Below are 43,108 nucleotides of genomic sequence, written 5' to 3' on the forward strand. Positions count from 1 at the left end.
ACGAAGGACAGTTCTTCTTGTTTTCAACCACATACTGTCCTTCGGCTACCTTACGAAGGACAGTTCTTCTTGTTTTCAACCACATACTGTCCTTCGGCGGTCTTTAACAAAACAAGCTTATTTCAAATCATCCAATCGAACCCGATACAATTTGTCGTCCCTCTCATCGGGATTTCCGCGTCCGTCAGTATTGTTGCTGACAAAGTATAAATAATCGCCGTCAACAAACACATCACGTATTCGCCCCAAATCGCTAATAACCACCCGACTCTGCTTCCGTTCCACATCAAACTCGCGAACAGCGTTCCCTCTTAACTCCGTCACATAGAGCTTGCCGTCAGCTGCCGCCATCCCAGAAGGAGCCCAAGTTACCTCAGCACCTGACTGGAACAAAGGCGTTTCCATTCCCGCCTTCTTCTCCTGCCCCTGAATAACCGGCCAGCCAAAATTCCCGCCAGCCATAATCCGATTGATTTCATCATGTGCCGATTGCCCATGTTCGCTCGCATATAACGTCTTTCCGATCCACGCTAACCCCTGCGGATTCCGGTGACCATAACTATAAATATACGAATTCGGATCCGGATTATCCATCGGAATCGCCCCATCTAAATTCATTCTTAAAATTTTCCCATTTAACGAGCCGAGATTTTGAGCAACAGAAGGGGTTGTTGCATCCCCAGTAGTGATATAAAGCTTTCCATCAGGACCAATCTTCATCCTGCCGCCATGATGGTAGGCCGCACTTGGAATACGATCGAGCAGAATCCGCTCCTCCGTCCATTTACCAGCCTTAAATCCTACCACAACAACACGATTAAATTGCCCCCCGCTGTCATCCGCATATGTATAATAAGCAAATGCCTTTTGATTCGCAGCAAATTCAGGGGCTAGTACAAAGCCGAGCAGCCCTGCTTCAGCCACCTCGGCCAGCGGCTTTTCTAAATGCACACGCTGGCGTTCCATTTTACCGTCTTCCACTTTTACGATACTTCCAGTTCGTTCACTAAGATAGAAGGATTGCCCAAGCTTATCAATTGACCATGGGACAGATAAATTTTCAGCCACCACTTCTACTTCAGGCTGAATAACAACCGCTTCGCCCGCTGACCTGCCATCCTCCTTTTTTTCAAAAAAAGAACAGCCTGAAAGCAGCACAGCCAGCATCAGTAAAACAGAACCAACCCGGTACATACAGGGCACCCTTCCTCTCCTAGAGTACTTCCAAAATCGCCTTCGTTAAAACCTGCATCCTTGAGTTGTACACCACAAAAATCCTTCTATAGTACTTCCAAAATCGCCTTCGCGACGCCGTTTTCCTCGTTGGTGTCCGTAATCACATCACAAAGTGACTTAATTTCATAATTGGCATTTCCCATTGCCACCGATCTGCCGGCTTTTTCAAACATCGAAACGTCGTTATAGTTATCGCCAATCGCCATTGTCTCCGCCAAGGAAATCCCTTTTGATTTGGCGAATGCTTCAAGCGCCAGCCCTTTTTGCGCCTTCTTATTGGTTACTTCTAGGTTTTCCCGGCCTGAGGCGGAAACAGCCAGTTCGTCAAAAGCTGACAGCGATTTGCCGGCTGCTTCTAGCTTGTCAGCATCAAACGAGAAAACAAGCAGCTTATAAATTTGATACTCTTCGTCGCTAAAGAGAATTTCATAATCTTCAACCGTATGAACCAAGCCATCACGCAGACGTGCACCGGCAGCATAGATAATCTCTTCGCGGTTTACTTCAGGATTGGCGCTGACGATAATGTCAACGAGCGTTGAAACGGCCTTATCCGCATCAACCGTGAAGGCACCCTTATTGGTATACACCTCAAAATACACATCATCTTCCCTTAATTTCGCCGCAACTTCTCTTGTTAACTGTTTGCTGATTGGCGTTGCCGAAATAACGTCCCCATCCTTCGAGCGGACCTCTGCGCCATTGACACAAATGACCGGACAGTTTACTCCCGCATCCGCCAAGACATAGGTTGCCTCTTGATAGGACCTGCCTGTCGCCACGACAAATTCTACTCCTTGCGCTTGTGCTTTTATAATCGCTTGCTTATTTTCCTCACTAATTTGTTGAACCGAATTTAATAATGTTCCATCCATGTCTGATGCAATACATTTTATCATGCTGTCTAAATCCACCTCTTCTATGTTTTCATTAGTGCCATTCTAACATGAACCCTTACACATTATCGCCTTTTTGCTCAGTCCAAATACTTGCTGCCTTCACGAACACTTAATGGCGCGAGCTGCTGACCTTCGATAAACTCTTTTACTGAAGCCGGATTGGTTTTCGAGTATTCGCGCAGCGCCCAGCCGATTGCCTTTTGGATAAAAAATTCCTTACTATCGGCATTTTGCCGTATGTAATGATAGAGTAGAGCAGCATTCGTTTTGCCTTTATATTTTAATTGAAAAAGAAGCGCCGCCCGCCGGAGCCACATATTATCATGAACAGCCCAGCCATCAATCGTTTCCGCGATCACATCCGGAAATTTTTCAGCAATCTTCCCAACTGCCTTTGGCGCAATCGCATCGACGGTATCCCACCAAGATTTCGTGGTAAGCAGCTGCTCCATAAACGGCAAATCCGCTTTCTCGAGCCTTTTTAGCGATTTTTCCAAATAAGTCAGGGCCGTATACTGGTACTCCCGCTCCTCCTTCTCCCAAAGCGCAATCACAAATTTCTTGTTAAGCGGCTCCTTCAAAATTCCCGTTTCGTTGAAAAATTGTTTTTCTAATTCTTTTCGCAAAGGGGATTTAATCCCTAAATATTCAAAATGACCCTTCATATATTTCTTCATCGGTTCTGCTTCCGCTTGATTGCGGTTTTCTTCAAACTTCTTGGTTAATAACTCGAAATTAGATGACAATTAACTCACTCTCCCTGCAACAGTTTGTCCTCTTTAGTAAAACAAGGCTTGCTTTGTATTAATTCTACTAATTTCCAACTTCCCCTTTTTATTTTTCACGCATAAACAGCTGTACCGATGCCAAACTAAAAATTAGTTAAAAAGGAGGGAAGCAAGATGACGAAAAAGTTTAACAAAGGCAGCCGTAATCAAAACTCCCCGCAAGCAGGAAACGCTGAGGCGGAATTTGCTGCTGAGTTTGTCAGCGGCGATAACAGCAAGGGCAATAAACGCAACACGAAAGCCCAGAAAAGCAAAACGAATCCACAATAAAGGGGGTGCCGGCATTTTACCGGCACCTCTTTTATGAATGAACGGTTATTGACCGTTTGCACCCGCCAGTTCCTTGATTTCCTCAGCAATTTTGCCCTGAATCCCTTCAACAACAGAAAAATCCATCGCCGCAATATAAATCGCTTCAAGCTCATCATGGAGCTCTTTTGCCTTTGCAAGATAGCTGGTTGCCTCCGTCATTTTGCTTTTATATTTCGCCGCTATTTTACTAATAATCTCGGCAAAAAGATCATCCGTTCCCGGGTCAATCAAAATTTCGTACATATCGATGATTTCATCGCCATCCCTGCTCGGGAAATATTCATGCGGGGCCGTACTATCAAAAATAGCCACACCGAGTTCCCGGAAAATAAGCATATCCAGGCTATGCGGGTCAAAGCCGCAATGGTATACTTCGACATCGACACCGCGCTCTTCAGCGGCAGCAGCCAATTTTTTTAACATCGTTGATTTCCCAGTTCCGGGGCGTCCTTTAATGAAATAGCGTTTTTGAATCTCTTCCGTCAAATTCGGAACAAAATCAACGGCACCCTTTGGTGTTGCGGCCCCTAAGAACCGATGGCGGACATCCGCAACCTTATTCAACTTCATTTTTCCAAAAAAGGTGTCAATTAGCTTTCTTGTCAATTGGTCTGCCTTGTTAAAGTCCATGCTGTTAATATAAATTTTTTCCCAGTCATCATGAATTTCCAATGCTTCTTTAAAGGTCGCGTACGCCTTCTGGAACAATTGACTATTCTTATCTGTCAGCTGCTGGATTGGTTTCTTTTGAACGGCAAGCGCCCTTGCATTCCAGGCCTCGCCAAGATTAATGTATTCCTCAACGGCCCCTGGTGCTTTCGGTTCAATCACATGCGGCGCAGTACCATCAACGATTCCTACCTTCAAAGCGGGGATTAACACGCCATCAATCGAATTATTATCAGATGAACAATGCAGAAATTCAACATTATAGCCTTTTTCAATCCATTCATGGCCAATTTTCTTCATTAGTGAGGATTTACCTGTTCCTGGACCGCCTTTTAGAATAAATAAGCGATCAAGTCCCTGGAGGTTGGAATCGTACAGATTATGGAACCCTCTAGCTGTATTACCGCCGGCAAAATAATTTTTAATTTTTCCTGCCACTCATCAACACTCCCTTTTTCATCATAAACATAAGGTTAATTTCACACTATCTTATGCTTATGCCGTCTATAGGTGAGTGCCTATATTAAAATTTCACTTTCTCAACTCGACGATTTCTGCTTTTGTTATTTCTTTTAAATCCTCCGGCGCCAGCACGATTTGAACGCCGATTTTTCCAGCACTGACAACGATTAAATCAAGGAGCGAGCAGCTTTCATCGAGGAAGGTCTGATATTCCTTTTTCATCCCAATCGGGGAACAACCGCCGCGGATATAGCCGGTCCATTTTTGGATATCCTTTACGAAAATCATTTCGACCTTCTTTTCAGCAGCTGCTTTGGCGGCCTTTTTTAAATCCAATTCGGCAGCAACTGGAATAACAAAGACATAGATATTTTTGCTCACGCCTTGTGCGACAAGCGTTTTATATACTTCGTTTACGTCGCGGCCAATCTTCCCCGCCACCGAAACACCATCAATTTTTCCATCTTTGTTGTCATATGTCAGCATACAATAGCTGACCTTCTTCGCATCCAAAATGCGCATTGCATTTGTTTTCGCCTGTGCCATTTTGATCATCCTTTTTAACTTTTTATAAAAAAGCCTTTTTGTCTTTATTTTAGCAAAATTTCCATGTTTTTTTATCGTGATTCATTAGTTTACTTTCTACTTTTCCAAGTTTACTTTCCACCATACACAAAATCACCCAAATTTTGTCACCCTTTTGTCACTCTATGAAACCACTAATATAGTAAACTAAAATTATCCAATAGATTTATAAACAATAATGTGAATTTATTCACAAATTATTTTTACAAAAATACATAGAAAACAATTTGAGGTGGTTAAGATGAAATACGATTTAGTTCTGCTGCATGCGCCGAGTGTTTATGACTTTCGAAAAAACTCCCTGCTGGCCGGTCCGATAAGCGATGTGGTGCCGTCATCGCCAGTTTTTGAAATGTATCCCATCGGACTGACAAGTATTGCTGACTATTTGGAGCGCTACGGGCTGCGGGTGAAGATCATCAATATCGCCAACCGGATGCTGATGAGTGAAACATTTGATGTGGAGAAAAAACTAAGGAAAATCCAAACGAAAGCATTCGGCATCGACCTCCATTGGCTCCCGCATGCCCATGGCAGTATTGAACTAGCAAAAATTGTGAAAGCAATCCATCCTGAAACACCGATCATCTTCGGGGGCTTGTCGGCAACGTACTATCATAAGGAATTAATTGAATACCCGTGTATCGATTTCGTTATGCGCGGCGACTCAACGGAAAAGCTGATGCTCCTGCTGATGAATAAACTTGAAGCGGGAAATACCCATTATGCCGACATCCCTAATTTAACCTGGAAAAAAGGCAGCGAATGCGGCTACAATCCGATTACATATGTGCCAAAGGATTTGGATGATATCGACGTTCCCGGCTATCGCTATACGATTCGTTCCGTGTTTAAATATCGTAACTTCCTTGACCCAATCCCCTATAATGGCTGGCTGCAATATCCGAACACCGCTTTACTTACAGCGCGCGGCTGTACGCAAAACTGTCTGATCTGCGGCGGTTCCCGGGAGGCCTATGACCAAAACTGCAACCGCAATTCGCTCGCTTTACGGTCGCCGAAGAAGCTTGTCGAAGATATTCAATTTATTTCCCGCTTCAGCCGGGCGCCAATTTTCATTCTTCATGATTTAAGGCAGGGCGGCCGTGAATATGTCAATGAGTTTTTCAGCAAGCTTAAAAAACTGAATCTTAAAAATGAAATCGTGTTCGAATTATTCCAATATGCGGATGAGGAATTTTTCAAACAAATGAATGATAGTGTCCCAAAATATAGCATTGAAATTACCCTTGAAACCCATGATGAAAACATCAGGCGCTATAATGGGAAGTTCAGCTGTACCAATCAAAAAGTCATCGATACGCTTAATTTTGCCTTAAAGAACGGTTGTAAAAAAATTGACTTGTTCTTCATGGTCGGAATTCCCGGACAGACCTACAAAAGTGCTGTTGAAAACATTGATTTCTGCGAAACGATTCATCTAGCCTGTCAGCAGGATTCAAGGATTTTTTACTTTGTGGCACCGCTCGCACCGTTCCTTGACCCGGCAAGCCCTGCCTTTGAACATCCGGAAATCCATGGCTATAAAAAACTCTGCCACACCTTGGAGGACCACCGCACGGCGATCACCCAGCCATCGTGGAAGCATATGCTTAGCTATGAAACTAAGGATATGACCCGGGATGATATTGTTAATTCAACCTATGTAGCCGCCCTAAAGCTAAATGAGTTTAAATTAAAATATCATCTCATCGATCAAACCGGCTATGAAGACATTAAAGTGAAAATTGAAAAGTCGATGGAATATATCGAAAAAATTGATTACCTGCTCTCACTTCCTGAGGATCAGCAGGTGGGGGAATTAGCAAAAATTCAACAGGAAATTGAAGAATTAAATAAATACAGCATCTGTGGGAAAAACGAATTAAAGTGGGAAGTCCAAAAGAATTATGCCAATTTCTTCTCGCTTGCCTTAGTCGGAATTGAGCAGCTTTACGAGGATTACATGAATAAATTCAGGCATTGGCTAAGCCCAAAACGGCGCCAGCAATTCCAGCTTGAACCTGAACAAAGAAAGATGAAAATGTAATCAATTAAAACACGCAGGTTGGCCATTAACATTCCAGACCAGTATTCACTGGTCTTTTGTTTTTTAAGAGAACGTCTTGAAATTTACAATGTTAAGGAAATTCAAATATAAAAAAGCCTAATTTCCCGCTTTAATACTGGAAAATCAAGCTTTAGTTTCTTCATTATACGGCCCTTTATTTAGAGTAATTATTTTTCAGTGGCTCTATTTCCCATTGCAATAGAAATTCTATTCCAACTGTTAATTTGATTAATTATTAGAACAAGGTCAACATACTGTTTCTCATCATAGTGTTCACGTACTCGTTGATAAAGCTCATCTGGAACACGTTTTGTCGGGATTAATGTCACATGCTCTGCCAACTCTAAAGCTATTTTTTCTGCTTCTGTATAGAATTCACACTCTTGCCAAGCACTAACACAGTATATTCTTTGTTCTGTTTCACCCATTTTTCGAGCATCTGCTGTATGCATATTCAAACAATATGCACAGCCGTTAATTTGAGAAACACGAATTTTAATAAGCTCACGAAGTTTTCGTTCGATTGCTGTCGTTTTTGTGTATTTCTCCATATCCATCATAATTTTCATACCATCAGATGCAATTTCATAATAAGAAACTCTTTGGCTCATAAAGCAAGACCTCCTTGATTTAGTATAAGACTATTATACCCTTACAAGAACATCTGTACCATTTTTATAAAGGAATTGCTTCGGTCAATGCGGTTCAACTTTATTTCAAAGATACACTTATGAAAGATATTTTCTTCACTAAATTTATTTTTACTAAAATGAGCTTTTGTTATATAGATTAAAAAGGTGTTGGGGACATTCCCCAACACCTTTTTAATGCCCGCCCAAGTAGGCTGCTCTGATTTGATCGCTTTGGCTCAGTTCTTCTGAAGTACCTGAAGCGACAATTTTCCCCGTTTCAATGACATAGGCACGGTCGGCGATGGATAACGCCATATTGGCATTTTGCTCAACCAACAGGATGGTGGTGCCCGTTTGATTGATTTCCTCTATAATCCGGAAGATTGTTTTCACAAGCAGCGGGGCAAGACCCATGGAAGGCTCATCTAACAGCAATAGGCGCGGTCTGGCCATCAAGGCACGGCCCATCGCCAGCATTTGCTGCTCGCCGCCTGATAGCGTTCCTGACAGCTGCTTACGGCGTTCCTGCAAGCGCGGAAAAAGCTGAAACACCTTTTCAAAGTCTTCGCGAATGCCCTTTTTATCTTTGCGCAAGTAAGCGCCTAATTCCAGATTTTCCTCAACCGACATGTTGGCAAATACACGGCGTCCTTCAGGTACCTGTGAAATACCCCGCTTCACAACTAACTGCGGGACCTTCCCGGCTAAATGCTCACCCTCCAACAAAATTTCGCCGGTCTTCGGCTTTAATAATCCGGAAATAGTTTTTAACAACGTACTTTTTCCAGCACCATTGGCACCAATCAGTGTGACAATTTCACCCTGTTTGATGTCGAGGGAAACTCCCTTCAATGCATGAATATTTCCATAGTAAACATTTATATCGCTTATTTTCAGCATTTAAGAGACCTCCTCGCCAAGATACGCTTCGATGACTTTTGGGTTATTTCTGATTTGCTCCGGAGTACCCTGGGCAATCAATTGACCATGGTCAAGCACATATATTCGTTCACATACTCCCATAACAAGAAGCATGTCATGTTCAATTAATAGAATCGTTAACGAAAACCGTTCACGGATCAAGGCAATTAAATTCATCAGTTCCTCGGTTTCCTGCGGATTCATCCCGGCAGCAGGTTCATCAAGGAGCAATAATTTTGGGTTGGCCGCCAGCGCCCTGGCAATTTCAAGCCGGCGCTGCTGCCCATACGGCAGGTTCTTCGCCTGTTCATGCATGACCGACTCTAGCTTAAAGATTTTCAAGAATTCAATCGCCTTTTCCTCCATTTCCTTCTCACCGGAAAAATGGGAAGGGAGGCGAAGGAGGGAGCTGACAATCGAATGCTTGGCAAGCGAATGGTAGGCAACCTTTACATTATCAAGCACAGATAAATCGCTAAACAGGCGGATGTTCTGGAACGTCCGGCTGATTCCTTTTTGGTTAATTTTATAAGGGGCCTGTCCATTTAATTTTTCGCTATCCAGCGATATAATTCCTTCAGTCGGAACATAAACACCTGTTAACAGGTTGAAAAATGTTGTTTTGCCAGCACCATTCGGGCCAATTAAACCGACGAGTTCTCCTTGATTTAATTCTAAATTAACTTCAGAAACGGCCTTTAAGCCGCCAAAACGGATTCCGACATTTTCGACTTTAAGCAACGGTGTTTTTGCCATCATTGTGCACTCCTCCTTTAGCAGCTTTGCCTAGTTTCAAGAAAGAGGTAATTTCTTTCGATCCCATCAATCCTTGCGGACGGAAAAGCATCATCACAATCAGTACAAGGCTGTAAATAACCATCCTTACTTCCGGATAACTGGAAAGGAAGGTTGAAATGATCGTTAAAGCAATGGCTGCAATCACTGCCCCCGACATACTTCCCAAACCACCAATCACGACTAAAATCAAAATATCAAACGATTTCAGAAACCCGAAATTTGGGGGCTGGATAATATAAAAGTTATGGGCATGCAAGGCACCGGCAACACCGGCAAAGAAGGCACCAATGATAAAGGCGATTACCTTATAAAATGTCGTATTAATTCCCATCGCATCAGCAGCAATTTCATTTTCCCTGATGGAAATACAGGCTCGTCCATGCGTCGAGTTCGTGAAGTTGACGATGACAACAATTGTAATGACGACACAGGCAATCAGCCATGGCCATGTTGTTAGATGGGTTACGGTCATGCCGCTGGCCCCGCCGACATAATCAATATTTAAAAAGACAATCTTGACAATCTCACCAAAACCAAGGGTCGCAATCGCCAAATAGTCCCCTCTCAGTCTCAGAGTTGGAATTCCGATAATTAGACCGGCAATCGCTGCCGCCGCACCGCCAGCAAGGATGGCCACTGGGAACGGCAGGCCCAATTTCATTGTTATGATGGCGGAAGCGTAAGCCCCAACCGCAAGGAAACCGGCATGTCCAATCGAAAACTGCCCGGTAACGCCAATAATTAAATGAAGACTGGCGGCAAGGATGATATTGATGCCAATCGAAAATAAGGTGTTAACATAAAAGGAGTTTAGTGTTCCCCCGTTAATGAGTAATTGCGTAACAACCGAAAAGATAACAACTAGAATAATTGTGCCCCAAAAACCTTTTGCCTTTTTTAATAGATTCATCGCGTCATGCCCCCCCTAGACCTTTTCCCTGACATTTTTGCCTAATAGGCCTGCAGGACGGAAAATTAAGATCAGAATCAGCACAACAAACGCAACGGCGTCTCGCCATAGCGAGCCTCCAGTCGCACTTACAAGCGCCTCAATCACACCCAATATTAATCCGCCGGTCATTGCTCCAGGGATAATTCCAATTCCGCCAAAAACAGCGGCGACGAAGGCTTTAAGTCCGGGGATAATTCCCATCAACGGTTCAATTTTTGTATAGTACATCCCGAAAATCACTCCGGCTGCACCGGCAAGTGCTGAACCAATCGCAAACGTGGCAGAAATCGTGTTATTTACATTAATCCCCATCAATCTTGCGGCGTCCATGTCATGGGAAACGGCCCGCATCGCTTTGCCGATTTTGGTCTTATGAACGATAAATTGAAGCACAATCATTAAGCAGATCGATACAGCTAATATAAGGATCGACTTGCCGCTAATGGTAACACCGAAAATTTCAAAGTTCTTCAATGGAACGATATTGTCCGGATAGGACTCGAGCTGGGCACCGCGAACATAAATCGTGCCGTATTCGATAAATAAGGAAACCCCAATCGCCGTAATCAGGGCAGCAATCCTGGTTGCATTCCTTAGCGGTTTGTAGGCAATCCGCTCGATTAAAACGCCAAAGATGGCGCAGGCAGCCATGGAAATAAGTAAGGCTGGGAAAAACCCTAAATGAAAAATAGTAATAGAATAAAAGCCGATGAATGCACCCACCATGAAGACATCCCCATGGGCAAAATTAATAAGTTTGACAATCCCGTATACCATTGTGTAACCCAAGGCAATCAGAGCATAAATACTACCTATGGAAATTCCATTGACAAGCTGCTGAATAAATTGTTCCATGTTCAAAACACTCCTTAGAAAGGACTCTGTAAAAGTGAATAGGGAGACATAAATTCTCCCTATTCTTTTTGAAAACTATAAAATTTGTCTAGCGCATGCACCCAGCGACGCCGCTAAACGGTGCTTCCGTTTTCTATTTATGGATTTACCTTCGTTTTAAATGTTTGTTCGCCGTTTTTGTACTCTAGAATAACAGCTGCCTTGATTGGGTCATGGTTTTTATCAAGCTTCATTTTTCCAGTGATAAGTTCAAGCCCATCTGTCTCAGCAAGAGCCTTTTGGATTTTCTTTGGATCGCTGCTGCCGGCACGCTTGATGGCATCGGCAATGAAATAAGCCGAATCGTAACCTAAAGCGTTGAAGGCATCAGGTGACTTATCTTTGTATTTAGCTTTGAAGGCTTTCACGAAATCTTGAACCTTCTGATCAGAATCCCCAGAAGAATAGTGGTTGGTAATAAACGTATTGTTTAAGGCATCCTTGCCGGCAAGTTCTACTAGTTTAGGAGAATCCCAGCCATCTGCTCCCATCATTGGAACCTTCATTCCTAATTCACGAGCCTGCTTGACAATTAGACCAACCTCTTCATAATATCCTGGAACAAAAATGAAATCAGGATTTTTCCCTTTAATATTCGTTAATTGGGCGTGGAAGTCGGTATCCTTCGCTAAATATGCTTCTTCAATGACGATATTTCCGCCCTCTTTTGTAAATAATTCCTTAAAGGAGGCAGCAAGTCCCTTAGAATAGTCACTTGCACTGTCAATGAAGACAGCAGCCGTTTTAACATTTAATTCCTTCGCTGCAAAATTCGCTGCCACTGTCCCTTGGAATGGGTCAATGAAGCAAGTACGGAAGACGAAATCATTTAATTTGCCTTTTTGCACTGTCACGTCAGCACTTGTACCAGTTGGCGTCAAGAGAGGAATGCTGTTACTTTGAGCAATTTCTATCTGTGCTTTTGTATTTCCGCTTGTAGCGGCACCGATAATAGCGGAAACCTTATCTTGGCTGATCAGCTTTGTAGCACCATTAATCGCTTCTGGTGCATCAGATTTATTGTCAAACGGAACAAGCTTCAACTTCTTACCATCGATCCCATCTTTATTAATCTCTTCTAACGCCAGTTCAATCCCCTCTTTAATCGATTGACCGTAAGAGGCAACACCTCCGGATAACTCAAGGTTGGCTCCAATCTTAATCACGCCATCCTTTTCGCCATCGCCGCTTGCACTTGAATTACAGCCTGCCATCACACCTGCCGCTACCATAAGCGACATGAAAATACCAGCTAACTTTTTCTTTCTCATGGCTTTACCCCCTGTTTTTTTAAAAAGTTTTCCCAACTTGTTTTTCTTACTGTTTTCAAAAAAGATAATATTCTGAAAATATTGTACCTAATATTTTGGAGTTCGTCTAGTCATAAAGTATGTTATTTTAAAATAATTTTAAATATAATGACAATTCTCCTTATTACATGCTGCATAGTGTTTATTCCTAAAAAGTGAATAAGGTTTTATTTTACAAAGGAAAATAATACAGCTTTTCAATTATTTTGTCGAAATATAATTTCTTCGCAAAAAAAAATAAAGGAGACTCCTGATTTAGGAATCTCCTGCTTCTACTGGTTAAAGTAATTGTTTGCTCTTCGTTTCCTTTCCCAAAAAGAGAACGGCACCTGCCCCAATTAGGACTGAAATACAAAAACAAGTAAAAATGATCGAAATCGAAATGTTTTGTGCAACAAAATAACCGACCAATAAAGGCCCCAACACACCGCCAATCCGTCCAAAGGAAGCGGCCATCCCTGTACCTGTACCGCGGATCACAGTTGGATATTGTTCCGGTGTATAGGCGTAAAGGCCGCCCCAGGCGCCGAGGTTAAAGAACGACAACAGAATTCCCGCCGTCATTAACATCGCCGTTGTTTCGGCAGACCCAAAAAGGTAGGCACTTACAGCCGTGCCCGTTAAGTAGACCACTAACACAAATTTCCGCCCAAACCTTTCAATGCACCAGGCGGCGGTAAAATAGCCCGGCAGCTGCGCAAGTGTCATGATTAGCACATATTCAAAACTCTTAATTAAACTAAAGCCTTTCATAACCATCACACTTGGAAGCCATAAGAACATTCCATAATAGGAGAAGACAACGCAGAACCAAACAATCCATAGCATTGCCGTCTGGCGGCTGTATTCTTTGGACCACAGCTTCTTCAAACTTTGAAGAGCCGAGATTTTCTCCCTCTCCTTGATGGCTGAAAAGCGCGGCGAATCGGGCAGACCGATACGCAAAAATAAAGCATAGAACGCCGGAAAGGCACTGATTAACAATGCTGCTTGCCAGCCAAACTTTGGTATTACAAAATAGGAAATGACAGCCGCAATCAACCAGCCTCCTGCCCAAAAGCTTTCGAGCAAAACGACAATCCGGCCGCGCTTTTCAACCGGGACACTTTCAGAAACAAGTGTCGAGGCAACCGGAAGCTCCCCGCCTAAACCGGCACCAATAAAAAATCTTAACACTAAAAAGATCGTAAACGTTGATGTAAAGGCTGAGGCACCGCTCCCAACCGAAAATAATAATAACGTAATGATAAAAACATGCTTGCGGCCAATCCGATCAGCCATTAACCCAAAAACGAGGGCCCCAACCGCCATTCCAATGGAATTAATACTGCCAATCCAGCCCATCTGGCCCGGAGTTAAATCCCATTCCAGCTTTAAAGCCGCGATAATGAAGCTGAGCATGCCCACATCCATGGCATCGAACATCCAGCCCATCCCGGCAATTCCAAGTAATTTTCGTTCTGATATTTCCTTCTTGTTGTTCATTGGATCCCCCTTATGCTGAATCTCTGTTCACATTATTCCCCAAAAACAATTTTTTAGAGACGGACAGTACATCTATCAGCCATAAAGGTATTTTAACCCTTGTCTTTACAGATGTCACTACAAAAAAAGAGAATACGAATCTCGTATTCTCTCTTTTACTTAATTATTTAATCCAAGCTCCATCTGCACCTACGCGGTATGAGCCGATTTTTGTGTTAGCTGCCATGTGGCCGTCGCTGTATAGGTAGTACCATTTTTTAGATACTTCAACCCAGCCAGTTTTCATTGCTCCAGAGCCATCAAGGTAGTACCATTTGTTCGATAACTTAACCCAGCCAGTCTTCATTGCACCAGAACCATCAAGGTAGTACCACTTGTTCGATACTTTAACCCAGCCTGTTGCCATTGCGCCGCTTGAATTTAAGAAGTACCACTTACCGCCTGTTTTAACCCAGCCTGTTTTCATTGCACCACTAGCGTCAAGGAAGTACCATTTACCTCCTACTTTCGCCCAGCCTGTTGCCATTGCGCCATTTCCATTAAGGTAATACCAAGTATTTTTATCCTTTACCCAGCCTGTTGCCATTGCACCGCTTGGATTTAAGAAATACCATTTGCTACCTGACTTAACCCAGCCAGTTTGCATAACACCATTTTTATCCATAAAGTACCATGTTCCATTATCATCAACCCAGCCAGTAGCATAATCCGTCATCGAGTTACTTTCTGGTCCAATGAAATACCATTTACCGTTTTGCTTTACCCATTGTGTTGATTTAATTGTTACAGAATACTCAGTTTCATTCCCGTTATCATCTGCAACAAAAAATGGAAGCTCTCCAACATCTGCGAGATATTTGAGATCTTTAACGGTCGGTAAATCGAAGGATTCATCATTTTTGATCAAGTCAAGAAGCTCTTCATCGTCAATTTCGCTCACACGAATTAGCCAATTTATATATTTCTCTTTATCTAAATAGGCCACTCCATTTGCAAAACGTATATCCACGTCATCTGAATAGTCTGGATCTGCTCTATGAACAGTGGAAAGAGTTGTAGCATTTGCTGATTTAAATTCAATCCGGTTTACTTCAAGTTTCCCATTTTTACCAACTAAATTAAAAGTAAAGTTGTTGCCCTTTTTTTCAGCTTCAATTGTTTTACCATCATTGGTAAACAAGGTAATGCTTTTTAAGTCAACGGTTTTAGCGGCTGCAGCATGAGAAACATTTGCTGGAAGCACGGCTAAAAGCAAAAGTAACAAAAAGCTTGATAGTGCAATAATTTTTTTCACAATAATCCTCCTTAGTGAATGTGATGACCCCTTGCAAATAGTACTAGACTACTAGTTTGCTATATGATGCAATATTACTATTTTACATAATACTACCATTTTCTACAATGTTTTATTTCAAAATTCAACAAATTATTTTACGTATGCAATCGCTTTATCCATTAATGAAGATCTTCGCTGCTTTTTTAGATTTACATAATGGTCTTTAATGGATTTAGCATCATTAGAACTGTACCCATTTTTCTCTAATTCTTTAACAAGTGCATTGTAAATATAGTCAAATGAATGATCGGTGCTAGCTTCAAGCTTTTTAGCTGCCCCGTTGTACTTCGAGTAAAAGTAAAAATAAGAAATCTCATCGCCATTGGATTTCTTCGATTGATATTCGTTGAAAGCATAGGATAAGAGGGAATTCAGCTTGTCATCTGCCTGTGCTTGTAAATCATTGAAAGCCGGCTGGTATTTTTCCAAAATCGCGCCAGCAGTCAGTTTCACAATTGTAGGTTTTTTGACCTGACCCGCATTTTTATTGGTGCTTTGACTCTGTGTGGCCCCTGTCGCTGATTCTGCCGGGTCAGCTGGGGCAGCTGTTCCAGACGCATCTGCCGTTAAATCGGAACTTTGCTCGGTTGCTTCTGCACCAGAACCATCCTCAGAAACATCATCACCAGGCAATTTGACCTTGAAATCATTTTTGACTATCTCTTCCACTTTTTCATCTGCAGTATTATATTCTTTTATATTTAAAAAATAGTAAAGAGTACCTGCTCCAGCTGCTAACAGTAAAACAACGACACTTAAGATAATTTTCCACTTTTTCACGTTCTGTCCACCTTTTACTTTTCAATAAACTCCTTCTTCACATTATCACATTTCAGCATTTTTGCGACATATTTTTTCCATTTTGTATATAATTACGACAAAATCCACCAGGGTCATTCTTCCTAGGCAAAAATACCCTGCTCCATGAAAAGAGCAGGGGTCTTTGATCAGCACATTAATCCAGCGCTTCTTCAACATTTTTAAATTGGTTAAAAAACATTTGATAATATCGGCCTTGGGCGCTCATTAGTTCGTCATGGCTTCCTTGTTCGACGATTTGCCCGCCGTCAATCACCATAATTGTATCAGCATCGCGAATCGTATTTAAGCGGTGGGCAATGATAAAGCTCGTCCGCTCTTCCATCAGCTTGAGCAAGGCCGCTTGAATATGGAGCTCGGTTCTCGTATCGATGCTGCTGGTCGCTTCATCTAAAATCAATAGCGACGGCTTTGCTAACATCACCCTGGCAATCGCCAACAGCTGGCGCTCCCCTTGGCTGAGATTGCCGCCATTTTCCGAAAGGATGGTTTCATATTGATGGGGGAGCCGTCTGATAAAACCATCGGCATTAGCCATCCTTGCCGCCGTTTCGACCTCGTCATCACCTGCACCGGGTTTCCCGTACTTAATATTCTCCTTAATCGTTCCGGAAAATAAATACGTATCCTGGAGGACAAAACCAAAGCAGCTCCTTAAGCTGTCTCTTGTATAGGTACGAATATCGCGGCCGTCTAGAAGAATTCTCCCCTCGGTGACATCGTAGAAGCGTGTCAGCAGGTTGACAATCGTCGTTTTCCCCGCCCCTGTCGGACCGACCAGAGCGGTACTGCTGCCGACAACCGCCTCAAAACTGACATTTTTTAGAATTGGCACATCCGGCCGATAACCGAAGCTTACATTCTCAAAGACAACATGGCCTTTCGGATTTTTTAGGTCCGCTGCATTAGCTGTATCCGCCGTTTCTTCCTGTTCATCGATGATTTCAAAGACACGCTCAGCCCCGGCAACACCTGACTGGAGAATGTTAAAGATGTTGGCAAGGTCATTAAGCGGCCGGACAAACTGCCTCGAGTAGGTGATGAAGCTCGCGATAGCCCCAACCGTAATCAAACTCTTAGAAGCAAGGATCCCGCCAATGACAGCGACAATCGCGAAGCCGAGATTATTAATCACGTTCATAATCGGCATCAGAAATCCCGACCAAATTTGCGCCTTAAGCCCAACCGCACGGAGCTTTGTATTGACGGCTTCAAACTCTTCGATGACCTTATCCTCATGATTAAAGGCCTTGACGACTTCAATGCCGGAAATGGTTTCCTCAATATGGCCATTTAATTTCCCAAGCTGTACTTGTTGATTTTTAAAAAAGACACTCGTTCTTTTCGCAATCGTCCGTGTCAGCAAGAAGACGAGCGGGACGGTCACTAAGCTTGCCACCGTTAACAACGGGCTTAAGAATAACATCATGATTAACGAGCCGGCAATGACAATTAGCCCTGACATCAGCTGTGTTGTTGATTGCGAGATTGTGTTGCTGACGTTATCGACATCATTCGAAAGTCTGCTCATCAGTTCCCCGTGTGTTCGCGAGTCAAAAAAGGAAACCGGCAGCTTTTGCAGCTTTTTAAACAGGGCATCGCGAAGGCGCATGACCACCCTTTGGGCGACACCGGCCATCAGCCAGCCCTGTAAAAATGTCAGACCGGCATCGGCCACATAGGCGCACGTTAGAACAACAATCATGATTTCCAGGAACGAAAAATCTACTTTGCCATTATGAAGGCCCATCGCATCCACCGCTTTCCCGATTAAGAACGGGGCGAGGAGCATGAGAACTGCATCAATCACAATAAAAAGTAAGATGAGCGTGAGCATTTTGCGCTCATTGCCGAAATAATGCCAGAGACGCTTCAATGTCCCTTTAAAGTTTTTCGGCTTAACGACGGGACCGCGGAGCCGCTGGGCACCGCCGGGCCTCAATGGGGGAGGGGTGGAAGGGCTGCTCCCGGTTTGTTCCGTTCCCTTTGACATTTACAGCACCTCCTTGCCCATCTGAGATTGATAGATTTCTTGATAAACGGTACAGGTGTTGATTAACTCTTGATGGGTTCCAAACCCAACTACTTCACCTTGGTCAAGCACAACAATTTTGTCAGCATCGATAATCGAGGTAATCCGCTGGGCAATCAGGAGACAGGTAAGGCCTGCGGCATACTTTTTCAACCCCGCCTTTATTTTTGCCTCAGTAGCTACATCTACTGCGCTTGTGCTGTCATCCAAGATTAAAATCTCCGGTTTTTTCACCAACGCTCTGGCTATTGAAATCCGCTGCTTCTGCCCTCCGGAAAAATTAACCCCGCCTTGGCCAATCCTAGTTTCATAGCCCTCCGGAGAAGCGGTGATAAAGTCATGAGCGCCGGCAATCGCCGCAGCCGCTTCGACTTCTTCTTGGGAGGCATCTTCTTTCCCCCATCGAATATTTTCCGCCACACTCCCGGTAAAAAGGATATTCTTTTGCGGCACCATCGCAATCTTCTCCCTTAAAATGCTCGGGTTAACAAGTTTTATATCTTCGCCATCTACCTTAATAATGCCGCTCGCCGTATCATAAAAGCGGGGGATGAGTCCGACGAGGGTACTTTTCCCTGAACCGGTTGAGCCGATGATGCCGACTGTCTCACCTGGCAGGATGGTAAGGGTAATATCCTTTAATACGGCTTCACCGGTGGTCCCGTCATACGCGAAGGAAACATGTTCAAAATCGATTCTGCCTTTTTCCGTGTGAGACGGCGTTGTAGTCTCGTTTTTCCAAGTGATGTCATCCTGCTGTGAAAATACTTCGTCAATTCTGCCAGCAGATGCCTTGGCCCGGACAAACATATTAAAAACCATGGAGATCATCATCAAGGAAAATAAGATTTGCGTCATATAGTTGATAAACGCAATAATATGACCGACCTGAATGTTTCCGTCGCTGACCCCTAATCCGCCAATCCAGAGGACAACGACAATGCCGAGGTTAACCGTCAGCATAATCGCCGGGCTGAAGGTAGCCATCAGGCGCCCGGCTGCGATTGATTGCTGCTTAAACTGTTCATTCACCTTGGTAAACTTGCCAATCTCGACATCAAAGCGATTAAACGCTTTCACGACGCGGACACCTGATAAATACTCTCGCATCACACCATTCACCCGGTCCAATGCCTTTTGTACCTTTGCGAAAAGCGGGAACCCTAAGCGCAAATTCACGATAATTAACAAGGCAACAATCGGCACCACAACCGCGAGCACCACGGATAAATGGAGATTGAGGCGTGACGCCATGATGAGTCCGCCAATCGCAAGCAGCGGGGCCTTCACAAAAATCCGCATCAGTCCATTGACAAACACTTGCACCTGGGTGACATCGTTTGTCAGCCGGGTAATAAGCGACGCGCGGTCAAATTTATCAAGGTTTTTAGAGGAGAGCGTTTGAATTTTCTTAAATAAATCCGCTCGTAATTCTGTTCCAAAATTTTGCGATACGATGCTGGCCATAATGCTTCTTGTCGAAGCAGCCACTGCCCCACAAGCGGTAATTACCAGCATCAGGCCGCCCATTTTCAAGACATAATGGATATCCTTATTGGCCACGCCTTCATCGATAATTTTCGCCATAATCGTCGGCTGCAGCAAGTCACTAATCGCTTCAAAGGTGAGAAATAAGACGGCAATGCTGAAAGACTTCCAATATTTCTTTATGTATTTTGATAAAAACTTCATCTTCCCACCTCAGAATTTCGGCTCTCGTAATAATCTTATTATAATTTCGTTTTCTTCATTTAACAAAAAAAAAGACTAAAAAAAATGGCCCACAAATCAATCACGGGCCATTTTTAACGATGATTATTCTTGAACGGGGCTAAATTCATGGACCCAAACGCGCATTTGCGGGAGCCACGGCATTCCTGGGTGGTAAGCTAGGATCGATTGTTTATAATCCTCGACCGTTTCGAAGCCCTCGCGGCGGGCATCAGCGTCAGTCAGCTCACCGAGGCTTTGCGAATACACTTTTTCAACGACGAACTGACGGCCTTCAAGCGTCATGATTTCGCCTGGGTCGGCATATCTGCCATTTCGGCGTGTTGCCGTTTTTTCTCCTGCCAACACCTTCTTAACATCTGCTTCCATCGTCACTAACCGCTCAATGGAACATGTTTTCGGCGGCAATGTATTGTTTTCTTGTTGTGTCATGTTGAAATCCTCCTTTTACCAATTGATTTACCTATATTAACACTATTGTCAGCGTAATAAAAGCGGCAGAGGATTTCCCTCACACATTCAAATCTCTTTTTTTAAAAAAGAAAAAGGTGGCAAACGCAAGCGCGCCGATTAAAACAGCCGAAAGGACAACAAAGCAAGGCTTGAGTCCGCCGCCAAACATGACCTGTTTCGCCTCAAAATATTTAAACGGCGTCAAGTATTTTAAACCCTTGAGGTGTTCGTTCAAATCGATGGCGACCGATATCCCATATGTCAGCAATAGGATGGCCGTTGCTTGTGATGCCGCCGTCTTAGATTTCTTTTTGACCGCAGCAAGGGCACTGCCGATGACCATAAATAAGATTTGCAAAATAAACATTCCTGCCATTAATACGGCGATTTCACCATTGACGGGCTCGCCATGGCTGTATTTCCCCATGAGAATAATGGATGAAACGAGTGTGACAAGATTAAAGATAACGATATTCACGAATGCGGCCAATAATTTTGCGGTAATGATGGTCGTTCTTGCTACCGGCTTGGTGAATAAAAACTCCGACGTTTTATCACGCTCTTCTTTCGCTATAATCGTTGCCCCGAGCATCGCTGCATGGATGGTGGCCATCAATAACAAATAGAGGAAGAGCATACCATAATACCCGCTGGCCTTCGATAAATCCAAGTCCCTCATACCCAAAACCACCTTTAGTGATTTGGGAAGATCGGCCATCATCGTATTAATAGATTGGCCTGATGATGAAAACGCCTCAAATTTAGCCATCCCTGATGCTACCATAAAGAAGATGCCGATGCTCCAAAAGATGAGCGATTTCCGGTGCGACTTCAATTCTTTTAAAAATATATTCACGGTTGATCCACCTCCAGATTAGACAGCATGAATATCCTTTTTCGCATAAACCAAATAACTCGCTGCGATGGCAAGAATGATAATGATCGCGCCAGTAACTAAGAAGGATGCCTCGAAGCCTTTATTTTTCAGGATATAGGCGGTTTCAAAATATTTAAACGGCGAAAGATAGCGTTTCGCTTCCTCACCAGATGTGCCGCTAAGCATCCCTAAAAAGTAAAAGCCGAACACGGTTGCAAGTGAGACAGTCAGTACTGATTTTATTTTTGGGACAATGACAGAAATGATGATGCCTAGTGCTAGAAAAATCAGCTGAATAAACAACAGTGTAAGTGACAGCAAGATAAAAAGTTTGAAGCTAAAGTCTTCTGTCTTCACTTGAAACACCATGATGCTCGCAGCCGCTAAATAAACGATATTGGTCATGACAATTGCAGTAAGTGCCGCCAGCAGCTTTGCCGTCAAGACTCGGGTGCGGGTAACCGGCTTTGTTAACAGAAAATCTGCTGTTTTTTCCCGGACTTCCTTGCTGACAATCGCTGTGCCCAGATTCATCGCCTGAATTGCGCCGCACAAGGTAATAAACGCGAGCGGAAAGCAGTAGAATCCTAGAATCGTAAAGAATCCGCCCAGGTTGATTCCGAGTGCATTGCGGATGGCCTCCGGATACCCTTCCAGAATTTTGGTGAACTCCGCTGCATCACGCGCAAATGAAGGATATAGCGCCATATAAAAGACGACAATCGCTGCTAATGATATCGACCAAATCATTGTCGACTTTCGATAAGCCCTTAACTCATGCAAAAAGATATTCATAGCTTACTAGACCTCCTTTTCGTAGTAATGCATAAAGATCTCCTCAAGGTCTGGCTCTTCAATCCAGAGGTTGACAATTTCTGTCGTGGCGATTTTTTTCATGACATCGTTAATATTTCCTTTAAAAATAAAACTGGCAACGTTGTTGTTAACCTCTAAATTGTTGACACCGCTGATTTGGAAGTACTTCTGGTCTAGTGGTGCTGCCGTTTCAATTTTGAACTTTTTATAGTTGTTTTCTTGTAAGGTACTAATCTTTTCAACGGTGACAATCTTGCCCTCTTTAATGATGGCAACGCGGTTACACAAGCGTTGAACTTCGCTGAGGATGTGTGACGAAAAGAGAATTGTCGCCCCTTTTTTATTCTCTTCCTCTAGGAGTTCAAAGAATTTCTGCTGCATGAGTGGGTCGAGGCCGCTCGTTGGTTCGTCAAGGATAATCAGCTTTGGCTCGTGGAGCAGCCCTTGAACAATCCCGACCTTCTTTTTATTTCCGAGCGAAAGGTCATCAATTTTTTTATTAAGGTCGAGGTCCATAATTTCCGCCAATTCTTTGATGCGCTTGCTGCAATCCTTTTTATAAAAACTAGCTGAGTATTTTAATAGGTCTTTCACTTTCATATTGTCATAGTAGAAAACTTCCGACGGCAGATAGCCAATCTCCTTTTTTATTTCCGGGGCAAATTGAATGCAGTCCTTGCCAAAAATCGTCGCACTGCCGCTTGTTGGATAAATAAGCGATAGCAGCGTTCGAATCGTCGTCGATTTCCCGGCGCCGTTCGGCCCAATGAACCCGAAAATTTCCCCTTCTTCAACATGAAAGCTGATGTCGGTAATTCCTCTCGCTTTGCCGTACGTTTTTGTCAGGTTATTAATTTCAATTACATTCATCGCCTGAGACCCCCTTATTTATAAAAACATGTCGTTAAGACCTCGAAGTACTCTTCTGCTATGATTTGGAGTTGTTGAAAGTCGATTTCGTGTGTTGGTGACAGCTTTGCTTTGTTAAGCTCCTCTTCACTCAATTTTTCAAAGGTCCAAGTAATAATCTTGAGGATTTTTTTGACATCGACATCATCACGGAATTTCTTCAAATCGATGCCTTCATAAACTTTTCCAAAGTTAATATCCGTCAGTTCCTTTATCCTATTTCCTAATTCGATTTTAATTACAGTTGATTCCTCAAAATAAGCCTCTTCGATAAACTTAAAGATGTCCGGGTACTGGCTGAGCAAATCCATTTTGATCAATACTGCATGCCGAATCCTCTTAAAGAAATCTGCTTCGGAAAAATTGATTTTTTTGTAAAATTCATCGGCAAGCAATTCGTAACAATAGTCAAATAAAAATAAGTAAAGCTGCTTTTTGTTTTGGAAATAATGAAACAGCAATCCCTTTGATATTCCCGCTTCCTTTACAATTTCATTTGTCGAGGCAGTATCATATCCTTTCAGGGCAAATTCCTTTATGGCAGCATTAATGATTCGGTCTTGTTTTTCTTTATCTAGGTTGAGAAATTTTGAAAACATGGTCGTGTGTCCTCCTTTTATAGCGTTGACCACACTAGTCAATACGGTCATTATATTCCGGTTGACCCCTCCGGTCAATAGGAGACGGGCTATAATTTTTACAAAAATATGAATTGTTTGCAATGGTTATAGTATGGCTTTTGGGAATGTGCTACGATGCCAGTGGACGTTATTTTTTGGAGGTGAAAGATGATTACTGCAGTTAAAGACAGAGATCCATCGTTGAAGTTAGAAGGATTAATTGCAGCGCAAAACCGCTTGCCGGCCGGTCACCCAATCTTGCCAGTCTTAGCCGCTAAACAAGCATCCTTAGAAGCGGGTATTGGCGGCGAGGAAAGGGTCGCAGAGATCTTCCGGAAGCATCCATTTCCATTCGACAACCACATTTTTCACGACATATCCCCTTCAGCAGATGAAAAGTTTCAAATGGACTCCTATGTGATGACCCCTTGGTATGGTAACGTTTTGGAGGTTAAAAATATTGGTGGTGTCCTCGATTTCAAGGACAACCCCCCGCAGTTAATCCGCACCCGCGACGACGGACACAGAGATGGCTTTCAAAGCCCTGTTGTCCAATTAGAACGAAACCGCGAATGTTTGACCGATTGGCTTCGGAGCCGGAACATCCATCTCCCAATCTATGGTGCAGTCGTACTCGCTTATCCGAAACAAATTGTCGGCGTTCCACCTGAAAAAACCAAGCTTTTATATCCTTACTTAATCCCCTCTTTTATTAAAAACATCCCTAGGAACACGAAAAAGTTGGATATTGAAACTTTCAATTGGCTATCGGCGGAACTTCTAAATAGTCACCAGCGTTTTATTCCGGACCCAATATGTGAGACCTATAGCGTAAAGTTTGGGGACTTTCAAACAGGGTAAGGTGCGAGACGTGCGGCAGATTCGGGATGATTAAACTGCCAAGGACATGGATGTGTCCTTTTTGCAAGGCGACGGATTTTCTCGCACATCAGAGGACATTATTGGAGTGGTTTTTGATTTATAAGAGGGATATCACGAACCGGGAGTGTCGGGAGTTTTTGGGTGTAGATATCCACACAGCTACACGAATTTTACTAAGTATGAATTTACAAAGCGAGGGGACATTTCGTAACCGATCATATTCGATGTTCAAGTAAGTTTGTTGATTTGTTAGCTTTTCGACAAGTATATTGCACCTATCGGGGATGGAATTCGTGCTTCGAGAGTAAACTTCGCGTATCCGAGAGTATTCTTCTCTTTTGTGAGAGTAATTTACGTGTATCCGAGAGTAATTTCTTTAATCGAGAGTAAACTCCACTTAACCGAGAGTATTCTTCTCTTATGCGAGAGTAATTTCTTTAATCGAGAGTAAACTTCACTTATCCGAGAGTATTCTTCTCTTATGTGAGAGTAATTTACTCTTATCCGAGAGTAAATTCCATTTATCCGAGAGTAAACTCTCCCATGCACTGTATGTCTCTAAAAACGTGTAACCGCTCTCGCAAAATGATATTATATATATGAAAAAAACTTCAAAAAGGGTGTGCGTAAAATTGAAAAATGAATTGATTGAAAGGTTTACTTCCTATGTTAAAGTGGATACGCAGTCTGATGAAAACAGTGAAACCTGTCCATCCACTGAGGGGCAGTGGACGCTGCTTCGCATGCTGGTTGATGAATTAAAAACGATTGGCATGGCAGAAGTGACGATTGATGAGAATGGCTATGTGATGGCGACATTGCCAGCCAATACCAACAAAGACGTCGCAACCATCGGCTTCCTCGCCCATGTTGATACAGCGACCGATTTCACCGGCACGAATGTCAATCCGCAAATCGTTGAGAACTATGACGGCGGAGAAATCACACTTAACGAGGCCCTTAAGGTGGTCATGTCACCAACAGACTTCCCGAGCCTTAAAGAGTATAAAGGGCACACCTTAATCACCACCGACGGCACGACGCTGCTTGGCGCCGACAACAAGGCCGGTGTCACCGAAATTATGACCTCGATGGCTTACTTAATCAACCATCCGGAAATCAAGCACGGTAAGGTCCGCGTTGCGTTCACGCCGGATGAGGAAATTGGCAGGGGGCCACATAAGTTTGACGTTGCGGCGTTTAATGCCAACCATGCTTATACCGTCGACGGCGGCCCGCTCGGCGAGTTAGAATATGAAAGCTTCAACGCAGCGGGAGCAAAAATCACGGTCAAAGGAACCAATATCCACCCAGGTTCTGCTAAAGACAAGATGGTTAACTCGATGAAAATCGCGATGGACTTACATAGTAAGCTGCCAGCACAAGAAGCACCAGAACACACCGATGGCTACGAAGGATTCTACCATTTGCTCTCCTTCAATGGTGATGTAGAACAAACGAAACTCAACTATATTATCAGAGACCATGACAAGGAAACCTTCGAGGCGAGAAAGACAACAATTGAAAACATTGTCAACGAACTTAAAGGAAAATACGGCAGTGACAACATCATTCTCGAATTGAAAGATCAATATTACAACATGGGTGAAAAAATCAAACCGGTCATGGAAATTGTTGATATTGCTCAAGAGGCAATGGAGAACCTTGATATTAAACCGATTATCAAGCCAATCCGCGGCGGTACTGACGGCTCGCAGCTTTCCTACATGGGGCTGCCGACACCGAACATTTTTACCGGCGGCGAAAACTTCCACGGCAAATACGAGTTTATTTCCGTCGATAACATGATTAAAGCCACACAAACAGTGATTGAAGTCATCAAACTGACCGAACAAAAAGCTTAATTTTAAGGCTGTGTTAAAAGGGAATGTTGATTTCCGTTACAGGCGCAAGCGGTTCGCGGGGCGGGCGGTGAGCCTCCTCGGCGCTAAAGCGCCTGCGGGGTCTCACCTGTCCCGCTGCTCCCGCAGGAGTCTCGCGCCTTCCACTCCAATCAACATTGTGCTTAAAATCAACAATGTGCTTTAACACAGCCTAATTTTTAAAAAAAGAAAGCTAACCCGGAACCACTTTCGGGTTAGCTTTTTCCACGCCACTATACAATTGAAATGCACTATCCACTAATTTGGAGCGCATTAGCGCACTTTTCACCAATCGAAGCGCAACAACTAACACCCGACAATTGAAGCATGCTATCCGTCAACCGATTGAATAAAAAGCTGCTATACACTGTTGAAGACAAGAAACGGTCTCTTCCAGCTGGGCATTTAGCTGCTTCACAGGCCATTTTCCAGCGTCCGCTTCCAGGTCCTTGTGAATAAGCAAGATCATCCAAATCGAGAATACAGCTGAAAACAAATAATACTCGTGCAAAAACGCTTCGCCATCAATCTCCAGCTCCACGTGTTCAAGATAGGTTCGCAAAGCGCGCTCCCGAAACTGGCTCGTCATTTTTTTAGCAAAAAGGGGATGGGACATGTCGAGCGCATGGTACAAATCCCAGTAGGGGGTGTTTAGGTGCAGATGCTCCCAATCTAACACCATCAACCCATTAGCAGCGACCGCAAAATTCCCCGAATGCAAATCTCCATGCGACAAAACCAACTTCTTTGAAAATACCAATCTATCCATCAGAGAGAAAATCGGGCGAACGTGCCGCTCCTCCATTTGCAATGCCGGCAGCAGCTGGAAAAATTTATCCTCCTGCCTGCTAATGTCAGCAATAATTTCCTCAATCTGCGGCTTCAGGCCCGAATTCGGGACATCCGCAAATTGGTCTGTTGGCAGGGAATGCCACCAGGCCGCCCATTTGACCACACCTAAAACAGTTTCCTCATTAAAATCGTGTGAAAGCTGACCAAGGTCCTCAAGAATCATCCAATTTAAATCCGGAGAATCACTTATCTGATAGGAAATGATTTTCGGAAAAATGGCCGGAAATGAGGGGAGAACATGCTCATGGACCCACACCTCGCGGCCCAATTGACCGTTATTTGTTAATGGTTTAAATATATAGCTTGCCGACGGGGACAAATAGAATCTTTCGACAAATCTTCCATTCATCCCCTGATAGAGGTGTTCTTTCTTCGAGATTAACCCCTCATTTAACATCCCGTTGGCCAGAACAATATTACTAGGCAGCACCATAGACCACCCACCTATTCATATTCGTATAAAATTACCCAACATCTAAATTATCAGCTTCGGCAAAAAGCTCCCTTTTCGGAAATTCCTCCAAGGTGCCGGGCAGGGGAAACAGGTCGGACAATCTTTTCACTTGACCATCCTCCGTTTTAAAAACAATATGGTCACGCGAAAATTTCCGCGGTGTATCGATGCCGCATGCAGCACCGAGGGCGTAAAGCCCTTGGCGGACATTGATAATATAATTCATCACACGCCATTGCTTTTCCTCTGGCACAAGTGCTTCTTGATATTTCGGGTCGGTCGTCGTGACACCGGCCGGGCATTTACCTGTGTGGCACTGCATCGCCATAATGCAGCCATTGGCAATCATAAAGCCGCGCGCAGAGTTGACTGCATCGGCCCCAATCCCTAGGGCAATCGCAATTTTATCAGCAGAAATTAGTTTCCCTGAAGCAAAAATTTTCAACTTATCACGCACGCCGAACTGCCATGCCTTGTCAACAACAGCCACTAAAGCTGGAAAAAGCGGAAGTCCCATACTGTCGGCCATCGATTTGTACGTAGCACCCGTGCCGCCTTCACCGCCGTCAACAGTGATAAAATCAGGATAGATTTGCAGTTGATTCATCGCTTCGAAAAATTCATCGAGGTTCGAATGGTAGCCAACGACGATTTTGATGCCGACTGGTTTACCGCCTTCTGCTTGTAATGTTTGGATAAACTGCAATGTTTCATAGGAATTATGCAAAAAAGGAAAACGGTTCGGCGAATTAATCGTTTGCCCAACAGGAACTTTACGAATACTGGCCACTTTTGGGGTGACCTTTGAGCCTTCGAGATGACCGCCGCGAATTTTTGCCCCCTGGCCAAATTTAAGTTCGAATGCTTTTACATTCGGTTCGAACGCCTTCAACTTAAATTCTGCCAGCGAAAAATTCCCATCAAGATCACGATAGCCAAATAATCCCGGGCCAATTTGGGCGACAACATCGGCACCGCTTTCTAAGTGTTCCGGCGCAATGCCGCCTTCACCCGTATTAATCCATGAACCTCCCGCCATACTGCTGCCGCGGCCCGTCGAAAGGATATAGTGCTCCCCAACGGCTCCATATGATGTTGCCGAGGCGCCAAAGGGTCCAGATAGACGCCACGGAAATTCCCGTTCCGGACCAACAATAATAACGTCTTCTTCAGGAAAAAGCCAGCGGGTTACCTCATCCTTTTCAATGTGCTCTCTTCGGGTAAACAATCCTTCATGGTCAATTTTGTATTTCATCGCATGAATTTTTTCTTGATTATCAACCTTCAACTCTTCATTTAACAGCGGGAATAAACCATTGGCGATATAATAGCCTGGTTTTTCAAAGTCACGTTTGGAGCCAAAGCTTAACAGGTCGCTGCGATATTTGGCCGAAAAGACAATCCCCAAGAAGTCCGCTCGCGAAAAGGGACCGCTGCCATTATCGCTATCGAACCAATATTGACGAAGCTCGGGGCCCATTTTTTCCAACAGGTAACGCATCCAGCCCAAATACGGATGGGCGCGGATAATCGAATGCTGCGGTTTTTTCGCGACAAAATGAAGCCAGATAAACAAACAAAGCGGACCGACGATAAATACAACCAATAAAATGAGCAAAACCGTCAATAACAAATTCATTTCCCCCTCGGGTGTCAGGCACCATCCCACTTTAATAACATATGTACATTAGTAATGTGTTTAATCCTAATTTTACCACAATGAATTACTTTTTGACTTGGAATAATTAATTTTGAAACCTGTCTAAAATACTGAAAAACTCACCTAGAAACTCATAAAACAGCTTTTCTGTCGGGAGCAGTTCGCGTTCACTGGGAATGATCACCCCGACGGTCCGGCTAACGTTAGGTTCCGTAATCGGGATCTTGACCGTTGAACGCGGCAGGCTGTCAATTAAGGTGATTTCAGGAATCAGCGTCACTCCAAGCCCGGCTGAGACCAAGCCTTTAATCGCATCAATATCCTGCCCCTCAAATGATACCTTTGGCTGGAACCCAAGCTGACTGCAGGCATTAACAATAATATCCCTCAAGACAAAACCGTTTGGAAAAAGGACAAAGGAATCATCGCGCAATTCACTTAATGTTATGATTCGATTTCCTGCAAGCGGGTGGGTATGCGGCATGAGCGCAACAATATTTTCAGTAAATAACGTTCTTCCTTTAATTTTCTTTTCCTTTTTCGGCACAGGACCAAGCAGCGCAAGATTAATATCCCCTTTGATGACACCATCAATTAAATTAGGGTAGGACCCTTGATTCAGTTGAAACTTAACATCGGGATAGCGCTCGCGAAATGCGGAAATCGCTGTTGGTAAGGTGTAGGCCGCCAAACTGCTTGGGAAGCCAATCCGAATCGTACCTTTCTCTGGATCCAAAAATTCTTCCACTTCTCGTTTGGCATTGTCAATTAGCTTCATTGCCTGCTCCATTTGCTCTAAAAATAGGGCGCCAATCGGGGTCAGCCTTACATTCCGTCCTTCACGGTAGAACAAACTTACCCCCAATTCCTCTTCCAAATTCACGATTTGTCTGCTCACAGCCGATTGGGCGACATGCAGGGCGTGAGCGGCCTCCGTCACATGCTCTCTTTTGGCCACCTCAATAAAATATTGAATCTGTCGTAACTCCATCGATTTCCACCCCTCTATTCTAATCAATCTATTATCGGCATTAATCTTATCTATTTTTCATATTGCTTAGATTATTTTTCAATTATAAAATAAAACGATAATAATATGAAGAATATTCGGATTATATAACGGCACAAAAATTTAAAAGGAGTGAATACCATGCCAACAATTGAGGATGTAAAACAATCGGGGTCACAAGCAGCAAGGGATTATGTGAATGAAGTGTTCGAAACCGTGAAAAATCGCAATGCCTTTGAAAGTGAATTTCAGCAAGCAGTGAAGGAAATCTTTAATTCCCTCGTGCCTGTTTTTGCAAAACACCCAAAATATATCGAGCAAGGAATACTCGAAAGAATCGTTGAACCGGAACGAGTCATTTCCTTCCGGGTCCCATGGGTAGATGATTGCGGCAAAGTCCAGGTAAACCGCGGATTCCGTGTTCAGTTCAACAGCGCCATCGGTCCTTATAAAGGGGGATTGCGCTTCCATCCATCCGTGAATGCCAGCATTATTAAATTTTTGGGCTTTGAACAGACTTTCAAAAACTCCTTAACCGGCCAGCCAATTGGCGGTGGTAAAGGGGGAGCTGATTTCGATCCAAAAGGGAAATCGGACGGCGAAATCATGCGCTTCTGCCAAAGCTTCATGACCGAGCTTTATCGCTATATTGGACCGGATGTTGATGTGCCGGCAGGGGATATTGGCGTCGGGGCAAGAGAAATCGGCTATATGTTTGGCCAATACAAGAAAATCCGCGGCAGCTTTGAAGCAGGGGTGCTGACAGGAAAAGGACTCGGCTACGGCGGCAGCCTAGGACGAACAGAAGCTACAGGCTATGGCACCGTTTATTTTGTCCATGAAATGTTAAAGGACAAAGGGTTAAGCTTTGCTGGCAGCACGGTCGTTGTTTCCGGCTCCGGCAATGTTTCCATTTATGCAATGGAAAAAGCAGCGCAGTTCGGCGCCAAGGTCGTTGCCTGCAGCGATTCTAATGGCTATGTTTATGACGAAACTGGGATTGATTTAGAGACGGTCAAACAATTAAAAGAAGTGGATCGCAAACGAATCAGCGAATATGTGAAGTTCCACCCGCATGCACAGTACTTTGAAGGATGCTCCGGAATCTGGTCCATCCCGTGTGACATTGCCCTACCATGTGCGACCCAGAATGAAATTGATGAAACTTCGGCCAAAATCCTTGTATCTAACGGCGTCAAAGCAATCGGCGAAGGTGCAAACATGCCGTCAACGCTTGACGCGATTGATGTATTCCTTAATGGTGAAGTGCTGTTCGGTCCCGGAAAAGCAGCCAATGCCGGCGGTGTCGCCGTTTCAGCCTTAGAGATGGCACAAAACAGCGCAAAATTGTCGTGGTCATTTGAGAAGGTTGATGCCAAGCTCCACCATATCATGATTAACATTTATAAAAACAGCGTAAAAGCCGCTGAAGAATACGGCTTCCCAGGTAATCTCGTTGTCGGCGCCAATATTGCCGGATTCACAAAAGTTGCCGATACGATGATCGCACAGGGCATCATTTAAAAATCTCCTACTAAGGGGATTTTTTTATTTGCATGTTTTCAATCCCTCCTGGTTACATTAACATTGTTTCAATTCTCAAGGAGGTTTGCGATATGGATAATAAAGATACTCATGAATTTGTCGAAAAGCTGCAGGAAAATCAGGAAAAGGCAAAGAAAAATAAAGAACAGCACGGTAGAGGAAACCCAAGCGAGAAACTGCCAAATCATAAGCATTAGTAGAGGAACCACTCCAACCAGCTATCAATTAAAACAAGCAGCCCCGCAATAATACAATGCGGGGCGCTCAGTTTACTTATTCATATTCGCCAGAAACCCGCCAAGCAGGTCATCGATATCAGGTTCTTCTGTTTCATCCGTTTGTTGAGGCTCCTTTTTTGCACTTTCCCAATCAAAGGTGTCGAGATCATCCGCACTATCATTTAAGTCCATCGCCGCGGCTGCTTCGTCGTGACCACTGACTTCTTCATCATTTGAAGCAGCTGCCTCGTCATAACCTCCATCGATTGTTGCAGCAAGTTCATCCTGACCGCTGATTTCTCCTTCGGTTGCAGCGGCAAGTTCCTCAGGAAATAATTCCTCCTGTAGATATAACGCCTCTTCAATGTCTAGGGAGTTACTATTTAAGGCAGCGAGTAAGGACGTCGACCGAACAGGATCCGAAATCAGCTGATAAAGAATACTTCCTAATAACGCCTCGGAATGCTCATGCTTTAACCAATCACGCTGTACCTTCGTCAACTTTTTCGGAAGCGGAATGGTAATAGACTCCTTTTCCCTTGAAAAAGAACGGCCTACACCCTGCACCACAAACTCCGCCAGTTTACTGGAAAAGTTTCGCCTTTCAGTTTCCTTTAATTTTTGCAGCTGTTTTAAAATATGATCAGGTGTATCAGAAGGGACGCGAAAAGACAGTGCCTGGCCTCTGTTAATTTCAGTTGCGGCTGCTTTTTTCATCGAATCACCCTAATTTAACTCTTTACCGGGGCAGCTTTTTGTTTCTCCGTTCTTCTAACAAAGTCCGTAATCAGCTTATAATAGGCATTGGCCATCATCCAAATGCTTTCCTTATCATCTTCAAAGAATTCAATATTATAACCATCTAGATTGTTATTTAATGTTTTTAGATAATCCTTTAACACATGGGAACCACCGCCAACAAAATAACAAATTTCTGTTTGCGAGTTTTTGGACCATACGTTTCGCAATAAACGGTATTCCTTTTTAGCAAGGTCAAGAAGAATCCGGTCGGTTATATCATGAACGCTTGTCCGGCTTCCTTTCACCATGATATGATTGCGGTCATTTTTTCGTGTAATAATTTCGACAACATCACGACGGCTGTCGAGCTCCACACCATGCTTTGATCTAATTTCTTCACGAATTGCCTCCAATGATTCTGAAACTCCTAAGTTAAAGCCCTGGGCCTTATCATCGTCGACATTGCGGTTCTTGATGACCGCGATATCTGTTGAAAGCCCGCCAATATCTTGAATTAATATCCGCTTATCAATTAAATCCTTATTAATAATTTTTGAGTTATTATCCATCACAAGGTTAATAAAGGCGGCAAATCCTTCGGGGTAGACCTTCACTTCATTGAACTTGATATTTACCTTCAATCCCTGATACTTCGGTGTGACGAGGAATTCAACCTGATGAACGGAACCGATTAATTTAGAGCGGTAGCCGGCGTCCTTGCCTTCCTTTACTTCCCTTAACGGGAGGCCCGTCCCCAGTGTATAGTTGGCATCAATGACATTCTTTGTGCGCGGAAATTCCCCTTTGACCGCATCCAAGGCCAGGGCTGTAAACAGCATAATTAACGTTTGGTCTTCCTCCGACTTGCTGCTGCCAGGGTCTAATTCGGCAGCATTATTACTTTTAGCTGCTAAATTTCCAACACGATAAATTAGATTATTCTCTTTCAGGGCAGGGGAGTGCACCTTGATATGAATTCCATCTAACGGCTCTTTCGCATCCAGCTCTTCAATACCAATAACAGGCCGATCTTCCGTGTCTCTCGCGACAATGTTTGGAATATTTAATTCATACTCTAGTTCTCCGAAAATAGCCTTGATGGAGTCATTGCCTACATCGACTGCTGCCATTCTAGATTTAGTCATAAAAATCATCCCTTCTCATTTAATAGATTTATGTGTAAAGGTTGTTATGTATCTCTCGTTCGTCCTCTTAAGGCTATAGGAGATTAATAGATTCTTCAATGGGGCGGGCCAAAACGAAATACAAGTGTAAAAATGTAAACATTTCGTAAACATAGGAAGTCTTGTAAACATTTTTGTAAACATCACTGACAACTTTGTATACATGCCGAAACCACGGGATGTGTACGAGTTTGTATACTTGTAAACAGATTTGTAAACATTAAGTATACAAAAGGTAAACAAGTTTACACTGATGTAAACGATGCCCTTAATGTTACAAATATTTCAATAGAGGAGTTCCAAATTTAAAAAGACAAATGAAAAGGCACCCTCTAAAAGGTGCCTTTTCAAACTAGTAAACTATGATGCTATTTCATCACTTTCCAGAACTCGCCTGCTAGCGCTTGATATCCAGTTAAGCTAAGGTGAATACTTTGTGGATTTGGCAGGTATTCTTGAAACTTGCTTGCAATTACTGTATCTGTTGGGACAAATGTATCATCATGCTGTCCAGCCTGAGCTTGAATTTGACCATTTAACCCTTGCAAAAATGGCAATAACAGCGCCTGCTGTTCTTTCGGGTAATATAAGAATGGGTTGTAATAGCCCATGATATAAACCTTCGCCTTAGGATTCAGTTGATCAATTGTGCCCAAGATGGAGTTTAAATTGTCACCTGCATTTTTAATTGCTTGTTGGATTCGAACTGAATCGAAAACATCATCTGGTTTTTCCGGAAGTACGGAAAGCAAATCATTTGCACCGATATCAAGGGTAATGTGTGTTGCTGTTTTGATTTCCTTTTGAACATCCGCTTTCTTTAATTGATCAATTAAATCGGCTGTTTTATATCCGGAAACACCAAAGTTAGCAAAATCAAGTAAGTCATACGATTTCTTAAAGTTGTTGGCAATATAATCAGGATACCCTAGATCTTTTTTTCCATCCGGAGTTATTCCCGCTGCCAAGGAATCACCTAAGGCAACATATTCAACCTGAACCCAGACACCATCTTCGCCTAAAATATACCCATTAATCGTTGTTTTTGCCGCCATTTCTCCACTTGTATAGAGATAATACCATTTGCCGTCCATTTTTAACCAGCCGGTTGCCATTGCACCGCTGCCAGTAAGGAAATACTTCTTCCCAGCTTTATCGAGCCAGCCGGTTTTCATGGCTCCGCTGGATTCTAGGTAGTACCACTTGCCATTAAGGGAAGTCCAGCCCGTTCTCATAGCTCCGTTCGCATCGAGATAGTACCATTCATTGCCGGTTTTTAGCCAGCCAGTCTTCATGGCCCCCGACTTTTCAAGATAATACCACTTGACGTTATTTGATAACCAGCCCGTTTTCATGGCACCAGACTTTTCCAGGTAGTACCACTTGCCGCCATTTAACAACCAGCCTGTTTTCATGGCACCGCTTTTTTCGAGGAAATACCACTTGCCATTATTTAAAACCCAGCCGGTCTTCATCACACCGGAGTTATCTAAGAAATACCAAGTTCCCCCTTGAGACAGCCAACCCTTTTGTGCAACACCATTACTATAAAAATACCAATTACCATTTGCTAGGACCCAGCCATTAGTGCTGACAGAATATCCATTTGCTTTAGCAATAGCGTCGAAACTGCTATCAGTATAGGTGATGATTACTGGTGTATACAGCTGAATTTTGTCATACAGCCAACGGACCTCTTCATTATGCATCCGCACACAGCCGGAACTGACATACTTGCCTATTGAACTTTCATTTGCATTTCCATGGATGGCATATGTTGTACCATATGTCCCCATTGCTTCTAACCCCATCCAGCGGTTGCCTAACGGGTTCCGCGGGTCGCCGCCAGGAATATTCCCCTTGTAATACGGCCGGTTGACAATCTTAGTTACAATCCTAAATTTACCTTCCGGGGTTAATTCCCTTGACCTCCCTGTTGCCACCTTAAAGGTTTTGACTAACTTTCCGCCATCATAATAGGCGAGTGTGTTAATCTTTTTGTTAATAATTAGTAATTGTGAACTACCTGCTGCATCTGTTTGCGTGGTAAAGAAAAAGATACCAAATAGCAAAACAAAAATAACCGATATTTTCCTCATATCTATCTCCTTATTATATAGTTTGTATTACAATAACATGACATCTTGAAATAATTTGTCATAATTTGATGAAGGAATTGTAATATTTTTTGATTTTAATAGAAAATTAGATTAAACTTTCCTTTTTCTTCGGCATTTCAATCTCATTAGGCAAAAATAGGAAAATGGTGCCTGACACCCATGAGCTTGAAAATAAGCTGACAGTTGGGTATTCTTAGACTACAATTATCCGCTTAAGGTGTGGTTTCAATATGCGTATTAATAAATTTATTAGCGAGTCAGGTAAGGCCTCCAGAAGAGGGGCAGATAAATTAATTAGTGAAGGAAGAGTCACGATCAATGGCAAAGCCGCCGAAATCGGCAGCCAAGTCGAACCGGGGGATGATGTCAGGATTGATGGCAATGCTATTAGTGTTTCAATGAACTATGTCTATATCGCTTTAAATAAACCCCCAGGAATCACCAGTACAACAGAACGTCATGTGAAGGGGAATATTGTTGATTTCGTCAACCATCCATTACGAATTTTCCATATCGGCCGCTTGGATAAAGATTCCGATGGGTTGATCCTGCTGACGAACGATGGCGATATTGTCAACGAAATACTCCGGGCCGAAAATAAGCATGAAAAGGAATATATTGTTACCGTCGACAGGCCGATTACGGCTGAATTTTTAAAGAGAATGGCAGAGGGCGTTGAAATTTTAAATACGAAAACGCTGCCCTCCAAAGTAAATCAGCTTTCTAAATATGTATTTGAAATCACTTTAACACAGGGATTAAATCGCCAAATTCGCCGGATGTGTTCAGCTCTTGGCTTCGGGGTTGTCAGGCTTCAGCGGACACGCATCATGAATATTCATTTAGGCAATTTACCGATTGGCCAGTGGAGAGACCTTTCAAAGAGAGAACGTAATCAATTGTTTGAAGAGCTAAACTATCAGCCTAAAGGTTGGTAAAAAAATAAAGGATGAACCAAAACAAATACATCTGTTTCGGTTCATCCTTATTTTTTTGGCTGTGTTAATGAACATTGTTGATTTTGAGCACAATGTTGATTGGAGTGGAAGGCGCGAGACTCCTGCGGGAGCAGCGGGACAGGTGAGACCCCGCAGGCGCTTTAGCGCCGAGGAGGCTCACCGCCCGCCCCGCGAACCGCTCGCGCCTGGAACGGAAATCAACATTCACTTTTAAAACAGCCATTTTTTAAACCTATACGGTTAATTCGAGTGGCTGCTTTTCTTCATTTCGCTGTTCTTTAATGAGAAACCCGCCCAGCAATCCGAGCAGTGAGAATAGGACTGGGATAATAAACCCATAGTGATAGCCAACGCTGCTTGCTGAAGACTGGAAATGGTCTAATACTTTCCCAAATATGATTGGTAATAGAACAGCACTTAAGAATCCTCCGGTATTCGCAAATCCTGAGATAACACCGACCTCTTTCATCGGAAAAGATTGGCGAACAACCGCAAAGGTCAAGGCACTTGCTCCATTTCCATACCCAATAATGAAGAATAGCATAACAAGCATGAAGAAAGGTGGCTTGCCGCTAAGTAAAACAAAGGCAATCCAACTTAAAAACACAATAATATGAACGATAATATAGGGCCGTTTGATGGATGCGAACCTGCTGGAAATCCAGCTTGTCAGTGGTGCACCAATGATTGCCCCAATCAGACCAACCATAATCAACTGACTCGCAGCAGAACGGCTCATTTCATAAACATGCATTCCGTAGGGAACGGCCCAAGAACCGATAAAGCCGACATACGAACCAACAAGACCAAAGTGACAGAGGAAAGTAGCCCATGCCTGACGGGTGGAAAAGATCCGCCGTAACAGAATCAGCGTATTTTCCCGCTTTTTCTCCTTTTTAACCTTGATAGAATCGTCCTGGAAGAGCTTCTTTGGTTTTTTTTCAAGCACAAAATATAGGAGAATAGCGCTCAGACATAGAATAATTCCTGTTATAAAAAATGGCGGTCTCCAGCCCGATAGCGAAATCCATGCAGAAAATGGAACAGTCGCCATTAAAAAACCAAAACTCCCGGCCATACCTGCAAGACCGAGTAAGCCGATAAATTCCTTCACTTTAAACCATTGGCTTAAAATAAGCACCAGATTAACCCAAATGGCCGCATCCCCGATTCCTGCCAATAATCTAGCAAGAAGAAGGAACGCCTCATTTCCTGCAAGGCTATACACTACTGCACCTAAACCATTCAGCAGTGCCCCGAAAATTAGAAAAAGATTTGGACCATAGCGGTCAGACAAGAGTCCAATTGGAATTTGCAAACCTGCATAGGCCAAAAATTGAATACTCGTCAGCAGCCCAATCACGGATGCCGTTACATGGAATTCTTTCATCAATTGATCCGTAATCAGTCCCGGAGCCGTTCGTTGACTGACGATTAAAAAGTACGTAAAAAAAACTGCGGCCAAAACGACCCATCTATAGCTGCTATTCTGCTTTTCCAATGGCCTCTACTCCCGTTAACTCTTATTTATCTCATTATTATACTACACAGAGATGGGTCATAGTCAGATTTGGAATTCGGGGACAGGGCACTGAAAAAGTCCCTTAAATTTAGATTGTGTGTCTAAATTGTCTGTTGATTTCCACTCCAGGCGGCTTCGCTTTCCACGGGCGTGCCGGTGAGCCTCCTCGGCGCTAGCGCCTGCGGGGTCTCACCTGACCCGTACTCCCGCAGGAGTCTTCGCCGCCTTCCGTTCCAATCAACAGAGTTCTTTTATCTAGGCTAAATTTAAAATTTTCAGTGCCCTCATTCAGGTACTGGCTCCTTGTCCATGAAAAATAAAGGAGGGACAGAAGCCTGTCCCTCTGTCCCTTAGTTTTCTTCTATTTCTTTTCGGTTTTTCTTAAATAATTTAGATAGTATTTCGTAGACAATTGGCACTACGAATAATGTTAGTAGTGTTGAGCTTGTTAGACCGCCGATTACGGTGATGGCAAGTCCTTTTGAGATTAGGCCGCCTCCGCCGCCTCCTGCGCCTAGTGCTAATGGGATTAACGCACCGATTGTGGCGATGGCTGTCATTAGGATTGGACGCAGACGGGTTGCCCCTGCCTCGAGAACGGCTTCACGCATATTCATGCCATCCCGTTCCATATGAATAATCCTGTCGACGAGGACGATGGCGTTCGTAACGACGATACCGATTAACATTAATAGCCCCATCATGACCGAGACTGAGATGGTTTCACCTGCAATTAATAAACCAACAAATGAACCAATGACGGCAAATGGTAACGAGAATAGGACCGAAAATGGAGCGACACCCTCTCGGAATGTGACAACCAGGATGAAGTACACGATGGCAACTGCCGCAGCCATAGCGACACCTAGCTGTGTAAAGGTATCAGACATGTCTGCCTGGACACCTGCAACGCCGACAGTCACACCTTTCGGTAAATCTAAGTTATCAACTTCTTTCCCAACTTTAGAGGTTACTTTTGAAATATCAGCACCTTTAATTTTTCCAGAAACGGTTGCGTAGTATTCACCTTTACTACGTGCAAGTGTATTTAGCGTTGTTCCTTTTTTCACGGTGACAAGCTCGGATAATGGCATTGTCGTACCAAGTGCTGTCGGGATTTGTTTTGCTAAAAGATCATCAATTGATTCCGGCTGTGCAGCTTGTTCCTGCTGAACGATGACATCTAAGGAGTTACCGTCCTTTTCAACCGTCGTTAACACATCTTGTGTTTTTTGCGGGCTTAACATCATAACGAGCTGACCTGCTGTTAAACCAACCTGCATCAATTTATCTTGCGCGACTCTGAATGTATACTCCACATACGCTTCCTCAGCACTTGTCGTCACATCTTTCAAGTCGCTTTGTTTTTTCATCACGTTTTCTACTTGTTTAACTGCTTTATTTAGTTTATTTAAATCTTCACTGTAGAAGGTGTAACTAACTTCATTAGTAGAGCCGCCCATTGAACCAAAAGCCTGGCTCTTCCATTTACCTGTTTGACCAATGCCAGCGACATATTTTTCAATCTTTTCTTTTACATCCGGGAAATTCTTCGTTTCCGGGTCAAAAATGAGATACATTAAGGCACCGCCTGAGCCGCCGCCGCCCATCATTGCAGCAGATGTATCGCCAGCCTTCGTGACAGATACTTGAACGATATTGACATCATCACGCTTTAGCATCTTCTCTTCGACCACTTTAACGTTGGCCAATGTATCTTCTGGAAGCTCGCCTGCTTTTGGTGTGTACGTTAAGTACATCACTTTATCCTCTTCACTGCCCATGAAACTAAAACCAATGAGCGGTGTTAACGCTAAACTTCCTGCTAGTAAAACAATCGCAAGGATGGAGGCTATTACTTTATGGTTAAGGGTTTTTTCAAGGAACCATTTATACCATTTCGCCATTTCACCGACTTCTTTATAGCTCTTGGCTGTTTTCACACCATATAATTTTTTCTTAAATAAGAAGTGCGATAGCGCCGGAACGATGGTAATCGCAACGAGTAATGATGCCCCAAGTGCGAAGGCCATTGTTAAAGCGAACGGAGCGAACAGCTCGCCAACCATACCGCCAACGAACATCAATGGTGCGAAAACCGCAACCGTTACTAATGTTGATGACATAATCGGTTTAAACATTTCAATCGTTGCTTCACGAACAAGAGCGCGGCCATTTAATTTCTCCTCTTTTAAATGCAGACGCCGGTAAATATTTTCAACTACTACAATCGAGTCATCGATGACCCGGCCGATGGCCACTGTAATCGCCCCAAGGGTCATAATATTTAAGGTAATATTCATCCAGTGTAAGAGCAGTAATGCCATGAAAATCGACACTGGAATTGAAACAATTGAAATAATCGTTGATTTAAAATCACGTAAGAAGAGCAGGATAATTAAGACGGCAATTAATCCGCCAAATACTGCCTTTTCAATCATCGTGGTCACGGATTCTTCGATTGGTTTTCCTTGGTCAAGGGTCACATCAATGACAAGACCATCGACTTTTGCCTTTTCATCCTTAATGACCTTCTTCACTTTGTTGACTACATCAACCGTGTTTGCCTGCTGACCTTTAACAATTTGGATTGCAATCGCGTCTTTACCGTTTGTTCGTGATATCGATTGTACTTTACCAACTGTATTAATGGTCGCGATATCGCCAAGCTTCACAAATGGGGTTGGATTAGCGGCTGATGGTGTGACAGGTATCAGCATATTCTTTAATTCATCCGCCGTCGTGAACTTGCCGTCAATGGCGACTGCTTGTTCACTTTCTTTAAACTGGTAAAGACCTAATGAAACTGACAGATTACTTGCTTGAATCATTTGCTTCACTGTATCTTCTGTTAAGCCAAATTCAGCCAATTTGGCTTTGTTATACGTAAGGTCCACTTCTTCAATATGCTGGCCGGTAATCGTTGCCGACGCAACACCCTCGATTTTTTCGATTTTCGGAAGTAAGCTTTCCTCTACTGTTGACGTTAAATCCACGATATCCTCTTTTGAACTACTTACACTCAAGGCAACAACCGGCATCATGTTCATACTAATCGCTGTCGTTGTCGGTTCTTGTGCTCCTTCCGGCAATTTAATGCCATCTAATGCCGATTGTAAGGCACGTTTCGCCTCATCCATGTCGATGCCATATTCGTACTCCACTTGAATACTTGACATGTTAGCATAGGAATTTGAATAAACGGCTTTAACGTGTTCAAGTCCTTCTACCGCTTTCTCAATTGGCATGGACACATCTTCCATTACCTTCTTAGGAGTTGCTCCTGGATAGACATCCATTACCATTAAGTAAGGAATCGAGATATTCGGAATCGTCTCCATATTCATACGTGTACCTGAATAAATACCAGATGCTGTAATGATAATCGTAAGCAGCCAGACTGCTAGTTTATTCCTTAAGACAAAATTAACTAAACCCTTCAACTATTACACCCACCCTTAATTGACTAATCAAACTCATTTCCTTATAATAATGACTCATGGGTCATTTGTCAATAATTTGACTATAGGAGCGATCAACTAACATGCTTAAAAAACAATTAATTATGGAGCGTGCGTTAGAACTTTTTGCGAAGCAAGGGTTTGAAGCCACCTCAGTGCAACAAATAACCGAGCATTGCGGTATTTCTAAAGGAGCCTTTTACTTATCCTTCAAGTCAAAGGATGAATTAATCATCGGCTTGATTGATCATTTTATGATGCAGATAACCGATGAAATTGACCATATAGTCAGAAATCCCAATGATGACGAACAACTTCTATATAAATTTTATTATGCAATCTATCATTCTTTTCATAAGCATTCTGATTTCGCCAAAGTTCTCATTAAAGAGCAGTCGCAAACATTAAATAAAGATCTCATTTTAAAAATGCAGTACTTCGACAAATTAATCGAGAACACAATCCTCTCAATGATTGAACGTTTATACGGCGAGGAAGTCAAACAAACAAAATATGATTTAATGTATTGTATTAAAGGCTTTATGAATACTTATTCACAGTTATTCGTCTTCTACAATGTGCCCTTGGATCTGAAGCTGCTATCGGAGTCACTTGTGGAAAAAACAAACTTACTAGCAAGACATACGACCGTCCCATTTATTTCACAAGAGCTGATTGAAATCGTTAAGCAGCCGATGAATGCAGAAGTAACGAAGGAACAAATCCTCGAAATCATCGGGCAAAGAATAGAAGAAATAGAAGAGTCAATTGAAAAAGAATCGTTAATCCTGCTACAAGGGCAGCTGCTTGAACCGACTTTACCGCCTGTAATTGTGAAAGGATTACTAGAAAATATTCGCAATCACCCTCATTGCAAATGGATTTCTTACTTACTTCGCCGCTACTATAATTTTTAGGCTGTGTTAAAAGAGAATGTTGATTTCCGTTCCAGGCGCTTCGCTTTCCGCGGGGCGGGCGGTGAGCCTCCTCGGCGCTAAAGCGCCTGCGGGG

The 43,108-nt window shown here is 43.3% G+C and carries 37 protein-coding genes; 8 read left to right on the forward strand and 29 right to left on the reverse strand.

Annotated elements, in window-relative coordinates; all coding sequences use genetic code 11:
* Positions 1-117 precede the first annotated feature (117 nt).
* From ACFVSW_RS09495 to ACFVSW_RS09505, 3 genes are all read right to left on the reverse strand, one after another.
* A complete protein-coding gene (locus ACFVSW_RS09495; RefSeq protein ID WP_387315040.1) occupies positions 118-1,194 on the reverse strand; it encodes a PQQ-dependent sugar dehydrogenase in 1,077 nt (358 codons plus the stop codon).
* An 86-nt stretch (positions 1,195-1,280) separates the two neighbouring features.
* Positions 1,281-2,135: a Cof-type HAD-IIB family hydrolase gene (locus ACFVSW_RS09500; RefSeq protein ID WP_387315043.1), complete on the reverse strand. Its 855-nt coding sequence runs from the start codon at positions 2,133-2,135 to the stop codon at positions 1,281-1,283.
* A gap of 77 nt (positions 2,136-2,212) precedes the next feature.
* Entirely contained in the window at positions 2,213-2,881 is a 669-nt protein-coding gene (locus tag ACFVSW_RS09505) for a DNA alkylation repair protein (RefSeq protein WP_387315045.1), read from the reverse strand.
* Positions 2,882-3,037: 156 nt separating this feature from the next.
* On the opposite strand from ACFVSW_RS09505, the gene ACFVSW_RS09510 reads away from it, so the two are divergent.
* Positions 3,038-3,193 carry a hypothetical protein gene (locus ACFVSW_RS09510; protein WP_387315048.1) on the forward strand — a complete coding sequence of 52 codons (156 nt, stop codon included), beginning with the start codon at positions 3,038-3,040 and terminating at the stop codon, positions 3,191-3,193.
* A gap of 45 nt (positions 3,194-3,238) precedes the next feature.
* Here ACFVSW_RS09510 and ACFVSW_RS09515 read toward each other — a convergent pair whose 3' ends face one another.
* On the reverse strand, positions 3,239-4,342 hold the full coding sequence (locus ACFVSW_RS09515) for a PRK06851 family protein (protein ID WP_387315051.1): 1,104 nt from the start codon (positions 4,340-4,342) through the stop codon (positions 3,239-3,241).
* 93 nt (positions 4,343-4,435) lie between these two features.
* Positions 4,436-4,912 carry a Cys-tRNA(Pro) deacylase gene (gene ybaK, locus ACFVSW_RS09520; protein ID WP_387315054.1) on the reverse strand — a complete coding sequence of 159 codons (477 nt, stop codon included), beginning with the start codon at positions 4,910-4,912 and terminating at the stop codon, positions 4,436-4,438.
* 280 nt (positions 4,913-5,192) lie between these two features.
* Between ybaK and ACFVSW_RS09525 the strand changes: the two genes are divergently transcribed.
* Positions 5,193-7,001, forward strand: coding sequence for a TIGR04190 family B12-binding domain/radical SAM domain protein (locus tag ACFVSW_RS09525; protein WP_387315056.1), 1,809 nt, complete (start codon positions 5,193-5,195; stop codon positions 6,999-7,001).
* Between the two features lie 188 nt (positions 7,002-7,189).
* On the opposite strand, the gene ACFVSW_RS09530 is transcribed toward ACFVSW_RS09525, so the two are convergent.
* The 16 genes from ACFVSW_RS09530 to ACFVSW_RS09605 all read right to left on the reverse strand — a co-directional run bounded on the left by ACFVSW_RS09530 (position 7,190) and on the right by ACFVSW_RS09605 (position 23,586).
* Complete coding sequence (locus ACFVSW_RS09530; RefSeq protein ID WP_387315058.1) at positions 7,190-7,633, reverse strand: carboxymuconolactone decarboxylase family protein; 444 nt, start codon at positions 7,631-7,633, stop codon at positions 7,190-7,192.
* Between the two features lie 213 nt (positions 7,634-7,846).
* A complete protein-coding gene (locus tag ACFVSW_RS09535; RefSeq protein WP_387315060.1) occupies positions 7,847-8,554 on the reverse strand; it encodes an ABC transporter ATP-binding protein in 708 nt (235 codons plus the stop codon).
* A complete protein-coding gene (locus tag ACFVSW_RS09540; RefSeq protein WP_387315063.1) occupies positions 8,555-9,334 on the reverse strand; it encodes an ABC transporter ATP-binding protein in 780 nt (259 codons plus the stop codon). It lies immediately after the preceding gene.
* Entirely contained in the window at positions 9,309-10,283 is a 975-nt protein-coding gene (locus ACFVSW_RS09545) for a branched-chain amino acid ABC transporter permease (protein WP_387315066.1), read from the reverse strand. The genes ACFVSW_RS09540 and ACFVSW_RS09545 overlap by 26 nt, the downstream gene beginning before the upstream one ends.
* Positions 10,284-10,298: 15 nt before the next feature.
* Entirely contained in the window at positions 10,299-11,180 is an 882-nt protein-coding gene (locus ACFVSW_RS09550) for a branched-chain amino acid ABC transporter permease (protein WP_387315069.1), read from the reverse strand.
* A gap of 137 nt (positions 11,181-11,317) precedes the next feature.
* Positions 11,318-12,490: an ABC transporter substrate-binding protein gene (locus tag ACFVSW_RS09555; RefSeq protein ID WP_387315071.1), complete on the reverse strand. Its 1,173-nt coding sequence runs from the start codon at positions 12,488-12,490 to the stop codon at positions 11,318-11,320.
* A 318-nt stretch (positions 12,491-12,808) separates the two neighbouring features.
* Positions 12,809-14,014, reverse strand: a complete 1,206-nt coding sequence (locus ACFVSW_RS09560; protein WP_387315074.1) for an MFS transporter — start codon at positions 14,012-14,014, stop codon at positions 12,809-12,811.
* 163 nt (positions 14,015-14,177) lie between these two features.
* Positions 14,178-15,308, reverse strand: coding sequence for a cell wall-binding repeat-containing protein (locus tag ACFVSW_RS09565; RefSeq protein ID WP_387315076.1), 1,131 nt, complete (start codon positions 15,306-15,308; stop codon positions 14,178-14,180).
* A 132-nt stretch (positions 15,309-15,440) separates the two neighbouring features.
* Positions 15,441-16,130 (reverse strand): hypothetical protein, encoded by a 690-nt coding sequence (locus ACFVSW_RS09570; RefSeq protein WP_387315078.1) that lies wholly within the window; start codon positions 16,128-16,130, stop codon positions 15,441-15,443.
* Between the two features lie 175 nt (positions 16,131-16,305).
* Positions 16,306-18,162 carry an ABC transporter ATP-binding protein gene (locus ACFVSW_RS09575; RefSeq protein ID WP_387315080.1) on the reverse strand — a complete coding sequence of 619 codons (1,857 nt, stop codon included), beginning with the start codon at positions 18,160-18,162 and terminating at the stop codon, positions 16,306-16,308.
* Entirely contained in the window at positions 18,163-19,893 is a 1,731-nt protein-coding gene (locus ACFVSW_RS09580; RefSeq protein ID WP_387315083.1) for an ABC transporter ATP-binding protein, read from the reverse strand. It abuts the gene before it with no gap.
* Between the two features lie 123 nt (positions 19,894-20,016).
* Complete coding sequence (locus ACFVSW_RS09585) at positions 20,017-20,364, reverse strand: ASCH domain-containing protein (RefSeq protein WP_387315086.1); 348 nt, start codon at positions 20,362-20,364, stop codon at positions 20,017-20,019.
* A gap of 79 nt (positions 20,365-20,443) precedes the next feature.
* Positions 20,444-21,241 (reverse strand): ABC transporter permease subunit, encoded by a 798-nt coding sequence (locus ACFVSW_RS09590; protein ID WP_387315088.1) that lies wholly within the window; start codon positions 21,239-21,241, stop codon positions 20,444-20,446.
* 18 nt (positions 21,242-21,259) lie between these two features.
* The gene (locus ACFVSW_RS09595; RefSeq protein ID WP_387315090.1) at positions 21,260-22,057 is read right to left on the reverse strand and encodes an ABC transporter permease subunit; all 798 of its coding nucleotides are present in this window, start codon (positions 22,055-22,057) and stop codon (positions 21,260-21,262) included.
* Positions 22,058-22,063: 6 nt separating this feature from the next.
* Positions 22,064-22,948, reverse strand: a complete 885-nt coding sequence (locus tag ACFVSW_RS09600; RefSeq protein WP_387315092.1) for an ABC transporter ATP-binding protein — start codon at positions 22,946-22,948, stop codon at positions 22,064-22,066.
* 14 nt (positions 22,949-22,962) lie between these two features.
* Entirely contained in the window at positions 22,963-23,586 is a 624-nt protein-coding gene (locus tag ACFVSW_RS09605) for a TetR/AcrR family transcriptional regulator (protein ID WP_387315095.1), read from the reverse strand.
* Positions 23,587-23,775: 189 nt separating this feature from the next.
* On the opposite strand from ACFVSW_RS09605, the gene ACFVSW_RS09610 reads away from it, so the two are divergent.
* The gene (locus tag ACFVSW_RS09610) at positions 23,776-24,468 is read left to right on the forward strand and encodes a nuclease-related domain-containing protein (protein ID WP_387315098.1); all 693 of its coding nucleotides are present in this window, start codon (positions 23,776-23,778) and stop codon (positions 24,466-24,468) included.
* 653 nt (positions 24,469-25,121) lie between these two features.
* The gene (gene pepT, locus ACFVSW_RS09615) at positions 25,122-26,354 is read left to right on the forward strand and encodes a peptidase T (RefSeq protein ID WP_387315151.1); all 1,233 of its coding nucleotides are present in this window, start codon (positions 25,122-25,124) and stop codon (positions 26,352-26,354) included.
* A 355-nt stretch (positions 26,355-26,709) separates the two neighbouring features.
* Here pepT and ACFVSW_RS09620 read toward each other — a convergent pair whose 3' ends face one another.
* The 3 genes from ACFVSW_RS09620 to gltC form a co-directional block, all read right to left on the reverse strand.
* Positions 26,710-27,657, reverse strand: coding sequence for a phosphotransferase family protein (locus ACFVSW_RS09620; protein ID WP_387315101.1), 948 nt, complete (start codon positions 27,655-27,657; stop codon positions 26,710-26,712).
* Positions 27,658-27,688: 31 nt separating this feature from the next.
* Positions 27,689-29,317 (reverse strand): glutamate synthase-related protein, encoded by a 1,629-nt coding sequence (locus ACFVSW_RS09625; protein WP_387315103.1) that lies wholly within the window; start codon positions 29,315-29,317, stop codon positions 27,689-27,691.
* Positions 29,318-29,423: 106 nt separating this feature from the next.
* Positions 29,424-30,329, reverse strand: a complete 906-nt coding sequence (gltC, locus tag ACFVSW_RS09630) for a glutamate biosynthesis transcriptional regulator GltC (RefSeq protein WP_387315105.1) — start codon at positions 30,327-30,329, stop codon at positions 29,424-29,426.
* A 159-nt stretch (positions 30,330-30,488) separates the two neighbouring features.
* Between gltC and gdhA the strand changes: the two genes are divergently transcribed.
* Both gdhA and ACFVSW_RS09640 read left to right on the forward strand, forming a co-directional pair.
* Positions 30,489-31,871 (forward strand): NADP-specific glutamate dehydrogenase, encoded by a 1,383-nt coding sequence (gene gdhA / locus ACFVSW_RS09635; protein WP_387315108.1) that lies wholly within the window; start codon positions 30,489-30,491, stop codon positions 31,869-31,871.
* A gap of 92 nt (positions 31,872-31,963) precedes the next feature.
* Complete coding sequence (locus tag ACFVSW_RS09640) at positions 31,964-32,089, forward strand: DUF4023 domain-containing protein (RefSeq protein WP_024030526.1); 126 nt, start codon at positions 31,964-31,966, stop codon at positions 32,087-32,089.
* Positions 32,090-32,161: 72 nt separating this feature from the next.
* Here ACFVSW_RS09640 and ACFVSW_RS09645 read toward each other — a convergent pair whose 3' ends face one another.
* The 3 genes from ACFVSW_RS09645 to ACFVSW_RS09655 form a co-directional block, all read right to left on the reverse strand.
* Positions 32,162-32,827, reverse strand: a complete 666-nt coding sequence (locus tag ACFVSW_RS09645; RefSeq protein ID WP_387315111.1) for a hypothetical protein — start codon at positions 32,825-32,827, stop codon at positions 32,162-32,164.
* 14 nt (positions 32,828-32,841) lie between these two features.
* Positions 32,842-33,996 carry an Alp7A family actin-like protein gene (locus ACFVSW_RS09650; RefSeq protein ID WP_387315112.1) on the reverse strand — a complete coding sequence of 385 codons (1,155 nt, stop codon included), beginning with the start codon at positions 33,994-33,996 and terminating at the stop codon, positions 32,842-32,844.
* A gap of 407 nt (positions 33,997-34,403) precedes the next feature.
* Positions 34,404-36,134: a L,D-transpeptidase family protein gene (locus tag ACFVSW_RS09655; protein WP_387315115.1), complete on the reverse strand. Its 1,731-nt coding sequence runs from the start codon at positions 36,132-36,134 to the stop codon at positions 34,404-34,406.
* A 251-nt stretch (positions 36,135-36,385) separates the two neighbouring features.
* Here ACFVSW_RS09655 and rluF point away from each other — a divergent pair, with 251 nt between their 5' ends.
* Entirely contained in the window at positions 36,386-37,093 is a 708-nt protein-coding gene (rluF, locus tag ACFVSW_RS09660; protein WP_387315117.1) for a 23S rRNA pseudouridine(2604) synthase RluF, read from the forward strand.
* 253 nt (positions 37,094-37,346) lie between these two features.
* Here rluF and ACFVSW_RS09665 read toward each other — a convergent pair whose 3' ends face one another.
* Together ACFVSW_RS09665 and ACFVSW_RS09670 are read right to left on the reverse strand one after the other, a co-directional pair.
* Entirely contained in the window at positions 37,347-38,615 is a 1,269-nt protein-coding gene (locus ACFVSW_RS09665; RefSeq protein WP_387315119.1) for an MFS transporter, read from the reverse strand.
* Positions 38,616-38,986: 371 nt separating this feature from the next.
* Positions 38,987-42,079, reverse strand: coding sequence for an efflux RND transporter permease subunit (locus ACFVSW_RS09670; RefSeq protein WP_387315121.1), 3,093 nt, complete (start codon positions 42,077-42,079; stop codon positions 38,987-38,989).
* Between the two features lie 101 nt (positions 42,080-42,180).
* Here ACFVSW_RS09670 and ACFVSW_RS09675 point away from each other — a divergent pair, with 101 nt between their 5' ends.
* The gene (locus tag ACFVSW_RS09675; RefSeq protein ID WP_387315122.1) at positions 42,181-43,014 is read left to right on the forward strand and encodes a TetR/AcrR family transcriptional regulator; all 834 of its coding nucleotides are present in this window, start codon (positions 42,181-42,183) and stop codon (positions 43,012-43,014) included.
* Positions 43,015-43,108 lie beyond the last annotated feature (94 nt).

This window comes from Neobacillus sp. NPDC058068, assembly GCF_042885335.1.
Lineage (GTDB): Bacteria > Bacillota > Bacilli > Bacillales > Cytobacillaceae > Neobacillus.

What these genes read in the sequence shown, in the direction of transcription:
- ACFVSW_RS09495 (WP_387315040.1), bottom strand. Translation starts at nt 1,194, where the DNA reads ATGTACCGGGTTGGTTCTGTTTTACTGATGCTGGCTGTGCTGCTTTCA.
- ACFVSW_RS09500 (WP_387315043.1), bottom strand. Translation starts at nt 2,135, where the DNA reads ATGATAAAATGTATTGCATCAGACATGGATGGAACATTATTAAATTCG.
- ACFVSW_RS09510 (WP_387315048.1), top strand. Translation starts at nt 3,038, where the DNA reads ATGACGAAAAAGTTTAACAAAGGCAGCCGTAATCAAAACTCCCCGCAA.
- ybaK (WP_387315054.1), bottom strand. Translation starts at nt 4,912, where the DNA reads ATGGCACAGGCGAAAACAAATGCAATGCGCATTTTGGATGCGAAGAAG.
- ACFVSW_RS09525 (WP_387315056.1), top strand. Translation starts at nt 5,193, where the DNA reads ATGAAATACGATTTAGTTCTGCTGCATGCGCCGAGTGTTTATGACTTT.
- ACFVSW_RS09530 (WP_387315058.1), bottom strand. Translation starts at nt 7,633, where the DNA reads ATGAGCCAAAGAGTTTCTTATTATGAAATTGCATCTGATGGTATGAAA.
- ACFVSW_RS09535 (WP_387315060.1), bottom strand. Translation starts at nt 8,554, where the DNA reads ATGCTGAAAATAAGCGATATAAATGTTTACTATGGAAATATTCATGCA.
- ACFVSW_RS09540 (WP_387315063.1), bottom strand. Translation starts at nt 9,334, where the DNA reads ATGATGGCAAAAACACCGTTGCTTAAAGTCGAAAATGTCGGAATCCGT.
- ACFVSW_RS09545 (WP_387315066.1), bottom strand. Translation starts at nt 10,283, where the DNA reads ATGAATCTATTAAAAAAGGCAAAAGGTTTTTGGGGCACAATTATTCTA.
- ACFVSW_RS09550 (WP_387315069.1), bottom strand. Translation starts at nt 11,180, where the DNA reads ATGGAACAATTTATTCAGCAGCTTGTCAATGGAATTTCCATAGGTAGT.
- ACFVSW_RS09555 (WP_387315071.1), bottom strand. Translation starts at nt 12,490, where the DNA reads ATGAGAAAGAAAAAGTTAGCTGGTATTTTCATGTCGCTTATGGTAGCG.
- ACFVSW_RS09560 (WP_387315074.1), bottom strand. Translation starts at nt 14,014, where the DNA reads ATGAACAACAAGAAGGAAATATCAGAACGAAAATTACTTGGAATTGCC.
- ACFVSW_RS09575 (WP_387315080.1), bottom strand. Translation starts at nt 18,162, where the DNA reads ATGTCAAAGGGAACGGAACAAACCGGGAGCAGCCCTTCCACCCCTCCC.
- ACFVSW_RS09580 (WP_387315083.1), bottom strand. Translation starts at nt 19,893, where the DNA reads ATGAAGTTTTTATCAAAATACATAAAGAAATATTGGAAGTCTTTCAGC.
- ACFVSW_RS09585 (WP_387315086.1), bottom strand. Translation starts at nt 20,364, where the DNA reads ATGACACAACAAGAAAACAATACATTGCCGCCGAAAACATGTTCCATT.
- ACFVSW_RS09595 (WP_387315090.1), bottom strand. Translation starts at nt 22,057, where the DNA reads ATGAATATCTTTTTGCATGAGTTAAGGGCTTATCGAAAGTCGACAATG.
- ACFVSW_RS09600 (WP_387315092.1), bottom strand. Translation starts at nt 22,948, where the DNA reads ATGAATGTAATTGAAATTAATAACCTGACAAAAACGTACGGCAAAGCG.
- ACFVSW_RS09605 (WP_387315095.1), bottom strand. Translation starts at nt 23,586, where the DNA reads ATGTTTTCAAAATTTCTCAACCTAGATAAAGAAAAACAAGACCGAATC.
- ACFVSW_RS09610 (WP_387315098.1), top strand. Translation starts at nt 23,776, where the DNA reads ATGATTACTGCAGTTAAAGACAGAGATCCATCGTTGAAGTTAGAAGGA.
- ACFVSW_RS09620 (WP_387315101.1), bottom strand. Translation starts at nt 27,657, where the DNA reads ATGGTGCTGCCTAGTAATATTGTTCTGGCCAACGGGATGTTAAATGAG.
- ACFVSW_RS09625 (WP_387315103.1), bottom strand. Translation starts at nt 29,317, where the DNA reads ATGAATTTGTTATTGACGGTTTTGCTCATTTTATTGGTTGTATTTATC.
- gltC (WP_387315105.1), bottom strand. Translation starts at nt 30,329, where the DNA reads ATGGAGTTACGACAGATTCAATATTTTATTGAGGTGGCCAAAAGAGAG.
- gdhA (WP_387315108.1), top strand. Translation starts at nt 30,489, where the DNA reads ATGCCAACAATTGAGGATGTAAAACAATCGGGGTCACAAGCAGCAAGG.
- ACFVSW_RS09640 (WP_024030526.1), top strand. Translation starts at nt 31,964, where the DNA reads ATGGATAATAAAGATACTCATGAATTTGTCGAAAAGCTGCAGGAAAAT.
- ACFVSW_RS09645 (WP_387315111.1), bottom strand. Translation starts at nt 32,827, where the DNA reads ATGAAAAAAGCAGCCGCAACTGAAATTAACAGAGGCCAGGCACTGTCT.
- ACFVSW_RS09650 (WP_387315112.1), bottom strand. Translation starts at nt 33,996, where the DNA reads ATGACTAAATCTAGAATGGCAGCAGTCGATGTAGGCAATGACTCCATC.
- ACFVSW_RS09655 (WP_387315115.1), bottom strand. Translation starts at nt 36,134, where the DNA reads ATGAGGAAAATATCGGTTATTTTTGTTTTGCTATTTGGTATCTTTTTC.
- rluF (WP_387315117.1), top strand. Translation starts at nt 36,386, where the DNA reads ATGCGTATTAATAAATTTATTAGCGAGTCAGGTAAGGCCTCCAGAAGA.
- ACFVSW_RS09675 (WP_387315122.1), top strand. Translation starts at nt 42,181, where the DNA reads ATGCTTAAAAAACAATTAATTATGGAGCGTGCGTTAGAACTTTTTGCG.